This is a genomic window from Pseudomonas sp. p106 (assembly GCF_003936645.1).
In the GTDB taxonomy this organism is placed as follows: domain Bacteria; phylum Pseudomonadota; class Gammaproteobacteria; order Pseudomonadales; family Pseudomonadaceae; genus Aquipseudomonas; species Aquipseudomonas putida_E.
In genome coordinates, this window is sequence record NZ_RHQR01000007.1 from 222,827 (window position 1) to 278,398 (window position 55,572).

Annotated in this window: 52 protein-coding genes (2 of these 52 only partly in view); 31 read left to right on the forward strand and 21 right to left on the reverse strand. The window is 62.4% G+C overall.

From position 1 onward, the window contains the following. Together ftsZ and lpxC are read left to right on the forward strand one after the other, a co-directional pair. Positions 1 to 705, forward strand: the 3' portion of a protein-coding gene (gene ftsZ / locus EGJ09_RS11745; protein WP_003251871.1) for a cell division protein FtsZ. Its footprint begins 492 nt before the window's first position; the window shows 705 of its 1,197 coding nt (coding positions 493-1,197); its start codon lies off the left edge, out of view; the stop codon is at positions 703 to 705. A 112-nt stretch (positions 706 to 817) separates the two neighbouring features. After that, positions 818 to 1,729 carry a UDP-3-O-acyl-N-acetylglucosamine deacetylase gene (lpxC, locus tag EGJ09_RS11750; protein ID WP_039603495.1) on the forward strand — a complete coding sequence of 304 codons (912 nt, stop codon included), beginning with the start codon at positions 818 to 820 and terminating at the stop codon, positions 1,727 to 1,729. A gap of 75 nt (positions 1,730 to 1,804) precedes the next feature. Here lpxC and EGJ09_RS11755 read toward each other — a convergent pair whose 3' ends face one another. Continuing rightward, positions 1,805 to 2,260: a DUF721 domain-containing protein gene (locus tag EGJ09_RS11755; RefSeq protein ID WP_115273642.1), complete on the reverse strand. Its 456-nt coding sequence runs from the start codon at positions 2,258 to 2,260 to the stop codon at positions 1,805 to 1,807. A gap of 311 nt (positions 2,261 to 2,571) precedes the next feature. Between EGJ09_RS11755 and secA the strand changes: the two genes are divergently transcribed. From secA to EGJ09_RS11775, 4 genes are all read left to right on the forward strand, one after another. Continuing rightward, complete coding sequence (secA, locus tag EGJ09_RS11760; RefSeq protein WP_046784858.1) at positions 2,572 to 5,307, forward strand: preprotein translocase subunit SecA; 2,736 nt, start codon at positions 2,572 to 2,574, stop codon at positions 5,305 to 5,307. Positions 5,308 to 5,494: 187 nt separating this feature from the next. Continuing rightward, positions 5,495 to 6,712 carry a bifunctional glutamate N-acetyltransferase/amino-acid acetyltransferase ArgJ gene (gene argJ, locus EGJ09_RS11765; protein WP_125923880.1) on the forward strand — a complete coding sequence of 406 codons (1,218 nt, stop codon included), beginning with the start codon at positions 5,495 to 5,497 and terminating at the stop codon, positions 6,710 to 6,712. Positions 6,713 to 6,831: 119 nt separating this feature from the next. Continuing rightward, complete coding sequence (locus tag EGJ09_RS11770) at positions 6,832 to 7,464, forward strand: glutathione S-transferase family protein (RefSeq protein ID WP_046784860.1); 633 nt, start codon at positions 6,832 to 6,834, stop codon at positions 7,462 to 7,464. Continuing rightward, positions 7,461 to 8,405 carry a Nudix family hydrolase gene (locus EGJ09_RS11775; RefSeq protein ID WP_125923881.1) on the forward strand — a complete coding sequence of 315 codons (945 nt, stop codon included), beginning with the start codon at positions 7,461 to 7,463 and terminating at the stop codon, positions 8,403 to 8,405. Before EGJ09_RS11770 ends, EGJ09_RS11775 begins: the two co-directional genes overlap by 4 nt. A 42-nt stretch (positions 8,406 to 8,447) precedes the next feature. Here the strand turns inward: EGJ09_RS11775 and EGJ09_RS11780 are convergent, their stop codons facing one another. The 3 genes from EGJ09_RS11780 to EGJ09_RS11790 are packed head-to-tail and all read right to left on the reverse strand — an operon-like array spanning position 8,448 to position 12,001. Further along, positions 8,448 to 9,014, reverse strand: a complete 567-nt coding sequence (locus tag EGJ09_RS11780) for a cob(I)yrinic acid a,c-diamide adenosyltransferase (protein ID WP_115273646.1) — start codon at positions 9,012 to 9,014, stop codon at positions 8,448 to 8,450. A 1-nt stretch (position 9,015) separates the two neighbouring features. Then, positions 9,016 to 11,046, reverse strand: a complete 2,031-nt coding sequence (locus EGJ09_RS11785; protein ID WP_115273647.1) for an ATP-binding protein — start codon at positions 11,044 to 11,046, stop codon at positions 9,016 to 9,018. A 37-nt stretch (positions 11,047 to 11,083) separates the two neighbouring features. Then, positions 11,084 to 12,001, reverse strand: coding sequence for a putative 2-dehydropantoate 2-reductase (locus EGJ09_RS11790; RefSeq protein ID WP_125923882.1), 918 nt, complete (start codon positions 11,999 to 12,001; stop codon positions 11,084 to 11,086). A gap of 102 nt (positions 12,002 to 12,103) precedes the next feature. On the opposite strand from EGJ09_RS11790, the gene EGJ09_RS11795 reads away from it, so the two are divergent. The 3 genes from EGJ09_RS11795 (at position 12,104) to EGJ09_RS11805 (ending at position 15,010) form a co-directional block, all read left to right on the forward strand. Further along, entirely contained in the window at positions 12,104 to 12,589 is a 486-nt protein-coding gene (locus EGJ09_RS11795) for a YajQ family cyclic di-GMP-binding protein (RefSeq protein WP_046784865.1), read from the forward strand. 112 nt (positions 12,590 to 12,701) lie between these two features. Next, positions 12,702 to 13,544 (forward strand): mechanosensitive ion channel family protein, encoded by an 843-nt coding sequence (locus tag EGJ09_RS11800; protein ID WP_125923883.1) that lies wholly within the window; start codon positions 12,702 to 12,704, stop codon positions 13,542 to 13,544. Between the two features lie 221 nt (positions 13,545 to 13,765). Then, a complete protein-coding gene (locus EGJ09_RS11805; protein WP_125923884.1) occupies positions 13,766 to 15,010 on the forward strand; it encodes an MFS transporter in 1,245 nt (414 codons plus the stop codon). 62 nt (positions 15,011 to 15,072) lie between these two features. Here the strand turns inward: EGJ09_RS11805 and EGJ09_RS11810 are convergent, their stop codons facing one another. Further along, positions 15,073 to 16,620 carry an AmpG family muropeptide MFS transporter gene (locus tag EGJ09_RS11810; protein WP_039603670.1) on the reverse strand — a complete coding sequence of 516 codons (1,548 nt, stop codon included), beginning with the start codon at positions 16,618 to 16,620 and terminating at the stop codon, positions 15,073 to 15,075. 43 nt (positions 16,621 to 16,663) lie between these two features. Beyond that, on the reverse strand, positions 16,664 to 17,017 hold the full coding sequence (locus EGJ09_RS11815) for an MGMT family protein (protein ID WP_125923885.1): 354 nt from the start codon (positions 17,015 to 17,017) through the stop codon (positions 16,664 to 16,666). 152 nt (positions 17,018 to 17,169) lie between these two features. On the opposite strand from EGJ09_RS11815, the gene EGJ09_RS11820 reads away from it, so the two are divergent. The 10 genes from EGJ09_RS11820 to EGJ09_RS11865 all read left to right on the forward strand — a co-directional run bounded on the left by EGJ09_RS11820 (position 17,170) and on the right by EGJ09_RS11865 (position 25,667). After that, a complete protein-coding gene (locus EGJ09_RS11820; protein ID WP_046784869.1) occupies positions 17,170 to 18,180 on the forward strand; it encodes a DUF481 domain-containing protein in 1,011 nt (336 codons plus the stop codon). Positions 18,181 to 18,314: 134 nt separating this feature from the next. Further along, positions 18,315 to 19,046, forward strand: coding sequence for a HugZ family protein (locus tag EGJ09_RS11825; protein WP_125923886.1), 732 nt, complete (start codon positions 18,315 to 18,317; stop codon positions 19,044 to 19,046). A 66-nt stretch (positions 19,047 to 19,112) separates the two neighbouring features. Continuing rightward, entirely contained in the window at positions 19,113 to 19,574 is a 462-nt protein-coding gene (locus EGJ09_RS11830) for an FxsA family protein (RefSeq protein WP_115273651.1), read from the forward strand. Positions 19,575 to 19,815: 241 nt separating this feature from the next. Further along, on the forward strand, positions 19,816 to 20,109 hold the full coding sequence (locus tag EGJ09_RS11835; protein WP_009395550.1) for a co-chaperone GroES: 294 nt from the start codon (positions 19,816 to 19,818) through the stop codon (positions 20,107 to 20,109). A gap of 48 nt (positions 20,110 to 20,157) precedes the next feature. Then, positions 20,158 to 21,798: a chaperonin GroEL gene (gene groL / locus EGJ09_RS11840; protein ID WP_046784872.1), complete on the forward strand. Its 1,641-nt coding sequence runs from the start codon at positions 20,158 to 20,160 to the stop codon at positions 21,796 to 21,798. Positions 21,799 to 21,963: 165 nt separating this feature from the next. Next, the gene (colR, locus tag EGJ09_RS11845) at positions 21,964 to 22,647 is read left to right on the forward strand and encodes a two-component system response regulator ColR (protein WP_003255215.1); all 684 of its coding nucleotides are present in this window, start codon (positions 21,964 to 21,966) and stop codon (positions 22,645 to 22,647) included. Continuing rightward, entirely contained in the window at positions 22,637 to 23,947 is a 1,311-nt protein-coding gene (locus tag EGJ09_RS11850) for a HAMP domain-containing sensor histidine kinase (RefSeq protein WP_115273652.1), read from the forward strand. The genes colR and EGJ09_RS11850 overlap by 11 nt, the downstream gene beginning before the upstream one ends. Before the next feature lie 107 nt (positions 23,948 to 24,054). Then, on the forward strand, positions 24,055 to 24,735 hold the full coding sequence (locus tag EGJ09_RS11855; RefSeq protein WP_115273653.1) for a class I SAM-dependent methyltransferase: 681 nt from the start codon (positions 24,055 to 24,057) through the stop codon (positions 24,733 to 24,735). Between the two features lie 6 nt (positions 24,736 to 24,741). Continuing rightward, a complete protein-coding gene (locus EGJ09_RS11860) occupies positions 24,742 to 25,443 on the forward strand; it encodes a lipopolysaccharide kinase InaA family protein (protein WP_046784875.1) in 702 nt (233 codons plus the stop codon). Next, on the forward strand, positions 25,440 to 25,667 hold the full coding sequence (locus EGJ09_RS11865; protein WP_046784876.1) for a hypothetical protein: 228 nt from the start codon (positions 25,440 to 25,442) through the stop codon (positions 25,665 to 25,667). The genes EGJ09_RS11860 and EGJ09_RS11865 overlap by 4 nt, the downstream gene beginning before the upstream one ends. Before the next feature lie 61 nt (positions 25,668 to 25,728). On the opposite strand, the gene EGJ09_RS11870 is transcribed toward EGJ09_RS11865, so the two are convergent. The 9 genes from EGJ09_RS11870 to EGJ09_RS11910 form a co-directional block, all read right to left on the reverse strand. After that, entirely contained in the window at positions 25,729 to 28,773 is a 3,045-nt protein-coding gene (locus EGJ09_RS11870) for a multidrug efflux RND transporter permease subunit (protein ID WP_125923887.1), read from the reverse strand. A 13-nt stretch (positions 28,774 to 28,786) separates the two neighbouring features. After that, positions 28,787 to 29,935: an efflux RND transporter periplasmic adaptor subunit gene (locus EGJ09_RS11875; RefSeq protein ID WP_125923888.1), complete on the reverse strand. Its 1,149-nt coding sequence runs from the start codon at positions 29,933 to 29,935 to the stop codon at positions 28,787 to 28,789. Between the two features lie 143 nt (positions 29,936 to 30,078). Further along, complete coding sequence (locus EGJ09_RS11880) at positions 30,079 to 31,176, reverse strand: DUF1513 domain-containing protein (protein ID WP_046784879.1); 1,098 nt, start codon at positions 31,174 to 31,176, stop codon at positions 30,079 to 30,081. 2 nt (positions 31,177 to 31,178) lie between these two features. Then, positions 31,179 to 32,243: an imelysin family protein gene (locus EGJ09_RS11885; RefSeq protein WP_125923889.1), complete on the reverse strand. Its 1,065-nt coding sequence runs from the start codon at positions 32,241 to 32,243 to the stop codon at positions 31,179 to 31,181. An 18-nt stretch (positions 32,244 to 32,261) separates the two neighbouring features. Then, positions 32,262 to 33,689: a di-heme oxidoredictase family protein gene (locus EGJ09_RS11890; RefSeq protein ID WP_125923890.1), complete on the reverse strand. Its 1,428-nt coding sequence runs from the start codon at positions 33,687 to 33,689 to the stop codon at positions 32,262 to 32,264. Positions 33,690 to 33,949: 260 nt separating this feature from the next. Next, the gene (locus EGJ09_RS11895) at positions 33,950 to 35,287 is read right to left on the reverse strand and encodes an imelysin family protein (protein ID WP_125923891.1); all 1,338 of its coding nucleotides are present in this window, start codon (positions 35,285 to 35,287) and stop codon (positions 33,950 to 33,952) included. Positions 35,288 to 35,433: 146 nt separating this feature from the next. Next, positions 35,434 to 37,485, reverse strand: a complete 2,052-nt coding sequence (locus tag EGJ09_RS11900) for a bifunctional diguanylate cyclase/phosphodiesterase (protein WP_125923892.1) — start codon at positions 37,483 to 37,485, stop codon at positions 35,434 to 35,436. A 270-nt stretch (positions 37,486 to 37,755) separates the two neighbouring features. Next, positions 37,756 to 38,352 (reverse strand): superoxide dismutase, encoded by a 597-nt coding sequence (locus tag EGJ09_RS11905; protein ID WP_012312902.1) that lies wholly within the window; start codon positions 38,350 to 38,352, stop codon positions 37,756 to 37,758. A gap of 218 nt (positions 38,353 to 38,570) precedes the next feature. Then, a complete protein-coding gene (locus EGJ09_RS11910) occupies positions 38,571 to 39,170 on the reverse strand; it encodes a LysE/ArgO family amino acid transporter (RefSeq protein WP_115273658.1) in 600 nt (199 codons plus the stop codon). A 90-nt stretch (positions 39,171 to 39,260) separates the two neighbouring features. Between EGJ09_RS11910 and EGJ09_RS11915 the strand changes: the two genes are divergently transcribed. The 3 genes from EGJ09_RS11915 (at position 39,261) to EGJ09_RS11925 (ending at position 42,108) form a co-directional block, all read left to right on the forward strand. Beyond that, positions 39,261 to 40,151, forward strand: coding sequence for a LysR family transcriptional regulator ArgP (locus EGJ09_RS11915; protein WP_125923893.1), 891 nt, complete (start codon positions 39,261 to 39,263; stop codon positions 40,149 to 40,151). A gap of 46 nt (positions 40,152 to 40,197) precedes the next feature. Beyond that, positions 40,198 to 41,193 carry an NAD(P)-dependent oxidoreductase gene (locus EGJ09_RS11920; protein WP_125923894.1) on the forward strand — a complete coding sequence of 332 codons (996 nt, stop codon included), beginning with the start codon at positions 40,198 to 40,200 and terminating at the stop codon, positions 41,191 to 41,193. Positions 41,194 to 41,280: 87 nt separating this feature from the next. Further along, a complete protein-coding gene (locus tag EGJ09_RS11925; RefSeq protein ID WP_046784887.1) occupies positions 41,281 to 42,108 on the forward strand; it encodes an ATPase in 828 nt (275 codons plus the stop codon). Positions 42,109 to 42,256: 148 nt separating this feature from the next. Here the strand turns inward: EGJ09_RS11925 and EGJ09_RS11930 are convergent, their stop codons facing one another. Together EGJ09_RS11930 and EGJ09_RS11935 are read right to left on the reverse strand one after the other, a co-directional pair. Next, entirely contained in the window at positions 42,257 to 43,306 is a 1,050-nt protein-coding gene (locus EGJ09_RS11930) for an alkene reductase (RefSeq protein WP_125923895.1), read from the reverse strand. Positions 43,307 to 43,324: 18 nt separating this feature from the next. Then, the gene (locus EGJ09_RS11935; RefSeq protein WP_046784889.1) at positions 43,325 to 43,627 is read right to left on the reverse strand and encodes a helix-turn-helix transcriptional regulator; all 303 of its coding nucleotides are present in this window, start codon (positions 43,625 to 43,627) and stop codon (positions 43,325 to 43,327) included. A 152-nt stretch (positions 43,628 to 43,779) separates the two neighbouring features. Between EGJ09_RS11935 and EGJ09_RS11940 the strand changes: the two genes are divergently transcribed. Beyond that, entirely contained in the window at positions 43,780 to 44,361 is a 582-nt protein-coding gene (locus tag EGJ09_RS11940) for an ACP phosphodiesterase (RefSeq protein ID WP_115273660.1), read from the forward strand. Between the two features lie 21 nt (positions 44,362 to 44,382). Here EGJ09_RS11940 and EGJ09_RS11945 read toward each other — a convergent pair whose 3' ends face one another. Together EGJ09_RS11945 and olsB are read right to left on the reverse strand one after the other, a co-directional pair. After that, positions 44,383 to 45,171, reverse strand: a complete 789-nt coding sequence (locus EGJ09_RS11945) for a lysophospholipid acyltransferase family protein (RefSeq protein WP_046784891.1) — start codon at positions 45,169 to 45,171, stop codon at positions 44,383 to 44,385. After that, entirely contained in the window at positions 45,171 to 45,926 is a 756-nt protein-coding gene (olsB, locus tag EGJ09_RS11950; RefSeq protein ID WP_046784892.1) for an L-ornithine N(alpha)-acyltransferase, read from the reverse strand. Before olsB ends, EGJ09_RS11945 begins: the two co-directional genes overlap by 1 nt. Positions 45,927 to 46,067: 141 nt before the next feature. On the opposite strand from olsB, the gene EGJ09_RS11955 reads away from it, so the two are divergent. The 7 genes from EGJ09_RS11955 (at position 46,068) to EGJ09_RS11985 (ending at position 51,598) form a co-directional block, all read left to right on the forward strand. Further along, positions 46,068 to 46,955 (forward strand): acyl-CoA dehydrogenase, encoded by an 888-nt coding sequence (locus EGJ09_RS11955; RefSeq protein WP_119688330.1) that lies wholly within the window; start codon positions 46,068 to 46,070, stop codon positions 46,953 to 46,955. Between the two features lie 64 nt (positions 46,956 to 47,019). Next, positions 47,020 to 48,108, forward strand: a complete 1,089-nt coding sequence (locus EGJ09_RS11960) for a serine hydrolase (protein WP_125923896.1) — start codon at positions 47,020 to 47,022, stop codon at positions 48,106 to 48,108. Then, on the forward strand, positions 48,105 to 48,401 hold the full coding sequence (locus EGJ09_RS11965) for a hypothetical protein (RefSeq protein ID WP_046784895.1): 297 nt from the start codon (positions 48,105 to 48,107) through the stop codon (positions 48,399 to 48,401). Before EGJ09_RS11960 ends, EGJ09_RS11965 begins: the two co-directional genes overlap by 4 nt. Before the next feature lie 44 nt (positions 48,402 to 48,445). Beyond that, positions 48,446 to 49,027 carry a YceI family protein gene (locus EGJ09_RS11970; RefSeq protein WP_046784896.1) on the forward strand — a complete coding sequence of 194 codons (582 nt, stop codon included), beginning with the start codon at positions 48,446 to 48,448 and terminating at the stop codon, positions 49,025 to 49,027. Between the two features lies 1 nt (position 49,028). Beyond that, entirely contained in the window at positions 49,029 to 50,186 is a 1,158-nt protein-coding gene (locus EGJ09_RS11975) for a phosphatidylserine/phosphatidylglycerophosphate/cardiolipin synthase family protein (RefSeq protein WP_119688332.1), read from the forward strand. Between the two features lie 52 nt (positions 50,187 to 50,238). Continuing rightward, positions 50,239 to 50,817: a DJ-1/PfpI family protein gene (locus EGJ09_RS11980; RefSeq protein ID WP_012312917.1), complete on the forward strand. Its 579-nt coding sequence runs from the start codon at positions 50,239 to 50,241 to the stop codon at positions 50,815 to 50,817. A 190-nt stretch (positions 50,818 to 51,007) separates the two neighbouring features. Further along, positions 51,008 to 51,598, forward strand: coding sequence for a GNAT family N-acetyltransferase (locus tag EGJ09_RS11985; RefSeq protein ID WP_115273664.1), 591 nt, complete (start codon positions 51,008 to 51,010; stop codon positions 51,596 to 51,598). 73 nt (positions 51,599 to 51,671) lie between these two features. Here EGJ09_RS11985 and EGJ09_RS11990 read toward each other — a convergent pair whose 3' ends face one another. Then, entirely contained in the window at positions 51,672 to 53,195 is a 1,524-nt protein-coding gene (locus tag EGJ09_RS11990) for a fumarate hydratase (RefSeq protein ID WP_016488901.1), read from the reverse strand. A gap of 249 nt (positions 53,196 to 53,444) precedes the next feature. On the opposite strand from EGJ09_RS11990, the gene EGJ09_RS11995 reads away from it, so the two are divergent. Further along, a complete protein-coding gene (locus EGJ09_RS11995; protein ID WP_125923905.1) occupies positions 53,445 to 54,365 on the forward strand; it encodes an iron-sulfur-binding ferredoxin reductase in 921 nt (306 codons plus the stop codon). A 54-nt stretch (positions 54,366 to 54,419) separates the two neighbouring features. On the opposite strand, the gene pyk is transcribed toward EGJ09_RS11995, so the two are convergent. Continuing rightward, positions 54,420 to 55,572, reverse strand: the 3' portion of a protein-coding gene (gene pyk / locus EGJ09_RS12000) for a pyruvate kinase (protein ID WP_039604343.1). It continues 302 nt past the right edge of the window; 1,153 of the gene's 1,455 nt are visible here — the last part of the coding sequence; its start codon lies off the right edge, out of view; the stop codon is at positions 54,420 to 54,422.

Sequence of the window (55,572 nt, forward strand, 5' to 3'; positions counted from 1 at the left end):
CCCAACGAGAAGCTGCTGACCATCCTGGGCAAGGATGCCAGCCTGCTGTCCGCCTTTGCCAAGGCTGACGATGTACTGGCCGGTGCCGTTCGCGGTATTTCCGACATCATCAAGCGCCCCGGCATGATCAACGTCGACTTCGCCGACGTGCGCACCGTGATGGGTGAGATGGGCATGGCGATGATGGGTACTGGTTGCGCCAGCGGCCCGAACCGTGCTCGCGAAGCCACCGAGGCGGCAATCCGCAACCCGCTGCTCGAAGACGTCAACCTGCAGGGCGCCCGCGGCATCCTGGTGAACATCACCGCAGGCCCTGACCTGTCGCTGGGCGAGTACTCCGATGTGGGTAGCATCATCGAAGCCTTCGCCTCCGACCACGCGATGGTCAAGGTGGGCACCGTGATCGACCCTGACATGCGCGATGAGCTGCACGTGACCGTGGTGGCCACTGGCCTGGGCGCGCGTATCGAGAAGCCGGTCAAGGTGGTCGACAACACACTGCAGACTGCCCAGCAGGCGTACGAGGCCTCCAACCCGGCCCCTGTTCGTCAGGAGCAGCCAGCGGTCAACTACCGTGACCTGGAGCGTCCGACCGTGATGCGCAACCAGGCCCACGCAGGCGCTGCCGCAGCAGCTAAACTCAACCCTCAGGATGACTTGGACTACCTGGATATCCCGGCCTTCCTGCGTCGTCAGGCCGATTAATGGAATTTATCAGGGGTATAAGGGTGATTGGTGTTCAGCAAAGGCCGGGTCTGTTATCATCCTCAGCCTTTGTTGATACCTGTTCGCAATTTGCGCTGAAGCGGCCAATGCCATGATTAGACAACGCACCCTGAAGAATACCATCCGTGCCACAGGCGTCGGCCTGCACTCCGGGGAGAAGGTCTATCTGACCCTCAAGCCTGCGCCTGTCGATACCGGCATCGTCTTCCGTCGCGCCGACCTCGACCCTGTGGTCGAGATCCCGGCACGTGCGGCCAACGTCGGTGAGACCACCATGTCCACCACGCTGGTCAACGGTGACGTCAAGGTCGATACCGTCGAGCACCTGCTTTCCGCCATGGCGGGGTTGGGCATCGATAACGCCTACGTCGAGCTCTCCGCCTCGGAAGTTCCGATCATGGATGGCAGCGCCGGTCCCTTCGTATTCCTGATTCAGTCTGCCGGCCTGGAAGAGCAGGACGCAGCCAAGAAGTTCATCCGCATCCTGCGTGAAGTGACAGTGGAGGAGGGCGACAAGCGCGCTACCTTCCTGCCTTTCGAAGGCTTCAAGGTGAGCTTCGAGATCGACTTCGATCACCCGGTCCTCAAGGGCCAGACCCAGAGCGCCGTTGTCGACTTCTCCAGCACTTCGTTTGTCAAGGAAGTCAGTCGCGCCCGTACTTTCGGCTTCATGCGTGACATCGAGTACCTGCGCAAGCACAACCTTGCGCTGGGTGGCAGTGTCGAGAACGCCATCGTTGTCGATGAGACCGGTGTACTTAACGAAGACGGCCTTCGCTCCGAAGACGAGTTCGTCAAGCACAAGATCCTCGACGCCATCGGCGACCTTTACCTGCTGGGCAACAGCCTGATTGGCGAGTTCAAGGGCTACAAGTCCGGGCACGCGCTGAACAACCAGCTGCTGCGCAAGCTGATCAATGAAACCGATGCCTGGGAAGTGGTCACTTTCGAAGATGCCAGTACGGCACCGATCTCTTATATGCGCCCTGTTGCGGCCGTGTAAGTTCGAACACTCTCTCTAGTGATTAAGGCCACCTTCGGGTGGCCTTTTTTATGGGTTGTGCTCAGGCCTGCTGACTCAACCCTTGCCCTTGGCGTGACTGGCCAGGCGTTCCAGTGCTTCACGCAGTTTGGGGTCGGTGATGCCTTCGGCGGAACCCCGAATGCCTTCGGCGGCATTGGTCGACAGCTCGGTCATGTTACCGCCGCGCTTGGCCGGAACCAGCGGCGGCTGCACCTTGTAAAGGATGCGCTGAAGGTTGCCGAACGCTTCCAGCGCCTGCAGCTGACGCATCAGGCGCTTCTGCTGATAGCGCAGGCGGGTGGCCCAATGCCCGTCCGTGACCACCAGCAGCAGCGTGCCGTCGCGCCACGAAGCCACGTGGCAGTGCTCGCGGGCTGCCGGTTGCAACTGGCTTTCCAGCAGGCGCTGCAGGTGCGCCAGGCGTTCGGCCTGGTTCAGCAACAGGCGCAGCGGGCGCACCTGGCGCAGCAGTGCCGAAGGGGGCTGGGCGGGGGAGGGTTTGTAGGCCATGGGGGGTCGCATCAGGTTACAAGATTGGCAGTCTAACACCTCTATCGGCCCCACTGACGGCGCCAGCGCCATCGCACACAGACAGCATACGAGTCATTCTCGATACGTTTCATGATGCTCCGGGTTGAACTCAGCGAAAATGCCCTTATCTTAGAAACGCCCCCGCCAAAGCGCTGTGCCAGCATCGTGGAAATCCACCACTTTCCTCACCATCGTTTCCGGGTAGAATGCTCGTTCGCATGCGGCCCAAGGGCTGCACGGGCGACTCATGGGGCCGCCCTCCATCCCTACGTGTGGAAGATCCTGCCGATATGTTTGCGCCTTTGTTAAAGAAACTTTTTGGAAGCAAGAACGAGCGTGAAGTCAAACGCATGCTCAAGACGGTGAACATCGTCAATGCCTTCGAAGAGAAAATGGTCGCCCTCTCCGATGAGCAACTGCGCGCCAAAACCGCAGAGTTCAAGGAGCGTCTGGCCAAAGGCGAGACACTGGACCAACTGCTGCCTGAAGCCTTCGCCGTGGCCCGTGAAGCCGGCAAGCGGGTGATGGGCATGCGCCACTTCGATGTGCAGCTGATCGGCGGCATGACCCTGCACGAGGGCATGATCGCAGAAATGCGCACCGGTGAAGGCAAGACCTTGGTCGGTACCCTGGCCGTTTACCTCAACGCCCTTTCCGGCAAAGGGGTGCACGTGGTCACGGTCAACGACTACCTGGCCCGCCGCGACGCCAACTGGATGCGCCCTCTGTACGAATTCCTCGGTCTGTCCGTAGGCATCGTCTCGGCCTTCCAGCCACCAGAGGAAAAGCGCGCTGCGTATGCCTCCGATATCACCTACGGCACCAACAACGAGTTCGGTTTCGACTACCTGCGCGACAACATGGCTTTCAGCCTGGAAGAGAAATTCCAGCGTGAACTGAATTTCGCCGTGATCGACGAAGTCGACTCGATCCTCATCGACGAAGCCCGTACGCCGCTGATCATCTCCGGCCAGGCAGAAGACAGCTCCAAGCTGTACATCGAGATCAACCGCCTGATCCCGCGCCTGACCCAGCACATCGAAGAAGTCGAAGGCCAGGTCACCCAGGAAGGCCATTTCTCCATCGACGAGAAGAGCCGCCAGGTCGAGCTCAACGAAGCCGGTCACCAGTTCATCGAAGAGATGCTCACCCAGTCCGGCCTGCTGGCTGAGGGCGAGAGCCTCTACTCGTCGCACAACCTGGGCCTGCTGACCCATGTCTATGCCGGCCTGCGTGCGCACAAACTGTTCCACCGCAATGTCGAGTACATCGTTCAGGACGGTCAGGTCCTGCTGATCGACGAGCACACCGGCCGTACCATGCCTGGCCGTCGTCTGTCCGAAGGCCTGCACCAGGCCATCGAGGCGAAAGAGAACCTGAACATCCAGGCCGAGAGCCAGACCCTGGCTTCGACCACCTTCCAGAATTATTTCCGTCTGTACACCAAGCTGTCCGGCATGACCGGTACCGCCGACACCGAAGCGTTCGAGTTCCAGTCGATCTACGGCCTCAACGTGATGGTGATTCCGCCGAACAAGCCGCTGGCGCGTAAGGACTTCAACGACTTGGTGTACCTGACCGCGGACGAGAAGTACGCCGCGATCATTGCCGACATCAAGGAAAGCATGACCCAGGGCCGTCCGGTTCTGGTGGGTACTGCGACCATTGAAACCTCCGAGCACATGTCGAACCTGCTGAAGCAGGAAGGCATCGAGCACAAGGTCCTGAACGCCAAGTACCACGAAAAGGAAGCCGAGATCATCGCGCAAGCGGGGGCTCCGGGTGCACTGACCATCGCCACCAACATGGCCGGTCGTGGTACCGACATTCTTCTGGGCGGTAACTGGGAAGCCGAAGTGGCTGCCCTGGAGAACCCAAGCCCCGAGCAGATCGCCCAGATCAAGGCCGACTGGCAGAAGCGTCACCAGCAGGTGATCGAGTCCGGTGGCCTGCACGTGATCGCCTCCGAGCGCCACGAATCGCGCCGTATCGACAACCAGCTGCGTGGCCGTTCCGGCCGTCAGGGCGACCCGGGTTCAAGCCGTTTCTACCTGTCGCTGGAAGACAGCCTGATGCGTATCTTCGCCTCCGATCGGGTGAAGAACTTCATGAAAGCACTGGGCATGCAGTCCGGTGAGGCCATCGAACACCGCATGGTCACCAACGCCATCGAAAAGGCGCAGCGCAAGGTCGAAGGGCGCAACTTCGATATTCGTAAGCAACTGCTCGAATACGATGACGTGGCCAACGAACAGCGCAAGGTGATCTACCACATGCGCAACAGCCTGCTGGCTGCCGAAAACATCGGTGACACCATCGCCGAGTTCCGTCAGGAAGTGCTCGATGCCACCATCAGCCAGCACATCCCGCCGCAGTCGCTGCCCGAACAGTGGGACGTTGCCGGCCTGGAGGCTTCGCTGGCCAGCGACTTCGCCATCAAGCTGCCTATCCAGCAGTGGCTCGACGAGGACGATCACCTCTACGAGGAGACCCTGCGCGAGAAGCTGCTGAAGGAAATCACCGACGCCTACAACGAGAAGGAAGACCAGGCCGGCATCGACGCCCTGCGCACCTTCGAGAAGCAGATCCTGCTGCGCGTGCTGGACGACCTGTGGAAAGACCACCTGTCGACCATGGACCACCTGCGCCACGGCATTCACCTGCGTGGTTATGCGCAGAAGAACCCGAAGCAGGAGTACAAGCGCGAATCCTTCACCCTGTTCCAGGAATTGCTCGAGTCGATCAAGCGCGACACCATCCGCGTGCTGTCGCACGTTCAGGTACGCCGCGAAGACCCGGTCGAAGAAGAGGCCCGCCTGCGCCGCGAAGCCGAAGAACTGGCCAGCCGTATGCAGTTCCAGCACGCCCCTGCGCCAGGCCTTGAGAGCGAGCAACTGAGCGAAGAAGGTGCCGAAGTGGCAGTCGCCGTTGCCCCGGTGCGCAACGATCAGAAGCTGGGCCGCAACGAGCCGTGCTGGTGTGGTTCGGGCAAGAAGTTCAAGCATTGCCATGGTCAGATCGAGTGATCTGAACAGACGTTTGTAAAAGCCTGGGGCCGCATTGCGGCCCTTTCGCGACACAAGGCCGCTCTCACATATCGCGCTCGCCCACCGGTTGGCGCGGTCCCTGTAGGAGCGGCCTTGTGCCGCGAATGGGGCGCGAAGCGGCCCCGCTCTTTCCTCATCACTTCACCGTTTTTCTAGGAGCGCTCTAATGGCTGTTGGTCTTGGTCCTTTGCCCACCCTGCACCCGGTTCCGGGTTTTGAACTCGGCATCGCTTCTGCCGGCATCAAGCGCCCAGGGCGCAAGGATGTGGTGGTCATGCGCTGCGCCGAGGGCTCCAGCGTGGCAGGCGTGTTCACCCTCAACGCCTTTTGCGCAGCACCGGTGATCCTTGCCAAGCAACGCGTTCAGGGCACTGTGCGTTACTTGCTGACCAACACTGGCAACGCCAACGCGGGCACCGGCGCGCCGGGGCTGGCCGCCGCTGAGCGCACTTGCGCCAAGCTTGCGGAGCTGACCGGCGTGCCTGCCGAGTCGGTGTTGCCATTCTCCACCGGTGTGATCGGTGAGCCGCTGCCGGTCGAAAAGATCGAAGGTGCCCTGCAGGCCGCTTTGGACAACCTGTCGGAAAACAACTGGGCTGAAGCCGCCACCGGCATCATGACCACCGACACCCTGCCCAAGGGCGCCAGCCGCCAGTTCCAGCACGAAGGCGTGACCGTCACCGTTACCGGTATCAGCAAAGGCGCCGGCATGATCCGCCCGAACATGGCCACCATGCTCGGCTACATCGCTACCGACGCCAAAGTTGCCCCGGCCGTGCTCAAGGACCTGATGCTCGACGGCGCCAACAAGTCGTTCAACCGCATCACCATCGATGGCGACACCTCGACCAACGACTGCTGCATGCTGATCGCCACCGGCAAAGCGGGCCTGCCGGAAGTCACCGAGGCCAGCGGCGCGCTGTTCGAAGCGCTGAAGAAGGCGGTGTTCGAAGTGTGCATGGAAGTGGCCCAGGCCATCGTCCGTGACGGCGAAGGCGCTACCAAGTTCGTGACCGTGCAGGTCAATGGCGGTGGCAACCATCAGGAGTGCCTGGATGTCGGTTACGCTGTCGCTCACTCGCCGCTGATCAAGACCGCGCTGTTCGCCTCCGACCCGAACTGGGGCCGTATCCTTGCTGCCGTAGGGCGCGCTGGGGTGCCTGCGCTGGATGTAAGCCTGATCGACGTGTACCTCGACAATGTGTGTATCGCCAGCAAAGGCGGCCGCAGCCCGAGTTATACCGAAGAGCAGGGCTCGGCAGTGATGGCTCAGGAAGAGATCACCATCCGTATCGAGCTGGGCCGTGGCCAGTGCAGCGAAACCATCTGGACCACCGACCTGTCCCACGAATACGTGAAGATCAACGCCGAATACCGTACCTGATCCAATGGCCTGATCGCCGAAAAGCCTGCTCGCAGCCACCTGTGGAAGCCGGCTTGCCGGCGATGGGCTGCACAGCAGCCCCAAGGCCACCGACATTGCCACATCATCGGAGCCGACCCATGAGCTATCACCTGATCATCGGCGACAAGCTGTATTCTTCCTGGTCGCTACGCGGCGCCCTGGCCCTTGAGCTGGCCGGCGTTCCCTACGAAGAAACCCTGATCAAACTCAACCAGCCCGACACCCGTCAGCGCATTCTCGCGTTCTCCTCCACCGGCAAGGTGCCGCTGCTCAAGACCGAGCACGGGGTGATCGCCGACTCCCTGGCCATCGCTGAATACCTTAACGAGCGCCACCCCGAGGCCCACTTGTGGCCTGTCGATGTGGCAGCCCGTGCCCAGGCCCGTTCGGCCTGTGCGCAGATGCACAGCGGTTTCTTCGCCCTGCGTGGCGCCATGCCCTTCGATCTGTCCCGGGACGAAGCGCTGGAAAACATCCCGCTGGATGTGCAAGTGGATATCGACCGTATCGTCGCGCTGTGGTCCGAATGCCGCCTGGTGGCCAAGGACAGCGGCCCGTTCCTGTTCGGCAAGCCGACCCTGGCCGATGCCTTCTTCGCCCCGGTTGCCGTGCGCCTGCGTACTTACCGTGTAGAGGTGCCAGCGCAGGCTGCGAGCTATATCGAAACCATTTACCAATGGCCGGCCTTCAAGGCCTGGCAGCAAGCAGGCCTGGCGGAGCGTGAAGGGTGAAACGGATTCATGTAGCAGCAGCGGTGATTCGCGGTACAGACGGCCGCATCCTCATTGCCCGACGGGCCGACAGCCAGCATCAGGGTGGCCTGTGGGAATTCCCTGGCGGCAAGGTGGAGGAGGGCGAAAGCGTCGAAGCGGCGCTGGCTCGCGAGCTTCGCGAAGAGCTGGGTATCGAAGTGACCCGTTCACGGGCGCTTATCAAAGTCAGCCACGACTACCCGGACAAACAGGTGTTGCTCGATGTCCGTGAGGTCGAAGCGTTCACCGGTGAACCCCACGGGGCTGAAGGGCAGCCGCTGGCCTGGGTGTCGCCGAGGGAATTGCCACAGTATGAGTTCCCCGAGGCCAACAAGCCGATCGTGGCCGCCGCGCGCCTGCCCGATCAGTACTTGATCACCCCGGACGGCCTGGACGTGCCCGAGATGCTCAAGGGTATACAGAAGGCTGTTGCCGCCGGCATCCGCCTGATCCAGTTGCGTGCGCCGGACATGTACGACCCCAAGTACCGCGATGTGGCGGTGGATGCGGTGGGGCTATGTGCGGGCAAGGCACAGTTGATGCTCAAGGGGCCGCTGGAGTGGTTGGGCGACTTCCCCGCGGCAGGCTGGCACCTGACGGCTGCGCAACTGCGCAAATACGCCGCCAAGGGCCGACCTTTCCCTAAAGATCGTTGGCTGGCAGCGTCCTGTCACAGTGCTGAAGAGCTGGCACTGGCTGAGCAGATGGGTGTGGATTTCGTCACGCTCTCGCCAGTGCAGCTGACGCAGACGCATCCTGAGGCCTCGCCGCTGGGTTGGGATGAGGCTCAGCGCTTGATTGCCGGGTTCGGCAAGCCGGTGTTCCTGCTCGGTGGTGTTGGGCCAGGCGAGCGTGAGCGGGCCTGGCAAACCGGGGCGCAAGGTGTTGCCGGGATTCGGGCCTTTTGGCCTGAGGCCTGAGGCGGCCGTCGCAGGGGGCTGCCAGGCAGCCCCTTTGCGGTGTCAGCCTGCAGGCTTGTCCGCAGCCTGCCACAACACCTCGGCAACCCCCTGCCGCCGCCCGATGATCCGCGCCGCCACAAACAGCAGATCGGAAAGGCGATTGATATACGCCAGCCCCACGCCTTCCAGCGGCTCAACCGCATTCAGTTGCTGGCAGCGTCGTTCCGCACTGCGTGCCAGGCTTCGGCAGACGTGCGCCTGGGCGATCAGCGCCGATCCACTGGGCAGAATAAAGTTCGTCAACGGCCCCAGTTCCTCGTTCCACCCATCGATGGCAGCCTCAAGCCGTTCCACCTCGGCCTCGTTCAGTGCCTTGTAACTGGGCATCGCCAGCTCGCCGCCCAGGTCGAACAGGCGGTGCTGGCATGGCGCCAGAACCTCGCTGACCTCATCCAGACCTTGCTCTGCAAGGCCGGCCAGCAGCAGCCCAAGCTGGCTGTTAAGGCTGTCCACCTCGCCAATTGCCTCGATCCGCGGGTGGTCCTTGGGCACTCTGCGCCCATCGCCCAGGCCGGTTTCACCTGTGTCACCGGTGCGGGTGTAAATCTTCGACAGGCGATAGCCCATGTCATGTCTCCGTCTGGTTCGGGGCCGCTGCCGACGGCTGGCCGAGGGGCAGGCGCAGGGTGAAGCAGGTGCCCTGGCCGGGCGTGGACTGCACTTCCATCTGCCCCTTGTGGTTATTGGTGATGATGAAGTAGGAAACCGACAAACCGAGCCCGGTGCCCTGGCCGATTTCCTTGGTGGTGAAGAAGGGCTCGAAGGTGCGCTTGCGGACCGCTTCGGGCATGCCGACGCCGTTGTCCTCGACCTGGATCTCGGCCCACGGCGGGCTGAGCCGGGTACGCAAGGTGATCCTTCCTGGCTCGCTGGGCTGAGGCCGTTGGTGAATGGCCTGGGCGGCATTCTTCAGCAGGTTCAGCAGCACTTGCTCCAGCTCGTTGGCGGTGCACGGCACCGGCCCCAGGTTGGGGTCGAACTGGCGGACAATGGCCTGGCCCTTGAAATCGAAACCGATGGTCAGGTCGAAGTCGTTACCGGCGATTTCCACGGCCTGGTCGATCAATGCCGGCAGGTCGCAGGGCGCCAGTTGGCGGTTGCTACGGCGGCTGAAACTGAGCATATGAGTGACGATCTTGGCCGCCCGGGCACCGGCCTGCTGAATGCCATCGAGCAGTTGCGGTACCTCGCGGCTTTCCAGGTAGCGATTGACGCTGGGCAGGTCGATGCCCAGCTCGCTGGCTTGCTCCTGGTTGCGCGGCAGCTCCGGCGACAGTCGCCTGCGGATGTTCTGCACGTTGTGCAGGATCGCGCCCAGCGGGTTGTTGATTTCGTGTGCCATGCCGGCCGCCAGGCCACCGACCGAGAGCATCTTTTCCGATTGCACCATCATTTCCTCCAGCGACAGGCGCTGGGTGATGTCGTCGATGCGGATGACCACGCCGCGGCCGCCGCCACCCATCAGTGGATAGAAGGTCAGGGCGTAATGGCGCAGGTCGTCGCCTTTGGCCCAGGTGACCCGCTCGATCTTGGCGACACGGTGTTTTTCCACGGTTTCCTTGAGCTGCGGCAGGAACGGCTTGAGCGGCTCGAAAGCGATGAAGATCGGCTGGTTCAGCGCTTCGTCCAGCGGCGTGCCGGAGAGCACCGTGGCCTCGTGATTCCACTGGGTGACATAAAGCTGCTCGTCGAGGGCGATCAGCGCCGAGGGCATGGAGTCAATGATGCTGTTGAGATAGTTCTGAAAGCCCGTGAGCTTTTTCTCGATCTTGCTGCGCACCTGGACTTCCAGTTCCAGCTTGCGGTTGGTGTGGCGGGTTTCCTCGGCCAGGCCCTGGGCCTGATCGTAAGCGTCCTGGAATTCGTCGCGGGTGCGCTTGAGTTGCTGCTCGCGCGCCTCGATGCGCGAGAGCATGGTGTTGAAAGCGTCGGCGAGGCTGCCGATCTCATCGTCGTTGCCCCTTTTGGCACGCAGCGCGTAGCTTTCTTCACGGGTGACCTGGCGGCTGAGTTCTTCGAGCTGATTGATCGGCTGGGTGATCAGGCGTTTGATCTGCCGGGCGATGACCAGCCATAGCAGGATGCTGAACACCAGGATCGCCAGGCTGGCGCTCAGGGTGCCGGTGTAGAACGCGGTTGGCAGTTCGCTGCTGGCCACCAGCAGCAGGTGCGCGGGCGGGCTGGCATCACGGGGGATACGGATCAGTTGGGTGCTGCGAAATTCCATCAGGCGCCAGCCGTCGATGTTTCGATAGCGCTTGGGCAGGGCCAGCGGGTCGCCATGTTGCAATTGGGCCAGCATGCGACCATCGCCACCATAGACCGCCGCAGCGCGCAGCGGCGTATAGCTGTCCAGCTCTTTGAGCAGCGCCGTGGCAGTGTCCTGGGATTCGCCGGCGCGTGCTGCCAGCTGAGGGTTGGCGACCAGGCGGCCGATGGTCTGCAACGCTTGCGGCGCCATGCTTTCCTGGGTGATCCAGTAGGCGGCGCTGATGAACGTCAGGTTGGCCACCAGCAGGATGGTCACCAGCAGTACCAGCAGGGCGGCCAGCAGCTTCTGCCCGACCGGGAGGTTTTCCAGGCGTTGGCGCAAGGTCATGGGCTAGGCAATGTCCGTATCCGGTTGAAAGGGCGCGTCAGGCGCTTGGCAAGCCACGTGCACGCAGGTTATCGACCAGCCGCTGGTGCAGGCGTTCCAGCCCAGGCAGCACCATGCCATGGCGCGCGGCTGAGCGGCAGGCATGGCCAAGCAGGTAATGCACCTCGGTACGCCGGCCTGCGCGCACATCCTGATACATCGAAGAGTAGTTGGCTGACGTGGCGAGAATCACCCGTTGTACTTCTTCGCCCAGATTATCGGCAGCTTCGGGTTGACCGCAGCGGCCCAGCAGTTCGCCGAGTTCGGCGATCAACCCATCGACTTCGCTCAGGTGCCCCAGCAGCCCGCCGTTCTGGCAGTCATGCAGCACGGTCAGCGGATTGATCGCGCAATTGAGCGCGAGCTTGCGCCACAGGCGGGTAAGTATGTCGACGGTCCATTCAGCCGGGATACCGGCGTCATGGAGCTCGTCGAACCACTCTGGCGCCGCGGGGTTGGCCGGGTCGCCCAGCCAGTTGAAGCCGTGGCCGGCAAAGCGTACCCGCCAGTCGTCCTCGCGGAATGCGCCCTCGGTGCTGGAGGCGAAGATGCAGCGGGCCAGCGGTACCTGATCGGCGACTTCGTCCTGGCTGCCCAGCCCGTTCTGCAGCAGCACGATTTCCGCGCCAGCGGCCAGGCGCGGGGCCAGCCGTGCGATCGCAGGTGCTGCGTCGTAGGCCTTGCAAGCCACCAGCAGGCGGTGCACCGGCCCGTTGGTATCGGCTGTTTCGGCAGGGATCGCGTAATGATTGGCGTGGTCCTGTTCGACCAGCGTCAGGCCGCCAGCCTGTTCATAGGCCAGCAACCGCTGCCGATCGCGCAGAATCAGGCGCACCGCCTTGCCGGCACGTGCCAGCCGGCAAGCCCAGAGGGTGCCGAGGCTACCGGCGCCGAGAATATGCCAGGTGCTGCTCATCTGCGTTTCGCAACCCGTTATAATAAGCCCGCATTTTAACCTTCAAACCTCGACGCGCTCCATCTTCAGACCGAGCGCGCTTTTATTTTATGGAGAACAACCATGCCTTCGTTCGACGTGGTATCGGAACTGGACAAGCACGAAGTGCAGAACGCCGTCGAAAACGCCATCAAGGAGCTCGACCGTCGTTACGACCTCAAGGGCAAGGGCAGCTTCGAGTTCAAGGAAAAGGAACAGACCGTGCTGCTGACTGCCGAGGCTGAGTTCCAGCTCGAAGCGATGATCGAGATCCTGCGCCTGGCGCTGGTCAAGCGCAAGATCGACGTGAAATGCCTGGAAACCCAAGACGCCTACGCCTCGGGCAAGGAAATGAAGCAGGAGGCCAAGTTCCGCGAAGGCATCGACAAAGAGCTGGCCAAGAAGATCGTCGCCCACATCAAGGATGCCAAGCTCAAGGTCCAGGCTGCCATTCAGGGTGAGCAGGTGCGCGTGACCGGCAAGAAGCGTGATGACCTGCAAGAGGCCATTGCTGCCTTGCGTGCCAAAGAGTTCGACATGCCGCTGCAGTTCAACAACTTCCGCGACTGATCCTTGTTGCCAGGAACCCCGATGGCGCAATGATGTCCATGGGGGCCATGGCCGCTGAATTTTTCGCGGCCGGTTTTACCGTGTACTTGCCGTTCGGCATCAGGAGATGAACATGGATTTGAACGCTGAAGTCGATCAGCTGGTCCGCCAATCGCAGACCTGGATCCCTTTGATCATGGAGTACGGCAGCCGTGTGCTGCTGGCACTGCTGACCCTGGCGGTCGGCTGGTGGATCATCAACAAGGTCAGCGCCCGCCTGGGCAAACTGGTGGGTCTGCGTAACGCCGACCTGGCGCTGCAGGGCTTCATCAGCACCTTGGCCAACATCGTGCTGAAGGTGCTGCTGCTGGTCAGTGTGGCCTCGATGATCGGCATCGAAACCACCTCCTTCGTCGCTGCCATCGGTGCCGCCGGCCTGGCCATCGGCCTGGCCCTGCAGGGTAGCCTGGCGAACTTCGCCGGTGGCGTACTGATCCTGATGTTCCGCCCGTTCCGCATCGGCGACTGGATCGAGGCGCAGGGTGTGGCGGGAACAGTAGACAGCATTCAGATCTTCCACACTGTGCTGCGCACCGGTGACAACAAGACAGTGATCATGCCTAACGGCAGCCTGTCCAACGGCATCATCACCAATACCAACCGCCAGCCGACGCGCAAGGTGGTGTTCGACGTAGGTGTGGATTACGAGGCCGACCTACAGAAGGCCCGCAACGTACTGCTGGAGCTTGCGCAGGACCCTCGCGTGTTGCCCGACCCGGCGCCGCAGGCCGTGGTGGCGACCCTGGGTGACAGCTCTATCACCGTATCCTTGCGCCTGTGGACCAAGACCAGCGATTACTGGGATGTGATGTTCATGCTCAATGAACAGGCGCGTGATCGCTTGAAGGCCGAAGGAATCGATATCCCGTTCCCGCAGCGGGTGATTCGTGTGGTTCAGGAGCCTGCCGCGCAGTAACGCTGGGGTTGCAACATAGGGGCCGCTGTGCGGCCCAATCGCCGGCAAGCCGGCTCTAACAGGTATGCACTGCGCCTGATGCTTGCAGTGAGCCTGGAGGAGCCGGCTTGCCGGCGATTGGGGCGCGCAGCGGCCCCTTGTATTTACACTTGTTCACAGCCAAGCCGCGTCATTTCTGGCATATAGCCTGACCCCACCTGCCTCTGCACCGATACCCCACCATGAAACCATTGCTGTACATCACCCCTCTCAGAGCCCTGTTGTTCGGCCTGACCCTGGCCTTGTTCGAACTGCTGACCTACCTGGCCAGCGACGCCGTCATGCCAGCCATGCCGGTGGTGGTCGACCATCTGAACGCCAGCCCCGAATACATCCCTCACGCGTTGAACCTGTACCTGCTCGGTGGTGTGCTGCTGCAGTGGCTGATCGGCCCGCTGGCCGACCGTTATGGTCGTCGTCCACTGCTGCTGGCCGGTTGCGCGCTCTTTGGTGCGGCTTGCCTGGCCACCTTTTGGGTGCAGGACATTGGCCTTTTCAACCTGCTGCGGCTAGTGCAAGGCATCGGCCTGGGCTTTGTGGTGACGGTAAGCTACCCGGCCCTGAACGAAGCGTTCAGCGAGGCCGATGCGGTGCGGATGATGGCGTTGCTGGCCAATATTGCCTTGCTGTCGCCACTGCTCGGCCCGCTGGTGGGTACCCTGATGTTGCAATGGCTGGACTGGCGCTGGCTGTTCGTGGCGTTCGCCGTTGGCGCTGTGTTGGTGTGGGGGCTGCTGTACCGCTTGATGCCCGAGACCTTGGGCGTGGAGCGGCGCGACGGCTCACGCCTGGCGTTCACGCCGATCCACCTGCTGCCGCTACTGGCGGGCTATGGCCAGCTGCTGGCCAACCGGCGTTTCGTCGCCGGCAGCGCGGCGTTGGGCCTGGTGGGCCTGCCGCTGATCGGCTGGATCGGCCTGTCACCGGTATTGCTGATCCACGACGAGGGGCTCAGCACGATGGAATACGCCCTGTGGCAGTTGCCGGTATTCGGTGGGCTGATCCTGGGCAACCTGATCATCAACCGGATCGCTGACCGCTATCCGCTGCCGGCGCTGGTGCGCGGTGCGCTGTGGCCATACCTGGCAGGTTTGTGCCTGATGGTGCTTGCCACCTGGTACTGGCCCACCGTGACCAGCGTGGTGGCGGGCATGTCGCTGTATGCGCTGGGCCTGGGCGTGGCGAATGCGGTGCTGTACCGCATGACACTGTTCTCCAGCGATCAGAGCAAAGGCTTGGTGTCTGCGATGCTGGGGATGATCACCATCGCCTTGCTGGGCTTGGGCGGGGCGCTGATGGCGATGATCGGGGCGGGGGCGAGCTTGATGCACTTTGCCTTGGCGGCAGGTGTAGCGGGGGCGCTGGCGCTCTGGCCGTTGTGGTTTGTGGTCGGTGGCCGGCCTGATGAGGGTGCTGTCGCTCAGTAGCGATTGCCTGGCCCCATCGCCGGCATGCCTGCGATGGGGCGGGTACAGGCCGCGAGTCTCCCTCAGGGCTGCTCGGTTGCCGAGTTCTCCACCGGTGCCTGTTTCCCGCGGCCCGCTTCCTGTCGCCATTGCAAGGCGATCAGGATCAAGGTCGGTACACCCAGCAGGGCGGTGATCAGGAAGAAGTCGTGATAACCGAACTTCTCGACAATCACCCCCGAATAGCCGCCGATCAGGCGTGGCAACAGCAGCATGATCGAGCTGAGCAGGGCATATTGCGTGGCCGAGAACTTCAGGTTGGTCAGGCTCGACAGGTAGGCGACGAATGCCGATGTCGCCAGGCCCGAGCTGAAGTTGTCCAGCGAAATGGTGACCACCAGCATCTGAAGATTTGGCCCCATGTCGGCCAGCATCAGGAACAGGATGTTGGTACCCGCCGAGGCTGCACCGCCAATGAACAGGATCGGCAGTATGCCGAAGCGCACGATCAGCAGCCCACCTGCACCTGCGCCCACCAAGGTCATGATCAGGCCGAAGATCTTGCTGACGCTGGCAATCTGGTCCTTGGTGAAGCCCATGTCGATGTAGAACACGTTCGCCATGACGCCCATCACCGTGTCCGACATCCGATAGGTGGCGATCAGGCCCAGCAGCAGCAGGGCCTGCCAGCGATAGCGGGTGATGAAGTCGTTGACTGGCGTCAGCACTGGCGCCAGGCCGCGACGGCCCATGCTCGACAGGCACGCCCAACTCAGCAGCACATAAAGGATAAGACGCAAGAAGGCGCGGTCTTCGAGCAGCAGGTCCAGTGGTGTGGCATCGCCGAAGATGACGCTGGCCCAGTCGGTGTTAAACAGCTGGGTGAAGCTAGCCGGTACCGACACCAGCAGGATGATCAGCACAAACACCGAGGCCAACTGGTGAATAAGCCCATAGCGCGCTGCCGACAACTGGGTGCGCAATGGTACGGGAGGTTCGCGCATCACCAGCGTGGTGAACAGCGCAGGCAGCATCATCACGCCGAACAGTACGTAAGTGCCGGCCCAGGCCTTGTGCAGGTAGCTGAAACCGGTGGAGCCGAACCATTCGGCAAAGAACAGGGCGCCAGCAGTGGCGAGCAGCGCAGCGATCCGGTAACCGGCCATGTAGCTTGCGGCCAGGGCGGCCTGGCGTTGATCGTCGGCAATCTCCAGGCGATAGGCATCGACAGCGATGTCCTGGGTGGCAGACGCGAACGCGACCAGCACGGCCAAAGCGATGAGCCACGACAGATGTTGCTGAGGGTCACACAGGCTCATGCCCACCAGGCCGATCACCACCAGTGCCTGTGACAGCAACAGCCACGAGCGCCGGCGACCCAGCCCACCCAGCAGCGGCAACCGCCATTGATCGAGCAGCGGCGACCATACCCATTTGAAGGCATAGGCCAGGCCGATCAGGCTGGCATAGCCAATGGTTTCGCGCGCCACGCCAGCTTCGCGCAGCCACACCGACAGGGTCGAAAACACCAGCATGTAGGGCAGACCGGCAGCAAAGCCGAGCAGCAGAAGCACCAGGGTTGACGGGCTGGCATAGGCAGCGAGCGCAGCGCGCCAGGTTTTACGGGGCATGGGCCAACATCTGCCTCAAGTTTGCGAAAACAAAACGCGCACTCTAACCGCTGTGCTCCATTGGGCGCCAGCCATGGCGCATCATATCCACACGATTATTGGCTACATTCACGCCCTCCGCACGCAGCCGCGCCCTTTGTTCATCTCCCGAGGGAGTCCCCAGCGCCAGGCTCAGACGACCGCCGGCACCCAGTACACGGTGCCACGGCAGACGGGTGTCCGCAGGAAGCTGGCCGAGGGCCTTTCCAACCCAACGCGCCGCTCGGCCAAGGCCCGCCAATTCGGCGAGCTGGCCGTAGCTGACCACCTTGCCTGCTGGCACCTGGCCCAACACTGAATAAAGCGCCGTTCGTCGGGCCTCGGGCGTCTGCAGCGCGTACTCATGTGCCTCAGACATCCCGGCAGCCCTGGCCTGAAGTGAAACCGGACCAGTGGTCACGGCAAATGCGTATTGAACTCAACGCCATAGTGGTGGGTCTTTCCTTGCTCTGGTCGTCCGCATCCGGATAATGCCCGGCTCATTCGTCTAATCGAACCTGTATTTCGCTTATGCATTCTAGATCCTTGCTGTGCCTGTTGACCGCTTCCCTGTGCGCTGCTCCTGCGTTCGCCGACACCGTGTGGATGAAGAACGGTGACCGCTTGAGCGGCAAGATTCGGGTCTTCGATGGTGGCAAGCTGCTGCTGGAAACCCCATACGGTGGTTCTATTTCGCTGGACTGGAAGCAGGTCCAGACCCTGGAGAGCGACCAGGAGCTGCTGGTCAAGCAGGACGCCTACAACGGCGAGCGGGCCAAGTCGTTGAAGGCCGCCGAGCCTGGCAAGGTGACCCTGGCCAACGGTGAGACGCCCAAGACTGTAGAGCTTGCCAGCATCGAGCAGATCATGAAGCCCAAGCCTGTGGTCGAGGACCTGGTCTGGAAAGGCAATATCGATGCCGCGCTGGACTACCAGCGTGCCGAGAACGATACCGACGACTATGACATCGGTTTCAAGACCACGGCCCGTCATGGCCGTTGGCGGCACAACGCCGAAGGCGAGTACAACCGCGAGACCAAGGACGACGTCACCACGACCAACAACTGGAGCGCAGAGTATGCGCTCGATCGCTTCATCACCGAGAAATGGTTCTGGCAGGGGCGTCTTGAGTACAAGCGGGATCACATCGAGGATCTGGCGCGTCAGCGCACCGTGGGTACCGGCCCCGGTTACCAGTTCTGGGATGACGAACTGGGTGCGTTCTCGCTCGGTTCACTGATCAACCGCACCGACTTCGAGTATCAGAATGGCGGCAAGGACAACTTCTATTCGGCGGCGGTGAAGTGGGACTACACCCGTTACCTGATCGGCAAGAATGTCCAGCTGTTCACCAACGGTGAGTTCGCCAAGCCGCTGGGGGGCGTTGCCGACTATTCGCTGGATGCCGAGGTGGGGCTGCGCTACAAAGTGACCGAATGGGCCTCGCTCAATCTCAAGGCAGAAAAAGACATCATCACCGGCACGCGTGAGAGTGACCTGGACAAGACGCGCTATACCGCAGGCTTTGGCGTGACCTGGTAGGGGTCAGCTTCAAGCTGCAAGCTAAAAGCGAGTGGCATGGCGCCTCGCTCCTGCTTTTTCTTGCAGCTTGCAGCTTGAAGCTTGAAGCTTACAGGTAGCTTGCAACCCAATAGCCACCTGTCGAGGAGTCAGACGTGAGTCAGAAGGCCATCCGCCCCGCCCGGGAACTGCTGCTCAAGGAGTACCGCGGTGTACTCTCGACCCATTCCAAGTCCATGCCTGGCTTCCCTTTCGGTTCTGTGGTGCCTTACTGCCTGGATGCCGAGGGCAACCCGCTGATCCTCATCAGCCGCATCGCCCAGCACACCCACAACCTGCAGAAAGACCCCAAGTGCTCCTTGCTGGTGGGGGAGCGGGAAGCCGAGGACGTGCAGGCCGTTGGCCGCCTGACGATCATGGCCGAGGCGCACAAGCTGGTCAATGAGGCTGCCGTCGACGCCGCTGCCGAGCGCTATTACCGTTACTTTCCCGATGCCGCCAACTATCACAAGGCGCACGATTTCGACTTCTGGGTGCTGCAGCCGGTGCGCCATCGTTACATAGGTGGCTTCGGGGCGATCCACTGGCTCGATCAGGTGACGTTGGCCAACCCCTTCGCCGGCAAGGCGGAGGCCAGCATGATCGAGCACATGAACAGCGATCATGCCAACGCCATCGCCCACTACGTCGAATTGAGCGACCTGCCGCGTAGCGCGCCAGCGCAGATGGTCGGCATCGACAGCGAAGGCATGCACCTGCGCATAGGCCAAGGTATCCATTGGCTGGCTTTCCCAAGCAATTGCAATACGCCGACACAAGTTCGCGAGGCCTTGGTTTTACTGGCGCGCGCCGACCAATGGCCGGCCGCGACAGAAGTCGAAGCTTGAAAAACCGAGCGCACGCATCCATCTGATGGTCTTAAAGGAAGATAGTCTTCCGTCGAGGAATCCTTGATGCGTGTTTTTCTACTGCTGTTTCTGCTTTTCCCTGTGCTGGAGTTGTTCGTCTTCGTCAAGGTCAGCTCAGCCATCGGTTTCTTCCCGGCGCTGCTGTTGATCATCGCAGGTTCCGCCTTGGGTGTGCTGGTGATGCGTGTGGCCGGCCTGGCCACCGCCTTGCGTGCCCGTGAAAGCCTGCAGCGTGGCGAACTGCCCGCCGAGGACATGTTCCAGGGCATGATGCTGGCGGTGGGCGGTGGCCTCCTGCTGCTTCCGGGCTTCATCAGTGACGTGCTGGGCCTGCTCTGCCTGTTGCCCTTCACCCGCCATCTGGCCGCACGCAAGATGCGTCAGCGTGCCGAGGCCCAGGCCATGCGCCAGCGCGCGTTCCAGGACGACCCCTCTCAGGCACAGCCGCGCGACAGCGGCCATCGGCCCAATGTGATCGAAGGCGAATACGAACGTCGCGACAAGTAGACATCCCCGGGGCCGCTTTGCGGCCCCAAGCTTTTCTGCTCGTTGAAAAATTTTCTGCAGCAAGCCTTGTAATTGATCATGCCGGCCTCATGTATGTGGTCACCGCAAGGTTTCTGGTGGCAACGCCAGACAATACACAGGTGGTTCGCCCGTCGCGGGCCACCCCCGGCAACGCCGGACCGCATCAACCCGCCGGTGTCGACACCGGCCGATGAAAACCACAAATTGGGAGAGATCGACAATGAAGCTTCGTCCTCTGCATGACCGCGTAGTCATCCGTCGCAGCGAAGAAGAATCGAAAACCGCTGGCGGTATCGTCCTGCCGGGTTCGGCCGCTGAAAAACCAAACCGTGGCGAAGTTGTCGCCGTCGGCACCGGTCGCATCCTGGACAACGGCGAAGTACGTGCGCTGGCCGTCAAAGTGGGTGACAAAGTGGTTTTCGGCCCTTACTCGGGCAGCAACACCGTGAAAGTCGATGGCGAAGACCTGCTGGTAATGAGCGAGAACGAAATCCTCGCCGTTGTCGAAGGCTGATTTCCCCGACTTCCCGTTACTCCAAAGAATTTCAAGGATTAAACGATCATGGCTGCTAAAGACGTAAAATTCGGCGATTCCGCCCGTAAAAAAATGCTGGTTGGCGTCAACGTTCTGGCTGACGCGGTAAAAGCGACCCTGGGCCCGAAAGGCCGCAACGTGGTCCTGGCCAAGAGCTTCGGCGCGCCGACCATCACCAAGGACGGCGTTTCCGTCGCCAAAGAAATCGAACTCAAAGACGCCTTCGAAAACATGGGCGCCCAACTGGTCAAGGAAGTCGCTTCCAAGGCCAACGATGCTGCCGGTGACGGCACCACCACCGCGACCGTTCTGGCTCAGGCCATCGTCAACGAAGGCCTGAAGGCCGTCGCTGCCGGCATGAACCCGATGGACCTCAAGCGCGGCATCGACAAGGCCACCGCTGCTGTCGTCGCCGAGCTGAAAAACCTGTCCAAGCCATGCGCCGACTCCAAGGCCATCGCTCAGGTTGGCACCATCTCCGCCAACTCCGACAACTCCATCGGCGAAATCATCGCTGAAGCCATGGAAAAAGTCGGCAAAGAAGGCGTGATCACCGTTGAAGAAGGTTCGGGCCTGGAAAACGAACTGTCCGTCGTAGAAGGCATGCAGTTCGACCGCGGCTACCTGTCGCCGTACTTCGTCAACAAGCCGGACACCATGGTTGCCGAGCTGGAAGGCCCGCTGCTGCTGCTGGTCGACAAGAAAATCTCCAACATCCGTGAGCTGCTGCCAGTTCTGGAAGCTGTTGCCAAGGCCGGCCGCCCACTGCTGATCGTTGCTGAAGACGTCGAAGGCGAAGCCCTGGCTACCCTGGTCGTCAACAACATGCGCGGCATCGTCAAGGTTGCTGCAGTCAAGGCACCAGGTTTTGGCGACCGTCGCAAGGCCATGCTGCAGGACATCGCCGTCCTGACCGGCGGCCAGGTCATCTCCGAAGAAATCGGCCTGACCCTGGAAACCACCACCCTGGAGCACCTGGGTAACGCCAAGCGCGTCATCCTGTCCAAGGAAAACACCACCATCATCGACGGTGCTGGCGTGGACGCCGACATCGAAGCACGCGTCAAGCAGATCCGTGCCCAGATCGAAGAGACCTCTTCGGACTACGACCGTGAGAAGCTGCAAGAGCGCCTGGCCAAGCTGGCTGGCGGTGTTGCCGTGATCAAGGTCGGTGCTGGCACCGAAGTTGAAATGAAAGAGAAGAAAGCCCGCGTTGAAGACGCCCTGCACGCTACCCGTGCAGCCGTCGAAGAAGGCGTGGTGCCTGGCGGTGGTGTTGCTCTGGTTCGCGCCCTGGGCGCCATTGTCGACCTCAAAGGTGACAACGAAGACCAGAACGTCGGTATCGCCCTGCTGCGTCGCGCTGTTGAAGCGCCGCTGCGCCAGATCACTGCCAACGCCGGCGACGAGCCAAGCGTTGTGGCCGACAAGGTCAAGCAAGGTTCGGGCAACTACGGCTACAACGCCGCTACCGGCGAATACGGCGACATGATCGAGATGGGTATCCTTGACCCAGCCAAGGTCACCCGTTCGGCCCTGCAAGCAGCTGCTTCGATCGGCGGTCTGATGATCACCACCGAAGCCATGGTTGCCGACCTGCCGGAAGACAAGCCAGCTGGCGGCATGCCAGACATGGGCGGCATGGGCGGTATGGGCGGCATGATGTAAGCCAGCCTCACCCCCTGTAACAGGAAAAGCCCCGGTTCGTGAGAACCGGGGCTTTTTCGTTTGCGTCAACTTCGCTGAATTTCCACCAGCACTGGCACTGTCCGTGCGATGGCCTTAAGCTGCGCCTGCCGCGCACCATAGCGAAGCGCCGCACAGGAGAACCCGATGCGCATTCTTTTGGTTGAAGACAACCGCGATATCCTTGCCAACCTGGCTGATTATCTGGGCATGAAGGGCTATACCGTCGACTGCGCCCAGGACGGCCTGTCAGGTCTGCACCTGGCTGCCACCGAGCACTACGACCTGATCGTGCTCGATATCATGCTGCCTGGAATCGACGGTTACACCCTGTGCAAGCGCCTGCGCGAGGATGCCCGTCGCGATACGCCAGTGATCATGCTGACCGCCCGCGACCAACTCGACGACCGCCTGCAGGGCTTCCGCTCCGGCGCCGACGATTACCTGCTCAAACCGTTCGCCCTGTCCGAACTCGCTGCGCGCATCGAAGCCGTGCTGCGCCGCGCCCAGGGCGGCGGGCGACGTACCCTGCAGGTTGCCGACCTGAGTTACGACCTGGACACCCTCGAAGTCACTCGCCAGGGGCGCTTGCTCAAGCTCAACCCTGTCGGCCTCAAGCTGCTCGCGGTGCTGATGCAGAAAAGCCCCCACGTGTTGCGCCGCGAGGTACTGGAAGAGGCGCTGTGGGGTGATGATTGCCCCGACAGCGACAGCTTGCGCAGCCATGTACACCAGCTGCGCCAAGTAATCGACAAACCGTTCGAAAAGCCGTTGCTGCATACCGTCCATGGCGTCGGCTATCGCCTCGCCGAGGGTCGCGATGGAGTTTAAGCAAAGCCTGGCGCAGCGCATCATCATCGCGTTTGCGCTGATGAGCGCGCTGGTGGCTGGGGCGTTCGCCTTCGGTATCGTCGCCACTGTCCACCTGGTTGAAGAGCGCTTGATCTCCTCGGTGCTGGGCGGCGACCTGCAGCGCCTGTTGCGCATGGACAGCATCAGTGACTGGAGCCATCGGCCGCGCCCTGACCAGCTGTTCTACTTCAGCGGTGGGCGCGATGACTTCGAGCTGCCAAAAGATTTGCGCCACCTCGATGCAGGCTTTCATGAGGTATTTCGCGACCAGCTTTCCTACCACGCAATGGTGGAAATCGTAGACGGCCGACGTTATGTATTGCTGCAGGACCAAAGCGATTTCGAAGAGCGCGAGCGGGTACTGTTCGCCGTCGTCATGGTGGGCTTCGTGCTCAGCCTGGTACTGGCGGTGTTCCTCGGCTGGCTGCTGGCACGGCGAGTGATGGCACCGGTGATCCGCCTGGCGCGGCAAGTACGCCATCGTGATCAGCTTCTTGGCCTGGCACCGCCCTTGGCACCCGATTACGCAGCCGATGAAGTCGGCCAGCTAGCGGTGGCCTTCGACGATACCCTTGGCCGTTTGCGCGATGCACTGACCCGCGAGCGTCTGTTCACCAGTGATGTCAGTCACGAATTGCGCACGCCGCTGATGGTGCTGGCCACCTCCTGCGAGCTGTTGATCGAAAACCCCAATCTGGATAGCCGCTCACGCGCCCAGGTGGAACGCATCGCCCGGGCCACCGAAGAAATGCGCGAGTTGGTCAAAACCTTCCTGATGCTCGCCCGTGCCCAGCGCGACCAAGGTGCCGTGGCCTCCCAGGCGACGCTGCGCGAGGTGGCCGACGATCTGATAGGCGTATGGCGCGACACCATCGAGCAGAAAGGGCTGACGCTGTACTTCGATGGCCGCGTCAGTGCAGGCCCGCTGCTGTACAACGCGACGTTCCTGCAATCGGTGATGGGCAACCTGTTGCGCAACGCTGCGCACTACACCGACAGTGGTTACATCCGCCTGAGTCTTGAAGCCAATGGGTTCAGCGTCGAGGACAGCGGGGTCGGCATTCCGGAGGAGCAGCGCGAGGCGATGTTCAAACCGTTCGTGCGTGGTGATGAGCGACGCGGCGAAGGTCTGGGGCTTGGCTTATCGCTGGTACAACGGATCTGTGACGACCAGGGTTGGCGCGTTACGCTGACTTCTACCGCCCCCCATGGTTGCCGCTTTCAGGTGGACTTGAGCCAAGGCGCTGAAAAGTCCGATCCGTTAAAGCTTTGCGAGTAAATTACTGGGCTATATTCCTTTAGGGATAACACTTTTTTCACATTGGCATGACCTGTTTCCTACGCAGTGTTACTTAAGGTACATGCAATGGAGCCAGGAGATGCCCAATGCGTAGCCCTATCAAACTCGAATTTTCCAAGAAGTACGACCAGCAACATGCTCGGGAGTATTTCCTCAAGCACCAAGATGGTCTGGCACGTCGCCTTTCCCACAAGCGCGATGAGCAATTGGCCCGTCGAGCCTTGGCGCTGGCCGGAGAACCGGGGTTGGTGCTGGATCTGCCTTGCGGCGCGGGCCGTTTCTGGCCACTGCTGGCAGAAAAACCCAACAGGGTAATCATTGGTGCCGACAATTCCGAGGCGATGATCGAGACTGCCTGTGCCGCACAACCGCCAGAGGTGGTAGCGCGGGTACGCCCTTTGCAAACGTCAGCGTTCGCCATCGACTTGCCGGACAACTCGGTCGACAGCATTTTTTGCATGCGCTTGTTTCACCACATCGGTGAGGCAGCCCACAGAAAAACGATTCTTTCGGAGTTTCAAAGGGTTAGCCGTGACAGCGTAATCCTGTCATTGTGGGTGGACGGAAACTTCAAGGCCTGGCGGCGTCAAAAGCTCGAGCAACGGCGCAGTGCCAAAGCCGAGCCGGGCAGTTACCAGAATCGTTTCGTGTTACCGGCAGAGACAGTCGAAGAAGAATTCAAGGCCGCCGGCTTCAGGATCCAGGAACGCCTCGATTTCCTGCCGTTCTATGCCATGTGGCGGGTCTATGTATTACGTAAGGGGTAGTGTTTGATGGCTGTAGCCCAGAGCGGGGAGTCACGCTTCGATTATTACTGGCGTCAGCAGGGCGAATGGGTCGAGGAACCCAACCAGCGCCGCGGTGGTGAAAGTGGCGTGCAACGCCTCAACGATGCCGATGGCAAGTTGCTGTATGCCAAGCGCCAGGTCGGGCACATCTACCGCAGCCTGTTGCACCCCTTCGGCAGGCCGACGGTGCTGCGTGAGCTCGACGCGCTGAACAGCTTCGAGCAACTGGGCGTGCGTGTCCCGCGCATCGTATTTTGTGGGGCCGAGCGCGATGCCGACCACCAATGGCGTGCGCTGCTGGTCAGCGAAGCGCTCGATGGTTTCATCGAACTCGATGCCTGGCATGCCCAAGGTGCGCGCGAGCACTACCCGCAAGTGGTACATGAACGCATGCTCAAGGAGTTGGCTGACAACCTGGCCCGCATGCACCTGGGCCACTGGCAGCATGGCTGCCTGTATGGCAAGCACGTATTCGTCAAAGTGATCGGCGAGGGCGAACAGGCCCGTGTTGAAGTGGCATTGCTCGATCTGGAGAAGTGCCGCCGCCGTATCAGCTGCCAGCGCGCTGCGGGCAATGACCTGCGTCAGTTGCGCCGCCATTCGTCGCTCAATGACGCGGAATGGCAATCGTTGCTCTACTTTTACCAGATGGCGTTTGGCAGCGCTGTCAAAGGGTTAGGGCAATGAAACTAGAAATCGCTCGAGCATTGTTTCTGATAGCGGGTCTGGCTGTGACCACCGTGGCGGTAGCGGCGTGGGAAGAGCCACGGCCCAGAGTGTTCAGCAAGGCTGAACAGGCAGAACAATGCGCGTTGCCCAGGGACGTGAAGCAGCAGGTCCAGGCCCAGCCGGACCAGGATTTGCTGTTGCTTCTGTTCGGGCTGCGGCAGGGCTTGCGGCCTGCAGGCTGACCTGGTTTGAGCACAAGAGGCCCCGCTATTGCGGGGCCTTTGCTTTCTGGAGTTGGCCCGCTCAGGCAACGACAGGTCCCGTCGCCACTGTCTTGTGCGCCAACAGGGTGTAAATGCACGGCAGCACAAACAAGGTAAACAACGTCCCGATCGACATCCCCGTCGCAATCACCGTACCGATGTCAAAGCGGCTCACTGCCCCGGCCCCGGTCGCCAGAATCAGCGGCACCATGCCAAATACCATTGCGGCGGTGGTCATCAGCACCGGGCGTAGACGAATGGCCGCAGCTTCCTCGATCGCCTCCCTTGCGCTCAGCCCTTTTTCCTCACGCAACTGGTTGGCGAACTCGACGATCAGGATACCGTGCTTGCTGATCAGCCCGATCAGCGTCACCAACCCGACCTGGGTATAGATGTTCATGCTGGAAACACCCAGGAATAGCGGCAACAGCGCCCCGCAGATCGACAGCGGTACCGTCACCAGAATCACCAGCGGGTCGCGGAAGCTTTCAAACTGTGCCGCCAGTACCAGGAAGATGATCGCCAACGCCAGGCCGAAGGTCACCCACAGCGCGCTGCCTTCCTGTATGTACTGCCGTGCCGCGCCGGCATAGTCAAAAGAGAACCCTTCCGGCGCTTGCTCGGCAGCGATATCCCGTACCGTCTGCAAGGCTTCGCCGATGCTGACCAAAGGCACGCCCTGGATGATTGCCGAGTTCAGTTGCTGGAACTGGTTGAGCTGGCGTGGACGCGCTCGGTCGCTAAGGGTGATCAGTGTGGACAGTGGCAGCAGTTGGCCCTGGTCGTTCTTGACGTAATAGCTGTTGAGCCAGCCGGCGTTGTCGCGGTAGGGCCGTTCGACCTGGGCGATGACTTTGTAGCTGCGGCCTTCGAGGGTGAAACGGTTGATTTCCCCCTCGCCCAGCAAGGTCGCCAAGGTGCCGCCAAGGACGTCCATGGATACACCCATCTGTGCAGCCTTGGCGCGGTCGATGTCGACTACCATCTCGGGCTTGTCGAACGCCAGGTCGATGTCGAGGAAGGCAAATTTGCCTGATGCCTGGGCGCGTTCCTTGACCCGTTGGGCAACCTCCAGCAGCGCCGGGTAATCACCTGCGGTATTGATGACGAACTGAAACGGCAAGCCTTCGCCGGTCCCCGGCAGTGACGGCAGGTTGAAGCCGAAGATCTGCAGGCCGCTGATGTTATCGAGTTTGGCCTGTACCAGGGGCAGCAACTCCATTTGCGTGCGGTCGCGCTCGTTCCAGGGCTTGAGCAGGAAACCGCCGATGCCGCTCTGCACGCCGTTGAATCCGTTGATCTGGAACGACGAGTAGTATTCGGGGAAGGCCTTGAACAGTGGGGTGAACTGGTCGGTGTAGGCATTGAGGTAGTCGAGGTTGGCTGGTTGTGGCGAGCTGCTGATCATGAAAATGACCCCCTGATCCTCGTTCGGTGCCAGCTCGTTCTGGGTGAACTTGAGCAGCACCGGGATCAGGCACAGGATGATCACGGCGAACACCAGCACCACCGGGCGGCTGTCCAGGGTGGTGTGCAGCAGGCGCTGGTAGCGGCCCTTGATCCGCTCGAACAGCACGTCAAGGCGATGGGCCAGGCCGCTGGCATTCTGCTCACGACGCAATAGCAGGGCACACATCATCGGCGACAGGGTCAGGGCGACGACGCCCGAGATGATCACCGCCCCTGCCAGGGTCAGGGCAAACTCCTTGAACAAGGCGCCGGTGAGCCCGGTCAGGAAGCCGATCGGTGCGTATACCGCGGCCAGGGTGATGGTCATCGACACCACTGGCATGGCGATTTCCCGCGCACCTTCCAGCGCCGCGTCCACCGGTGACTTGCCTTCCTCCATGTGCCGGTGGATGTTTTCCACCACGACGATGGCATCGTCCACCACCAGGCCGATGGCCAGCACCATTGCCAGCAGGGTCAGCAGGTTGAGCGAATAGCCCATCATCTGCATGAAGAACAGCACCCCGATCATCGACAGTGGGATGGTCACCACCGGGATCAGTACCGAGCGCAGCGCGCCGAGGAATAAAAACACCACCACGATGACGATCAGCACCGCTTCGCCAAGGGTCTTGACCACTTCGTCGATCGAGGCCTGGATGAACAGCGTGGCGTCATAGGCAATCGACCCCTTGAGCGCGGACGGCAACTGGCTTTGCAGCTCCGGCATGATGCGGCGTACTTCCTTGATCACCTCCAGCGGGTTGGCGGCCGGGGTGGCCTTGATGCCGATGTAGACCGAAGGCGTGCCATCGAACGAGCTGACCGTGTCGTAATTTTCCGCGCCCATCTCGACCCGTGCCACATCACCGAGCAATACACGGCTGTCGCCGGAGGTCTTGAGCGGCAATGCGGCAAAAGCCTCGGCCGACTTCAGTTCGGTGTTGGCATTGATGCTGGTGACCACGTATTCGCCCTTCACCTCACCAGCGGCGGCGAGAAAGTTGTAACGGCGTACGGCGCTGGTCACGTCAGTGGCGGCAAGGCCGAACGCTGCCAGTTTGACCGGGTCGATCCAGATGCGCATGGCGAACACCTGGTTGCCGAGGATCTCGGCCTCGGCCATGCCCGGCAAGGTTGCAAGTTTCGGCTGGATGACCCGTGACAGGTAGTCGGTGATCTGCGGGTTGCTCATATCCTTGCTGTAAAAGCTGATGTACATCAGCGCCGAGGCATCTGCGGCTTCTTTGCTCAGTACCGGGTCTTCTGCGTCTTGCGGCAACTGGTTGCGCACTTCGTTGGCCTTGGCCAGCAACTCCGTGAACAGGCGGTCGCTGTCGGCACCGATGCGCGCATAGATGGAGATGATCGAGAAGTTCTGCCGGCTCACCGAGGTCATGTAGTCGATGCCTTCGGCGCTGGCCAGGCTCTGCTGCAGCGGTTGGGTGATGTAGCCCTGAATGGTTTCGGCATTGGCGCCGGGGTAGGCCGTGGTCACCGTGATCAGGGCGTTTTCCATCTGCGGGTACTGGCGGATCTGCAGCTTGTTCCAGGCCTGAAAACCCAGCAGCAGGATCAGCAGGCTGACCACGCTGGCCAGCACCGGGCGGCGGATGAACGGGTCGGTGAACGCCATGCCTGCCTCCTGGTCAGTCCGCGCGCGGGGCGCCTTGTTCGGGTTCGAGCGCTGCGTCCTGGCCGATGCGGATCGCCGCGCCAGGGCTCAGCTTGAGCTGGCCGGCGGTGACCACCTGTTCGCCCGCTGCGAGCCCTTTGCTGACCACCACCACGCCGTCGCGCCGCTCGCCGGTCTGCACGCTGCGCTGTTCGGCGCTGAGCTGCGGCTGGCCACTGTCGTCCCGCTCGGGATTACCGTCCTTGTCTTTCTTCGGCGTGGCGACATACACGGAATTGCCATACAGCGTGTAGGTGATGGCGCTTTCGGGCACCACCACCTGTGGGCGCGGGTCAGGCAACAGGACCAGCAGGTTGGCGAACATGCCAGGCAGCAGCTTGCCATCCGGGTTGGCCATTGTCGCGCGCACCAGCAGGTTGCGCGTGCTCTCTTCAACCTTGGGGTTGATGGCGCTGAGGCTGGCAGGGAAGGTCTGGCCAGGGTAGGCCGCCACCTGCACCTGTACCTGCTGGCCGAGGCTCAGCTGTGGCAGTGCCTGCTCCGGTACATTGAAATCGACGTAAAGGCTGGAGAGGTCCTGCAGGGTAGCGATCACAGAGCCGGCCGCCAGGTAGTCACCCACATCCACCTGGCGGATGCCGATCGTGCCGCTGAACGGGGCACTGATGCTCTTCTTGGTTTTTGCGGCCTTGAGCTGGTCGACCACCGCCTGGTTGCGCCGGTATTGGGCAGTGAGGCGATCATATTCGCCGCGGGAGATGGCCGAATCACCCACCAGCTGGCTGCCGCGGCCGAAGTCCACTTTGGCCAACCCCAGGTCGGCCTGGGCAGTCCCCAGCAGGGCGGTTTCCTGATCGTCATTGAGCTTGAGCAACAGTTGCCCGGCCTTGACCTTCTGACCGGAGTCGAAGTGCAGGGATTGAACGATGCCTTCCACCTCCAGGCTCAGCTCGACACCCTGCAGGGCCTTGAGGCTGCCGACGGCGGGCAGGCGCTGCTGCCACTCGCGCTGCTCGGCCATGGCCACCGCCACGGTGATGGGAGGCTTGGGGGCAGTGAACACCTGGATCTGCCGGTAGATCGAGAAGGCCTTGTAGCCCCCCAGGGCCAGCACGATCAGCAGAACGACGGCCAACATGATGAGCATGCGGCGGCGCAGCATAAGTCCGGTTCCTTGGATGCGAGGTTGTTATTGGTTTTGACACGACAACGGGCGGTCCTGCCCACGTGCGGATGGGGGAAGTATTGACTGTTTTTCGATTGAGGGGAAATGGATTGCGCCCCCGTAGGGGCGCGCAGGCCTGATCAGGCCAGGTGCAGGTGGTTGTCCCAGAAACCGGAAGGCAAATCCATCGGCTGGCCGATCAATTCCTGCTTGCGGCAATCATAGAACCGGCAACGCCCCTGCCCGGACGTCACGACAAAACCATCCTTCACCGCGCCAACCCCGGCACAGTCCGGCATCGGCGCATCCAGCCTGACTGCGCCACTATCCAGGTCCCAGACGAACAGGCGGTTGGCCCGCGGCGCCGTCAGTGCCACCAGGCGCAGGTCGCTGTGGATGGCGACGCTGGCAGTGTACTGGGCCATGGCTTGCAGCTGGCGCTCTGGCACCGGGAAGGCCTTGAACGGCTCGCCTGGGCGCTTGATTGCCAGCAGCTCGGCGGTTTCATCGGCATCGCCCATGAACTGCTGGCAGGCGGCGATGGTGCCATCGCTGCCCACTGCCAGGTGGCGCACGCTGTTCATTTGCTGGGCCAGGGTTTCCTTGCTCAGCAACGTGCCGTCGCGCTGCATCAGTACCAGGCTCGGCTCCATGGCATTGAGGTTCATCTCGACCCGGCTTTCGGCCTCGGTGCGGATGCCGCCATTGGCCACGACCAGAGTCTCGCCATCGGGCAGCCATGCCACTTCATGCGGGCCGATGCCGTGGGTGGGGATCTCGCCGGTGTGAACCAGGCGTTCACCCTCGAAGCGGTACACGCCCAGTACGCCACGCCCTGGATCGGTGGTGTCGTTCTCGGTGGCATACAGCCATTCGCCGCCTTTATGAATCACGGCGTGGCCGTAAAAGTGCCTGTCAGGCTGCGACGAGACGGTCTGCAACAAGCGCCCGTCGCGCAGGTCGATCAGGTAGCTTTCGGTACCGGGACGGCGTGCGACGAACAGGGCGATCGGCAGCTCTGGATGGTTGATGATGGCATGGCAACGCTGGGCCACCTGGGTGCTGAACACCCGGGTGCCGTCCAGGCGGAACCCGACGGCATAGTGCTTGCCGTCGCCATCGTCACGCGCTGACAGCAGCAAAGGATCGCTGCCTTTGTTGCGCATCAGGCTCCAGCCCCCCAAGGTCAGGGCGCTGAGCAGAACGCTACCGATTTTGAGTGCCTGGCGTCGCAGCATGATCAGTCACCGTCGTTGGCATTGAAGCCCAGCTGGATGTTCAACGCCTTGGCCAGTTCGCCTTCGTGCAGGCGGTGAACGACGTTGAGGCTGTCGTAGATCTGGTTGAGGCGCTGCATGCCATCTTCGTCAGCCAGCAACTCGCCCAGGGTCTTCTGGTTATCGGTCAGCAGTTTGACCGAGTTGGCGTAGGCGTCGTCGATCTTTTGCGCCAGGGCTTTCTGGTCGCTGCCCAGCAAGCCGCGCAGGCCTTGGTTGTCGACCCCGACCCAGACCGCCTGGGCGGCCTTGAGGCTGGCTTCCAGGCTTTTCAGCGAGGCGTGGCTGCGCCAGGCTTCGGCCTGCAGTGGCTGCGCAATGCCTTTGCTCTGGCGGCCCATCGGTGCGCCGAGCTTCTTTTTCAGGGTGTCCAGCGCAGTCACCTGCGCACGCAGCAGGTCGGCGATCGCCTCGTGCGAGTCGGCATAGCGCTGGTTGGGGAACTTGGTCATCTGCGAGAGCATGCCGTCGGTGCTGTTCCAGCCTTTGAGGATCTCTTCAGCCAAGGCCTTCTGGTGCTCACCGATGGCGACCAGCAGCGGGCAGTAGCGGGCTTTCTGTTCGGCGGTGGCGACATCCGGCTTGCTGTCGAACAGGATGTATTCGTAGGCCGACAGGCCGCGCACCACGACGCTGGACTTGCCCAGGGTCTGGGCGTCGATCGGCTTGTCGCCATTGACCAGTTGTTCGACCTGGCGACCGACCAGGTTCTTCTTGTCGGGCCAGAACTGCACCTGCCAGGCGCGGTTGCCCTCGGCCAGCGGGCCGACCAGCAGTGGCTGCAGCTCGGCCCAGGCTTTTTGCGCGTTGAGGAAATCGGCACGAGCGCTGTCCAGGCTCTCTTTGCCTTCGCAGTAGGCCAAGGCACTGGCGGCCAGCTGGCGGTCGGCTTCGACCCAGCGGCTGTAGGTGGGCAGGATCACCTGCTTGGCGATGGCGGCGGAGGTCACGGCCTGCGGGTCTTGCGGTGAACAGGCACCGAGGGCGAGTGCGGCGAGGCTGGTGAACAACAGTTTGGGTCGGAACATGCCCGGCTCCTTGCGCTTTTAAAGTGAGTTCAGGAAAGCCAGCAGCGCAGCGCGCTGCTCGGCATTGAAAGTCAGAACATGGTCGCGCGCTGCCTGCGCTTCGCCGCCGTGCCAGAGCACGGCCTCGAGCAGGTTGCGGGCGCGGCCGTCATGCAGGTACTGGGTGTGGCCACTGACCGCTGGACTCAGGCCGATGCCCCACAGCGGCGGGGTTCGCCAGTCTTGGCCGTTGGCGGCAAATTCGGTGCGATCGTCGGCAAGGCCCGGGCCCATGTCGTGCAGCAGCAGGTCGCTGTAGGGGCGGATCACTTGCCCGGCCAGCTCTGGCTCGGTGGCGTCGGCGGCAGTGGTGAACTGCGGGGTGTGGCAACCCTGGCAGCCGGCCTGATAGAACAGGTTCTTGCCGGCCAGCACTTGCGGGGCGCCGACATCGCGCCGGGCTGGCACGCCCAGGTTGCGGGTGTAAAAGGTGACCAGGCGCAGGATGTTGTCGCTGACTTCCTTTTCGCCGTCGGTGCCGTCGCCATTGGGGGCTGCAAGGCAATCGCGCTGTGCCGGGGTGCAGTCGTCCCGGGGCTGCAGGCTGCTGGTCAAACCCATGTCACCGGCAAAGGCGTGCACGTTCTGCTGGTTGACGTTCGGTTGCCCGGCCTTCCAGCCAAAGCGACCGACCACGGTCTTGCTCTGGGCGTCGTCCCAAACCCGGTTGGCCCGGCCGCGAATACCGTCGCGGTTGCGATCGTCGGGGTCTTCGTTGGCCAGAATCTGAGCTTCGGGGATGGCTTCGAGCAGACCCAGGCCGATCATGGGCGGTGCCACGCGTGCAGAGAAGCGGGTGTCAGGGTGCATCGGCCCATAGCCGAGCTGGGTGATTTGCAGGGTAGGGCGACGCAGTTCGACCTGATGGCCGTCGTTGAAGCTGACGGTCTGGTTGTCGTAAGTCACGCGCACCTTGCCTTCCGGGGCCACACCAGGGTTGGCCATGTCCTGCAACTGGGTGCCATAGACAGGCTCCGGGACCACGCCCAGGCGCTCGATTTCTTTTGCCAGGTAAGGCTGGTCGGGGATCGACAGGCGCACCAGCATCGACACCGCGTTGCTGTCGCCAGGCTCTGGCGGATGGCCACGGCCGTCGCGTACGTGGCAGTTCTGGCAGGCGTTGGTGTTGAACAGTGGGCCCAGGCCATCGCGTGCAGTGGTGGTGGACGGGGCGATCACCCAGGGGTTGCGGAAGAAACTGTTGCCTACGGCAAAGTCCAGGCGGCGCTCGGGCGACAGGTTGGCCGAGGGCAGGGAAAAGGCATTGCGGTCGTTGCGCTGGACAGTCGCCTGGCCACCGGACAGCGCTTCGCCAGGCTCTGCCTGAGTGAAACGCGGGGCGTCGTCACAGGCGGCAAGGGCGAGGGCCAGCAGCGGAGGGGAGAGTCGGGACAGCGACAAGGACATGCAAAATCCTGGGCGTAGGCGAAAAACCGGCGTGCAAGCTTAGCAGGCTGAGAATGTTTGAATAAGAGGAATTTGCAATTGCTGGATGAAACTGCTGTCAGTTTTGGCCCTGTAGCAGGCAAGCCAGCCCTCACAGATACCGCGCAGAACTCAAGAACTGCGCGGCCCCGCTGGGAGCTGGCTTGCCGGCGACGGGCTGCGTAGCAGCCCTACTAACGCTAACTGACTGGCGTTAGCCTTTTTTGCCTGCCAATGCCGAATCAGAACTCGTGATCGGCAGTGTCCGGGTTCAGGTTGGCAATGCCCAGCTTGCCCGCAGCCTGCTCGATCGCACCGGTCTGCTTGACCAGGGAGGCAATGGCATCGCGTACGACCTGGTTGCCGGCAGCGTTGTCGGCTGCGATCAGTTGGTCGTAATGCTCGCCTTTGAGCGCGTGGTCGACAATGACCTGAAGCTTCGCCTCGGTCGCTTCCAGGTCGGCCTTGAGGGTAGCGTCGGCAGCCGGGTCGGCCTTGGCCACCAGCGACGACAGGCTCGGGCCGGTCAGCTTGGTACCGTCGGCGCGGGTGTACTCACCCAGGTAGACGTTGCGGATGCCCTTGGCGTCGTAGAAGTGCGAGTAGTGGGTGTTGTCGCTGAAACAGTCCTGTTCGTCTTCCGGCGAATTGGCTTCCAGCGAGACCTTCATGCGCTCGCCAGCCAGTTCGCCCAGCGACAGGCTGCCCATGCCGAACAGCATCTTGCGCAGGCCGTCGGTGGCAGGCTCGGCTTCCAGCGTGGCGCGGTAGTTGTCGGCGACGTTCGGGGCCCAGTTGCCGACCATTTCTTCGAGGTCCTTGACCAGCAGCTCGGTGACCGACTTCAGGTAGGCGCGGCGACGCTCGTTGTGGCCGCCGGTGGCGCCTTTACCTTCGAGGTAGTCCGAAGCAGGGCGGTTGCCTGCGCCCGGGCCGGTACCGTTGAGGTCCTGGCCCCAGAGCAGGAATTCGATGGCGTGGTAGCCAGTGGCGACGTTGGCTTCGGAGCCGCCCAGTTCGTTCAGGCTGGCCAGTTTCTCAGGGGTGATGTCCTTGACATCGACCTTCTCCTCACCAACCTGGATTTCGGTGTTGGCAATGATGTTCGAGCTGGCAGCCGGGTTGCCCAGCGCATGTTCGTAGCTCTTGTCGACGTAGTCGATCAGGCCTTCGTCAAGCGGCCAGGCGTTCACCTGGCCTTCCCAGTCGTCGATGATCGTGTTGCCGAAGCGGAAGGCTTCGCTCTGCAGGTACGGTACGCGCGCTGCAGCCCAGGCTTCTTTGGCAGCGTTGAGGGTGTCGTCGTTGGGGTTGGCGAGGAATGCATCGATGGCTGTTTGCAGGGACTTGGCCGTGCTCAGCGAGTCGCTGTAAACGGCGTAGACCATCTCGGTGTAATGCTTGACCACGGCCTTGCCGGCCGCTTCGTCGACAGCAGCCGGTGCTGCGGCGGCGGTGCTCGCGGCGGCAGGTGCCGCAGCTTGCGGGGCGGCGGCCTTCTCGTCCTTGCTTTCACCGCAACCGGCGAGAGCGATGGCGATGGCCAGCAGACTGGCGGAGGCCAGAGGCATACGAATCATTGTTGGTTTCCCTGCGTCGTGTGGTTGGACAGTGCGCCGTGGCACGTAAAACTACAACATCATGCGAAAGATTTGCATTTGCTGTAAAGGGGTGGGGCGCAATTATGTAAATGCCGGTTAAGGCCTGGAACCAACAGGGGCAGGGGTTATAACGCAGAAACCTGATTGCGCTGGGCCTGGCGCAGGAAACTGGTCAGCTCGCGCGCTGACAGTGGCTTGCTGTAGTGATAGCCCTGACCTTCGTGGCAGCCTTGGGCGATGATGTAGGCTTCCTGCTCGGACGTCTCCACGCCCTCGGCGATCACCTGCATGCCCAGGCTTTTGCCCAACTGGATGATTGCCCGAACGATGGTTGCATCGTCATCGTCGTCCAGCAGGTCCTGGACAAAGCTCTTGTCGATCTTGATCTTGTCCAGTGGCAGCGACTTGAGGTAGCTGAGCGACGAGTAACCGGTGCCGAAGTCGTCGATGGCGATCATCGCACCGGAGCGGCGCAGGCTGAGCAGGTGCTGGGCGGCGGTGCTGATGTCTTCCATCAGGCCGGTCTCGGTCACTTCCAGTTCCAGGCTGCGCGGTGGCAGACGGTAAGCCTGCAGCAGATTGTTGACCACGCGCGGAAGTTCGTTGTGATGCAGTTGCACGGTGGACAGGTTGACTGCCATGCGCAGTTCGCTGAAGCCCAGATCATGCCATTCGCGCAGTTGCCTGCAGGCCTGGTCGAGTACCCACTCGCCGATGGTGATGATGTTGCCGTTCTGTTCGGCCAGCGGGATGAACTGGTCCGGCGGGACCATGCCAAGTTCAGGATGCTGCCAGCGCAGCAAGGCTTCGACGCCGACCACGCGGTGATCGCGGTAGCTGATCTGCGGCTGGTAGACAAGGAACAACTGGTTGCGCGACAGCGCCTCGCGCAGGTCCTTTTCCAATTCACGGCGTCGACGCATCTCGCTGTCGACGCTGGCGATGTAGAACTGGTAGCGGTTGCGCGAGCGGGCCTTGGCCAAGGTCATGGTCTGCTCGGCCTTTTGCAGCAGCTTCTCGGTGCTGTCGCCGTCTTCGGGGAACAGGGTGATGCCGATGGTGGCGCGCAGGCGAATCTGCTGGTGATCCAGGTCGAACGGCGCTTCCAGGTCATCGAGGATGCTTTGCGCCAGTTCTGCGGCCTCGTAGGGCTGTTCGATAGTGGCCTGCACCAGGGCGAACTGGTCGCCACCCAGGCGTGCCAGCGCCCCCAGGCGGCCACTGTGGGCGCGCAGGCGGTCCGCCAGGGCGAGCAGCAACTGGTCGCCGACCTGATAGCTGAACTGCTCGTTAATGCCTTTGAAGTCGTCCAGGCCCACGCACAGTACGGCGACGCGATGCTGCAGGCGGGCGCCGTCTATAAGGATCTTGTCGAGCTGTGCCTGTAGCTGCTGGCGGTTCGGCAGGCCGGTCAGGAAGTCGTATTGGGCCATGCGTTGCAGGCTGTTTTCGGCTTCGTGGCGCAGATGGGTATTGCGCTCGATCGAGGCCAGCAGCTGGTTGGCGGTGTTGACCCAGATGCCCAGTTCGTTTTTTTCATGGCCTTTGAGCAGCGGAATCTGGTGCTGGCTGGGGCGGTCAGGGTTGATCTGGGTGAGGTGCTCGATGATTTTCGACAGCGGTTTGGTCAGCAGCCAGTGGTAGACCAGGTACAGCACCAGGCCCATGGCCAGGGCGCGCAGCACGCCGGAAATGAAGATGATGATGGCGTTGAGCAGGAAGCCTTCACCGTAGGCGGCAGTGTCCAGGGTGATACTCAGGTCACCGTAGTACTCGCTGTAGGGGCCGCGGCCGACCAACTGAGTGGTGTAGGTGCGTTCCTGGCCAAGGAGCAGGTCGGTCAACCAGCGTACGGGAGAGTCCTGCAGCGGGCGGGACTTTTCGGCGAGCATGGTTTCATTGGGGTGGCCGATGGAAGCCTGGCGTACAGACTCGTCCTGGAACAGGCCTTCCATGACCTGCATGCCCATTTCCCGGTCAAGGCTGTAGACCGCCTGGGTCGAGGGATCGCGAAACATGTCGAGGATGCGCTGGGCGTCGCTGTCGACGGTATGGCGGGTCTTGTAGGTGTCATAGACGATCTGCGCGCAGCTAAGAACGACACCGACCGCCAGCGCCGAAAGGAGCACGACCCTGAGCAACTTGACCGATAAGCTGTTCCGCAATTCCAGCTTCAATGGGGGTTTCCTTAATCCATGCGCATGACATCATTTTGCCATTAACCTTGGCGATACACTATCGGCCGGTGGAGCTGCCCTGAGCAGTGTATCGGTTGCCTGACCCTGCAACTTGAGTGCGCTGTAGCGAACTTTCAGACGTTTGATGTTAGCGCGCTCTGCGGGGGGAGCAAGAGCCGCCGGGAAAACTGTTCGTTGGGAGCCTGTGATGCCGGCGCCGGCCATAAAAAAACCCGGCGCATGGCCGGGTTTTCAGTTCAAGGCGCAAGATCAGGCCTTGAAGGTCTTGCCTTCGAACTGCTCGGCAACGAAGGCCCAGTTGACCAGGTTCCAGAATGCTTCTACGTACTTCGGACGCAGGTTGCGGTAGTCGATGTAGTAGGCGTGTTCCCAGACGTCGCAGGTCAGCAGCGGGGTGTCGCCGCTGGTCAGCGGGCAGCCGGCACCGATGGTGCTGGCCAGGGCCAGGGAGCCGTCGGCCTTCTTGACCAGCCAGCCCCAGCCGGAACCGAAGGTGCCAACCGAAGTCTTGGTGAACTCTTCCTTGAACTTGTCGAAGGAACCGAATGCGGCGTTGATGGCTTCAGCCAGCGCACCGGTAGGCTGGCCACCACCGTTTGGCGACAGGCAGTTCCAGTAGAAGGTGTGGTTCCAGACTTGAGCGGCGTTGTTGAAGATGCCCCCCGAAGAGCTCTTGACGATCTCTTCCAGGGTCTTGCCTTCGAATTCGGTGCCTGGGACCAGGTTGTTCAGGTTCACGACGTAGGTGTTGTGGTGCTTGTCGTGGTGATACTCCAGGGTTTCCTTGGAGATGTGCGGCTGCAGGGCATCGTGGGCGTACGGCAGCGGCGGCAATTCAAAAGCCATGGTGGATCTCCTGATTCAGGTCTAGTTCGCGGTTTGCGCAAGGCCGATCACGGGCGGCCCTATGTGCGTCGGCGAGTTTGTACTCTTTGCGACGCAAGGGCTGGATCATAGCACCAGCCCCGCCGCATAACCACGCAACAAAGATAGGGAATAGAGGTTCCAGAGCGGTTGCCTGCCGCCGACGGGTGGCGCTCCGTTGCAAGCTTGCAGCTTGCAGCTCAAGCAAAGATCAGCTGCGCCGCCACGGCGAACATCATCACGGCCACCATCAGGTCGAGCATCCGCCAGGTGGCCGGGCGGGCCAGCCAGGGCGCCAGCCATGCAGCACCGATCGCCAAAGTCGAGAACCATAGCAGCGAAGCGCTGGCGGCCCCTGCCACATAGGCGCCCGGCACGGTCTGCTGTGCGCCCAGCGAGCCGATCAGCAACACGGTGTCCAGGTACACATGCGGGTTCAGGAGGGTAACGGCCAGTGCACTGAGCAGCACCGCCTTGCGCGAGCGCATGCCTTGGCCTTGCTGATGCTGCAGGCTCTGTTTGGAGCATGCACTGCGCAGCGCCTTGGCGCCGTACCAGAGCAGAAACACCGCACCACCCCAGCGCGCGATCGCCAGCAGCGTCGGATTATGCGCGAGCACCGTGGCCAGGCCGAATACACCGGCGGCTACCAGCAGGGCGTCGCAGACGATGCACAGTGCTGCCACCGGCAGGTGATGTTCACGGCGCAGGCTCTGCGCCAGGACGAAGGCGTTCTGTGCGCCAATGGCCATGATCAGGCCGAAGGCCACCAGCATGCCGTTCAGATAGCTTTGCCACATGGCAGATACTCCAGAGAAGATGCTGGCTATTGTGCGGATCCCCCCTGTATAAGAAAAACAAATAGTGCTGATCCGTCATTAGGAAAATCGATGTTCGACTACAAGCTGCTTGCCGCGCTCGCGGCGGTGATCGAGCAAGGTGGTTTCGAACGTGCAGCGCAGGTGCTGGGGCTGTCGCAATCGGCTATTTCACAGCGCATCAAGCTGCTCGAGGCGCGGGTTGGTCAGCCGGTGCTGGTGCGCGCCGCGCCACCGAGCCCGACCGAGGTCGGGCGACAGTTGCTCAACCATGTGCAGCAGGTGCGGCTGCTCGAACGTGACCTGCAGCGCCAGGTACCGGCACTCGATGAAGAGGGCATGCCAGAGCGTCTGCGCATTGCGCTCAACGCTGATAGCCTGGCGACCTGGTGGGCAGGCGCGGTGGGTTCGTTTTGCGCCGAGCAGCAGGTACTCACCGACCTTGTGGTGGAAGACCAGGAGGTCGGCCTGAAGCGCATGCGTGCCGGGGAGGTGGCGGCCTGCCTGTGCGGCAGTGAGCGGCCGGTGGCCGGCGCCCGCAGCATGCCGCTGGGTGCCATGCGCTACCGGGCGCTGGCCAGCCCGGCATTCATGGCGCGCTATTTCCCAATGGGTTTCGAGGCCCGGCGCCTGGCCCGCACGCCGGCGATCGTGTACGGCCCGGACGATTTTTTGCAGCACCGATACCTCGCTTCTCTCGGTATCGAAGATGGCTTCCTGCACCACCTTTGCCCGTCATCCGAAGGCTTCCTGCGCATGACCGAAGCTGGCCTGGGCTGGGGCCTGGTGCCTGAGTTGCAGGCCCGTGAGCAGTTGAGTAGTGGGCGACTGGTGGAAATTTGTGCCGATACCCCCATCGATGTGCCGCTGTACTGGCATCATTGGCGCAACGGCGGGCAACTGCTCGCGCAACTGACCGAACACCTGCGGCACACGGCACAGCATTGGCTGGTGCCCTTGTAGTGGCGGCTGGCGTCTGTTGCATCTGAAATCTGAGGCGGAGTGTTACATGCGAATTCTGGTCACTGGCGCGAGCGGCTTCATCGGCGGGCGCTTTGCGCGCTTCGCCCTGGAGCAAGGCCTGGATGTGCGGGTCAGCGGCCGGCGCGCCGAGGGCGTCGAGCACCTGGTCAAGCGCGGTGCGCAGTTCATCCCCGGCGACCTCGGTGACGCCGAACTGGCCCGGCGTCTGTGCCAGGGCGTCGAGGCGGTGGTGCATTGCGCGGGGGCGGTGGGCACCTGGGGGCGCTATCAGGATTTTTACCAGGGCAATGTGGTGGTCACCGAGAACGTGGTCGAGGGCTGCTTGAAGGAGCATGTCCGTCGCCTGGTACACCTGTCGTCGCCGTCGATCTACTTCAATGGCCGTTCGCGCCTGGATATCCGCGAAGACCAGGTGCCGCGCCGCTTTCACCATCATTACGCGCAGACCAAATACCTTGCTGAACAAAAGGTCTTCGGCGCCCAGGAGTTCGGGCTCGAAGTTCTGGCCCTGCGCCCGCGCTTTGTAACAGGAGCCGGTGATGCCAGTATTTTCCCGCGGCTGATGCAGATGCAGCGCAAGGGCCGTGTGGCGATCATCGGCAACGGCCTGAACAAAGTCGATTTCACCAGCGTGCACAATCTCAACGAGGCACTGCTTGGCGCGCTGTTCGCCGATGATCGCGCGTTAGGGCAGGCCTACAACATCAGTAATGGTCAATCGTTGCCATTGTGGGATGTGGTCAATTACGTGATGCGCCAGATGCAGTTGCCCCAGGTGACCCGTTATCGCGCCTACGGCATGGCCTACAGCATGGCGGCGCTGAACGAGGCCGCTTGCATGCTCTGGCCCGGGCGACCCCAGCCCACCCTCACGCGCCTGGGGATGCAAGTGATGAGCCGCGATTTCACCCTGGATATCAGCCGCGCCCGGCAGTACCTGGACTATCAGCCCAAGGTCAGCCTGTGGACGGCGCTGGATGAATTTTGCGCGTGGTGGAAGCACCAGCCCCTTGGCCACTGAACCAGGCGCCAGGATGATGGTCATCAGTGCGCCGCGTGAGCGGTTTATACTCATGTCTCTTTGCTACTACCGCGGTTGAAACTATCCATGCGTAACGATGCCCACGACGATTTTGATGATGTGCCAACCCTGCGTGCCGGCACCCCGGATGACGACGAACTGTTGCCGGCGCGTGTGTCGCGCAACCGCCAGAAGGCCACCAGGCCCGCCAGTACCGGCCCACTGTGGGCGTTGCTGGGGGCTTCGTTCATCGCGCTGGCCGGGCTCGGCTGGTGGAGCTTTCAGCAGATCTCGCTGATGGAGCAGCAACTGGTGGCCACTCAGGAAAGCTTTGCGCGCATCAGCGAGGAAGCAGCAGGGCGCTTGCAGGCGATCAGTGGCAAGGTCGCTGCCACCGAGAGCTCTACCAGCACCGGCAGTGAGGCGCTCAAGCTGCAGATCCGCCAACTGCAGGCCAGCCTGGCCGAGCAGGGCAAGCAACAGCAGGGGGTGGCCGGGCAGACGGGTGACCTGGGCAAGCGTCTGGAGCAGGTGTTGGCCGATACCCGCGAGCAGCAAAAGGCGGTAACTGAGCTGCAAACCCAGTTACAGGCGCAGTTGAAGGCGGTGAATGCCGAGCTGGCGGCGTTGAAGTCAGGCCAGGTGGATGGCGGCAAGCTCGATGGGCAGCTCAAGAGCCTTAGCGAGGAGGTGGCCGCATTGAAGAAGCAGGGCAACCCGAAAGCGGCGATCGAGAGCCTGGAGCAGGACGTGCTGGTATTGAAGAGCCAGGTGGACAATCGCCCGGCTGCGGCGCCAGCAAGTGGCGCATCGGTGCAGGAGTTCGATGCGTTTCGTGGGCAGACCACGCGTAACTTCAACACCTTGCAGAGCCAGATTCAGAACCTGCAGCAGCAGATCAATGCTCGGCCTTAGGGCCTTAGGGCCTTAGGGCCTTAGGGCCTTAGGGGAGGGCTTCGCCCTCCTTTCGCGACACAAGGCCGCTCCTACACGAAATTGAGCGGTCGACTGTCGGGGCGGCCTTGTGTCGCGAAGGGCCGCAAAGCGGCCCCGGCGATCTGACTTACAGCCGCGGGTAATCGATGTACCCCACCGGCCCTTTTGCATAGAAGGTTTCCGGGTGCGCCTGGTTAAGCGGCGCATCGGCCGCCAGCCGTGCCGGCAGGTCCGGGTTGGCAATGAACGGCACACCGAACGCCACCGCATCCGCCTTGCCACTGGCCAACGCGGCATTGGCACTGGCCTTGTCGAACCGCTCGTTGACGATGTAAGGGCCATCGAACGCTGCTTTGATCAGCGGGCCGATACTGTCATCGGCTTCTTTCTCCCGAGAGCAGATGAAGGCGATACCCCGCTTGCCCAGTTCCCGCGCTACATAGGTGAAGGTCTCGGCGCGGTCGGCATCACCCATGTCATGGGAGTCTGCGCGCGGCGCAAGGTGCACGCCGACACGGCCTGCGCCCCACACGCCGATGGCGGCGTCTGTCACCTCCAGCAGCAGGCGGGCACGGTTTTCCAGTGAACCACCGTAGCGGTCGGTGCGCTGGTTGGTGCTGCTCTGCAGGAACTGGTCGAGCAGATAGCCGTTGGCACCGTGGATTTCCACGCCATCGAAACCGGCAGCCTTGGCGTTCTCTGCGCCACTGCGGTAAGCCTCGACGATGTCGGCGATTTCTTCGCTTTCCAAGGCCCGTGGGGTCGGGTATTCGGTGATCGGGCGCACCAGGCTGACATGGCCCTTGGGCTGGATGGCGCTGGGAGCCACCGGCAGTTCACCGTTCAAATAGCTGGGGTGGGAAATGCGGCCAACATGCCACAACTGCAGGAATATACGACCGCCCGCGCCGTGCACGGCCTTGGTCACGTTGTTCCAGCCGCGTACCTGCTGGTCGTTCCAGATGCCTGGCGTATCAGGGTAGCCGACGCCCATGGCAGAGACCGAGGTCGCTTCACTGAGGATCAGCCCGGCGCTGGCGCGCTGCACGTAGTACTCGGCCATCAGCGCGTTGGGCACCCGGCCTTCGTCGGCGCGGCAGCGGGTCAGCGGCGCCATGATGATGCGGTTGGGCAGTTGCACATCGCCCAGTGTGATCGGATCGAAAAGCGTGGTCATAACGGGTTACCTACCTTGTCAAAGCGCTTGGCGCAGTTGTTCGAGGAACGCCTGGATGGTGGCTTCGTCGCGTTTGAAAAAATGCCACTGGCCGATCTTCTGGCTGCTGATCAGGCCTGCGCGCTGCAACGTTGCCAGGTGGGCAGAAACGGTCGACTGCGACAGGCCGCAGCGTTGATCGATCTGGCCGGCACAGACACCGTGCTCGGTGCTGTGGTGCTGGGCGGGAAAGTGCGCTGCCGGGTCTTTCAGCCAGTTGAGGATTTCTCGCCGGACCGGGTGGGCCAGGGCTTTTATTATGTCGTCGAGATCGAGAGGCATGGTGTGGGGCTCGTGGTGTAGCGGTATATCGCGATATGACGAAATATAAATCGGTATTTCGCGATATAGAAATATGAAGTGGTTCTGAGCTGAGCGCGAATCGTTATATCGTGTTATAACGATATACGGATGCGCAGTGCTAAACTGCGCCCATGAATTACCTCGCACACCTGCACCTGGGCGGCCCGGCGCCGCAACAACTGCTTGGCAGCCTGTACGGCGATTTCGTCAAAGGCTCGCTGGAGGGGCGCTTTGCGCCGACGCTGGAGGCTGCCATTCGGCTGCATCGGCACATCGACAGCTACACCGATCAGCACCCGTTGGTATTGGCGGCGCTGGCGCGGTTCCCCCGGGAGCGGCGCCGCTATGCCGGGATCATTGTGGATGTGTTCTTCGACCATTGCCTGGCGCAACACTGGGGCGACTATGCCGAACAGCCGCTGGAGCAGTTCACCGGTGCGTTCTATCGCGTGTTGCTGGCCGAGCCCGAGTTGCCAGGGCGGCTGGCGCGCATTGCGCCCTTGATGGCCGCAGATGACTGGCTGGGGGCGTATGGCGATTTTTCCACCCTGGAGCAGGTCTTCAACGGCATTGGGCGACGCTTGTCCCGGCCTGAGGGCATGATGGGCGTGATGGCGGAGCTTGAGCGGTTGTACGAGCCGTTGCTGGCTGATTTCCGTGAGTTCTATCCGCAGTTGCAGACGTTTGCCGCCGCACAGAGGTCTGGCCGATAGCGGTGTACTGCCAATCAGGCATCAAGCAGCACGGGCCTGCCGGCGCGCTGCCACCTCGACTTCGCCAACCCCGAACAACGCCATCTGGATAGCCTGTTGCGCCTGAAATGCCAACGCTGCGCGTTCTTTGTCCACGCTGCTGATCGGCTGCAACAGGTGGATGCACACCTCACCCCGCGGCTCGGCGAACAGCCGCATCAGGTGTGACACGAGGTCATCATCACCGATGAACGGCGCAACCAGGTCAGCCTCGCCGTTGCGCAGGTACTCAATGGCAACAGGCTGCACTGCCACACCCTGATCGATGGCGCCTGCCAGCAAACGCCCATGGAAGGTGCGCAACTGGCGCCCGTCGGTGGTGGTGCCTTCGGGGAAGATCAACAGCGGCCTGGCGTCGCCCAGTTGTGCGCTGATCTGTTCACGCAAGCGCTGGCTATCGCCGCCGCCGCGGCGGATGAACAATGTGCCGGCTTTCTCCGCCAGCCAGCCAGCCACGGGCCAGTGGCGGACTTCGGCCTTGGACAGAAACGACAGCGGCAGCAGCATGCCGAGCAGCGGGATATCGGTCCAGGACACGTGGTTGCTGACCCACAACATCGGCCGTTTGGGCAGTTCACCGATTACCCGCACGTCGAAGGGCAGGGCAGCGACCAGGCGTTTCATGAACAGGCAGGTCCAGCGCTGGCGGCGCTCGATGGAGGCCTTCATGCCCATGCGTTCACCGATGGCGATCACGCTGGCCATGAGCATGCCGAAAAGCAGTACCAGCACCAGCCTTGCGAGGCGGGCGAACACCCGCAGTTTGGGCATCAGACCGCTGCCTTGAAGTGGCGGGCGTAACGTGGGCAGAGGTCATCACGCTTGAGCAGGATGAACACGTCGGCCACCTGGAAGTCCTCATCCCAACAGGGTTCACCGCAGATCTTCGCACCCAGGCGCATGTAGGCCTTCAGCAGCGGCGGCATTTCGGCGATGACGTTGTTCGGCAGGGCCAGGGTGGGCAGCGGGTTCTTTGGCTCCGCACGCAGGTGTTCGTTGCACAGGTAACGCTCACGCAGGCGTTGCATGATGGCATGGGCCTGAACCCCGCCATCCTGCATGGGGATGCTCGCGCAGCCCATCAGGTAGCTGTAGCGGCCTTCATTGAGCACTTCGGCCAGCTCACCCCAGAGCACAGCGATGGTGCCGCCGTTGCGGTAGCCGGGGTCGACGCAGGTGCGGCCCAGTTCGAGGATTGGCCCTTGCAGTTGCAGCAGGCCATGCAGGCTGAATTCTTCTTCGCTGTAGAAGCGCCCCAGGCTGCTGGCGGCCTGATGGTCGAGCAGACGGGTGGTGGCGACCAGTTCGCCGGTGCTCAGGTCGCGTACACCGATGTGCCGGCAATGTACGTCGTAGTCATCCATGTCCAGGCCCAGTTCAGCGCCCTTGAGCCTGGCCTTGAATTCTGCGCTGAACACTTTGTAGCGCAGGGCCTGTGCTTCCTGCAGGGCCGCGGCGCCGACCAGGCGTTCGGCTTGCAGACGGCGTTCAGTGCTGTTGTCGCCAGAGCGAGCTGTCCGAGTCATTGCGAGTCTCCCTAAGCCAGCCATGAAGGGTTGCGGCCGGTCGGCTTTGTTGTGCAAAGTCAGCCTAGGTAGGCGCGGTGTCACCCCTGTGAACCTTTGGTGATGCTTGCGTGACACCCCCTGACAAGCGAGGAGCGTCCGATGGCCTGGTTGCAACGACTCAACGATCCCTTTCGCCAGCCTCTGGCCGGTACTTTGGGTGAGGCATATGCCGCGCAGCTCGAGCGCCTCGGTGGGTGCGCGCCGTTCGAGCTGGCGGTGCTGGGTGGGCGCGCCATGGCCACACCCGGCCTGGCGTTTCTCATTGGCTACCAGGCCGCCTTGCGCATGCTGTGGCCTAGCGCCCCGGCCAGTCTCGGCGCGTTATGCGCCACCGAACGGCGTAGCGTGCGCCCTGCGGACATGCAGACGCGCCTGGAGGGTTTACGCCTGACCGGCCGCAAGGACTTCGTGACCGCCGGGCTTGACGCCGAATGGCTGCTGGTGGCGGCGCGCAGCGAAGGGCAGGGTGAAGCACCGCGCCTGAGCCTGGGAGTGGTTTATCCGGGTGAGCCAGGAGTGACCCTGGAGGCGTTGCCGACCCTGCCTTTGATGCCTGAGGTCGGCCACGGGCGCCTGCAACTGCACCAGGCTGCCTGCGAGTTGTTGGCAGGTGATGGTTGGGATGCGTACGTCAAACCGTTTCGCTCGCTGGAAGATTTGTACGTACTGGCGGCGATGGTTGCCTGGTTGTATGGCGTAGCGCAGGAATGCGGCTGGCAACAGGAGCTGCGGTTGCGCCTGATTGCCTTGTTGGCCGGCTGTGCCGAGGCCAGCCGCCAGTGCGCCGACAGTGTTGGCTGCCATTTGTTGTTGGCGGGCTTGTTTGCGCAGTTTCAGGCACTGAAAGGGGCCATCGACAAAGCGCTGTCGGCCGGGCCGGCGCAATGGGCGCAGCTGTGGCAGCGTGATCAGGGGGTGATGGCGCTGGCGACGGCTGCTCGGGAAAAGCGCCTGGCCAAGGCTTGGGAGGCTGCCGGATTGTCATGAACGCCTGCCAGGATCGCCTGATCCGTTGAAAACCCGGGTCGCCTTGCGGCCCCAAGAGGCGTTTATGTTGAGGGCAGGGTTGTTGATCCTGGCGGTGGCGGTGGCGGTCGGTTCGGCCAGGGCAGAGGACTGGCCCCTGCCGGATTGGCAGGCCGACATCACGGCCATCGACTGGCAGGCTGTCGACAGCTATGCCTTCCCTGAACGCGACGCCACCAAGCGCAGCGGCATTCGCAGCGACGCCCTGCTGATCATCCGTGACGGCCGTATCCTGCACGAACGGTACGCCGCACCTACTACCGCGAAAACCGCCCACCTGACCTGGTCGGTGAGCAAAAGCGTGCTGGCGACAGTGCTGGGCGTGGCCCAAGGTGAGGGGCGTTTTCAACTGCAGGACCCTGCGGCCCGCTTTTACCCGCCCATGCAGGCACACCCCGACGTGCGTCTGGCCGATCTGTTGCATTGGGCCAGTGGCCTGGCCTGGCAGGAAGACTACGAATACGCACCGCTGAAATCCTCGGTAGTGGCCATGCTCTACACGCGCGGGCGCCATGACATGGCGGCTTATACCGCTTCAAGACCCGTCGCCGAAAAGCCCGGGCAGCGATTCATTTATTCGAGTGGCGACAGCAATGTCCTGGCCGCCGCATTGCGCGGCATGCTCAAGGGCAGTGCTTACCCTGACTACCCCTGGCAGGCGCTGTTCACCCCGCTGGGCATTCACAGCGCCGTTTGGGAACGCGATGGCAGTGGCACCTTCGTTGGCTCTTCCTACCTCTACCTCAGTGCCCGCGACCTGGCGCGCATCGGCCTGTTGATGCAGCGTGAAGGACGCTGGGGTGGCCGCCAGTTGCTGCCGGCAAGCTGGGTTGCTTTCAATCGAACCCTGTTCAGCCAGGCTACACCGCTGCCCGGCGAAGCCAACCCGGGTGGCCACTGGTGGCTCAACCAGCCACTGCCGGGCAGTGCTTCACCTTGGCCTGACGCGCCGGCAGACACCTATGCCGCCCTCGGCCACTGGGGCCAGGCCCTTTACATACTGCCGACCCACAAGCTGGTCATCGTCCGCTACGCCGACGACCGTGATGGTAGTTACCACCATAACGAACTGCTCAAGCGTGTGCTGGCAGCGCTGGCCAAGGAGGGTGCATGAAGCGCCTGCTGGGGCTGGTGATGGTTGCCTTGTTGGGCTGGGCCTGGCTGGAACGCCAGGCATTGGCGGATTTCCCCGGTATTCTTTCGGCTTATTCGGCCAAGGAATATTGCTCCTGCCGTTTTGTCATGGGCTTGGACCCCGCCTATTGCCGGGGTTATGTCGCGCAGTGGTTGCCGTTGAGCATGCTGGAGGAGGACAGCCAGCAGCGTCTGGTTGTCGCAGCGGGCCTGGGCCAGCGCAATCAGGCGGCATGGCAGGGGGCGCAGGCTGGCTGCCGCTTGCTGCCATGAAGACGGCCGGGTAAGGTTGGCGGTCTGGTTTCACGAGATCTGTCATGTTCAAGCTGCCCCGTCTTCTACCCGCACTGTTGCTGGCTCTGTGCCTGCCCGCCCACGCCAATTGGCACCTCGATGGTGAATCCTCACGCCTTTCATTCGTCACCGGCAAGGACGGCGATACGGCCGAGGTCCATCGTTTTCTGGTACTGCATGGCACCGTCGACCGCAAGGGCGCAGCCGGGCTGCGTATCGAGATGGACTCGGTGAGCAGTGGTATCCCGCTACGGGACGAGCGCATGCGTGACGACCTGTTCGAGGTCGGCCGCTTTGCCGAAGCGACGGTCAAGGCCCAACTCGACCTGCGGCCGATAAACGACCTGGCCGACGGCGCGCAGGTCGAATTGCGCCTGCCACTGACCGTTACGCTGCATGGCCAGTCGCACAGCTACAACGCCTTGTTGCTGGCAACCCGCCTCGATGCGCGGCGCTTCCAGGTGGTGACCCTCGAACCGTTGATACTGCACGCCCACGATTTCGGCCTGCTGCCCGGCCTGGAAACCTTGCGCAAGTTCGCCAAGCTCAAATCCATCAACCCGACGGTACCGGTCAATGCGGTGCTGATTTTCAACGCCCGCTGACATGCCGGGGCCGGTCTTTCCCTGGCGCGATGGCAACCAGTTCGAACTGCTGATCGACGGCCCCGAATTCTTTCCACGCATGCTCCAGGCGATCGAGGGTGCCCAAGCCCAGGTCGATCTTGAGCTGTACCTGGTCGAGGCTGGTGCCTGCGCCGAGGCGGTGGTCCAGGCACTGGAGCAGGCGGCCCGGCGCGGTGTACGCGTGCGTTGCCTGTTCGACGACTACGGCTCGCTGGCTTTCAATGCTGCTTTGCGCCAACGCCTGCTGGATGCCGGTGTGTACCTGCGCTGGTACAACCGCCTGCGCTGGCGCCGCGGCCTGCGCAACCTGTATCGCGACCATCGTAAGTTGCTGCTGGTTGACGAGCGCTTGGCGGTGGTCGGTGGTACCGGTGTCACCGATGAGTTCTGGACGCCGGGTGAAGCGACCAGCGAGTGGCATGAGGTGATGGTGCAGATGCGCGGCCCGGTGGTCAGTGATTGGCAGCTACTGTTCAACCGCCAGTGGCAGGCCAACAACCGCCGTACGGCCTGGCGCCCCGCTGAAGGCTTCGGCCTGCCGCGCCTGCCCAAGGTGCCGGTGCAGGGCCAGGGCATGGGCCGGGTGGCCTATGCCGACGCCCGCCAGCACCGTGACATCCTGCATTCGCTGGTGCGTGCGCTCAACAGCGGTAAACAGCGGGTCTGGCTGGCCACACCTTACTTTTTGCCTACCTGGAGCGTGCGCCGCTCGCTGCGCCGGGCGGCAGGCAAGGGTGTCGATGTGCGCCTGCTGCTCACCGGCCCGCGGACCGATCACCCCTCGGTACGCTACGCCGGTCATCGTTACTACCCTCGTTTATTACGCGCGGGGGTACGTATCTACGAATACCAGCCGTGCTTCCTGCACCTGAAGATGGCGCTGGTGGATGATTGGGTCAGCGTCGGCTCGTGCAACTTCGATCACTGGAACCTGCGCTTCAACCTGGAGGCCAACGTCGAGGCATTGGACCCGCCGCTGACGGCCGCCGTGGTCGCCAGCTTCGAGCGCGACTTCAGCCTGAGTGACGAGGTCGATCTTGACCACTGGCACGCCCGGCCGTTGTGGCGCCGCGTGAAGCAGCGGGTGTGGGGCTGGCTCGACCGCCTTGTGGTCAACCTGCTCGACCGTCGCGACTGAAGCAGACTATCGTGCAGTGGTTGTTCCCCAAACTACCGAAGGAGTGGATGCGATGACTGCGAAGAAGATTCTCATGCTGGTGGGCGACTACGTCGAGGACTACGAGGCGATGGTGCCTTTCCAGGCCTTGAGCATGGTGGGCCACACGGTGCATGCGGTGTGCCCGGAAAAAATCGCGGGCCAGACGGTGCGCACGGCGATCCACGATTTTGAAGGCGAGCAGACCTACAGCGAGAAGCCAGGCCACAACTTTGCCCTGAACCATGATTTCGTCCAGGTCCGTGCCGAAAGCTACGATGCCTTGCTGATCCCCGGTGGGCGAGCCCCGGAGTATCTACGCCTGGATGAGCGCGTGTTGGCGTTGGTCAAAGCTTTCGACCAAGCCGGCAAGCCGATTGCGGCGGTTTGCCATGGTGCGCAGTTGCTGGCGGCGGCTGGCGTGCTGGAAGGGCGTGAGTGCAGTGCGTATCCGGCGTGTGCGCCGGAGGTACGTCTGGCAGGGGGGAAGTTCATCGACATCGCCGTGGACCAGGCTCACGTAGATGGCAACCTGGTGACGGCTCCTGCGTGGCCGGCGCACCCGGCATGGCTTGCGGCCTTCCTCAAGGTGCTGGGGACGCGTATCAGCTGAGCGAGTCAAGGAAAGCTGGGATGCACCGGCATTGAAAGCTGCGTAGTGGGCATTTACCCGTTCGGTAGCGGTCCTGGAACAGTTCCTGTCGTGTGGGGAAAAGGTGGGGTATTGGTACGGATGTTAGGGTTTCCCCTCAAGCCCGGCTTAGCCGAGCGCGTCACCCACCTCGACAGAACGACCGCCAAGCATGGAAATACGCCTGTTGCACGGTGCCGCTATCGCGCCTTACATCGATGACCTCGCTCGCCTGCGCCTGACTGTGTTGCGCGAGTTCCCCTATCTGTATGACGGCACAGTAGAGTTTGAGGCCGAGCACATGGCAGCCTATGCCCGCTCCGGCCGCAGCCTGGTAGTGCTGGCCCTGGACGATGGGCGTGTGGTTGGCGCCTCGACCGGCCTGCCACTGGTGGACGTTGCGCCCAAGTTTCAGCAGCCGTTCCTGGCGCAGGGGCGCGACCCTGCCAGCGTGTACTATTTCGGCGAATCGCTGGTGCTGCCCGAATACCGTGGCCAAGGCCTGGGTGTGCGCTTCTTCATCGAGCGTGAGTCCTACGCGCACAAGCTGGCCGAATTCGACTACTGCGCATTCTGCACCGTCGAGCGCCCTGGCATGCACCCCAGACGGCCTGCCAACTACAAGCCATTGCACGGTTTCTGGCGAAACCGGGGCTTCCTGCATGACCCATCCCTGCGCACTCATTACGCTTGGCGCGATTTGGGCGAACAGGAAAGCAGCAACAAGATCATGTCATTCTGGCTCAAGGAACTACCCATATGATCCGCGTGGCGGGCTGCCAGTGAACCATAGGGGTGCATGAACGATTGGGGCTGCAAAGCAGCCCCGATACCGTTTACTTGACTTCTACCGCCAGGCTTTCGGCGATCTTGCTCTGCCACAGCGCAGGGCCGGTGATGTGCACCGACTCACCGTTGCTGTCCACCGCGACGGTGACTGGCATGTCTTTGACTTCGAACTCGTAGATCGCTTCCATGCCCAGTTCGGCGAAGGCCAGAACCTTGGACTTGCGAATCGCCTGGGCCACAAGGTAGGCAGCGCCGCCGACGGCCATCAGGTAAACGGCCTTGTTGTCCTTGATCGCTTCGATGGCGGTCGGGCCACGCTCGGACTTGCCGATCATGCCCAGCAGGCCGGTCTGTTCAAGGATCTGGCGGGTGAACTTGTCCATCCGGGTGGCGGTGGTCGGGCCAGCCGGGCCTACCACTTCGTCACCGACCGGGTCGACCGGGCCGACGTAGTAGATGAAGCGGCCTTTGAGGTCAACCGGCAGCGCTTCGCCACGGTTGAGCATCTCGACCATGCGCTTGTGCGCGGCATCGCGGCCGGTGAGCATCTTGCCGTTGAGCAGGATGGTCTCGCCCGGCTTCCAGCTGGCCACTTCTTCCGGGGTGATGTCGTCGAGGTTGACGCGGCGGGCGCTCGGGCCGGCTTCCCAGACGATTTCCGGGTAGGCGTCCAGCGACGGGGCTTCCAGCTCGGCCGGGCCGGAGCCGTCGAGCACGAAGTGCGCGTGACGGGTGGCGGCGCAGTTGGGGATCATGCACACCGGCAGGGATGCGGCGTGGGTCGGGTAGTCCATGATCTTGACATCGAGCACGGTGGTCAGGCCACCCAGACCCTGGGCGCCGATGCCCAGCTGGTTGACCTTCTCGAACAGCTCCAGGCGGATCTCTTCGAGGCGGTTCTGCGGGCCACGGGCTTTGAGTTCATGGATGTCGATGGACTCCATCAACACTTCCTTGGCCATGACTGCGGCTTTTTCGGCGGTACCGCCGATGCCGATACCGAGCATGCCAGGCGGGCACCAGCCGGCACCCATGGTCGGGACGGTCTTCAGGACCCAGTCGACGATCGAGTCGGACGGGTTGAGCATGGCCATCTTCGACTTGTTTTCCGAGCCGCCGCCTTTGGCTGCCACATCGACTTCGACCTTGTCGCCTGGGACGATCGAGTAGTGGATGACGGCTGGAGTGTTGTCCTTGGTGTTCTTGCGGGCACCGGCCGGGTCGGCCAGGATCGAAGCGCGCAGAACGTTTTCAGGCAGGTTGTAGGCGCGACGCACACCTTCGTTGATCATGTCGTCGACGCTCAGGGTGGCGCCGTCCCAGCGCACGTCCATGCCGACGCGCACGAATACGGTGACGATACCGGTATCCTGGCAGATCGGCCGGTGGCCGGTGGCGCACATGCGCGAGTTGATCAGGATCTGGGCGATGGAGTCGCGCGCGGCAGGCGACTCTTCACGCAGGTAGGCCTCGTGCATCGCCTGGATGAAATCGACGGGGTGGTAGTACGAAATGAATTGCAGGGCGTCGGCGACGCTCTGAATCAGGTCGTCTTGCTTGATCACGGTCATGCAGCGCGCTCCTCTTAAAGACGGGAACATTCGTAAAGGCCTTCCGACACTGCACACCTGCGTGTCGAAACGCCTGGCAAGGCGTCGACAGGTCAGGCCGACGCAAAAAGGCGCGGCAGTATAGCGCGCCTGTGCCTGCGAAACACCTGCGTGTGGTCTGGACCATGGTCTGCAGGCGACGGGCATCCTTTTTGCTGCCGATGCCGGCTTGCCTTAGAGTGGCGATGTATAGCCGGAGAAGTGATGACCATGCCTGAACTCTGTGTGGACGAGCGCCGCTGGACGGTGCCCACCGGCAGCAATCTGCTCGATGCCCTGAACGACGCGGGGCTGAATGTGCCCTACAGCTGCCGTGCAGGTAGCTGTCACGCCTGCCTGGTGCATTGCCTGGACGGGCAACCCGCCGATGCACGGCCCGAGGCCCTGGCGCTGGAAAAACACACACAGGGCTGGCGGCTGGCATGCCAGTGCCGGGTGATTGACGACCTGCGCGTAGCGGTGTTCGACCCCCTGCAGGACGGCATCCCTGCACAGGTCTGTGCGCTGGACTGGTTCGGTGATGTGCTGCGCTTGCGCCTGCGGCCGGAGCGGGCATTGCGTTATCAGGCCGGTCAGCATGTGGTGCTGTGGAACGGTGCGGTGGCCCGGCCCTATTCATTGGCAAGCCTGCCGGGCGAAGACGACTTCCTTGAGTTCCATATCGACTGCCAGCGCCCGGGCGCCTTTTGCGACAAGGCCCGTGGTTTGCAAGTTGGCGATACGCTGCGCCTGGGGGAACTGCGCGGTGGGGCGCTGCATTACGACCTGGACTGGCAGGGGCGGGCGCTATGGTTGCTGGCAGCAGGTACCGGGCTTGCGCCATTGTGGGGCATCTTGCGCGAGGCGGTGCGGCAGGGGCATCGGGGGGAGATCAGGGTGATGCATGTGGCGCATGATGCCGCCGGGCATTACCTGGCTGAGCCGTTGATGCAGATCGAAGGCGTGAGTGTCGAGCGGGTGCTGGCGGATCAGCTGGATGCAGCGCTGGCGACATTGCGGCCATCATCGCGGCAGACCATTGCGCTGGTGTGTGGCTCGCCGGGAAGTGTGGAGCGGTTCGCGCGGCGGCTGTTCATTGCGGGGGTACCGAGGAATCAGGTATTTGCCGATGTGTTCGTCGAGCATGCCTGAAGACGGTGTGCAGTGATTGAACCGGCGCCGCAGAGCGGCGCCGGTTGAGGCAGATCAGCCGACCAGCGGATCACCGACATGCAGGATCTTCATGCCGTTGGTACCACCGATGGTGTGGTAGCTGTCGCCCTTGGTCAGGATCACCCAGTCACCTTGCGCCACCAGGCCACGCTTGAGCAGTTCGTCGACCGCCGCCTGGCTGACCTTGTCGGCCGGCAGCGAAGCCGGGTCGAACGCGATCGGGTAGACGCCGCGGAACATCGACGCGCGCGCCTGGGTAGCGCGGTGCGGCGACAGTGCGTAGATCGGCACGTGCGAGCGCAGGCGCGACATGATCAGCGGGGTGTAGCCACTCTCGGTGAGGGCGATGATCGCCTTGACGCCGGGGAAGTGGTTGGCGGTGTACATGGCCGCCAGGGCGATGCTTTCGTCGCAGCGCTCGAAGGTGGTGTGCAGGCGGTGGCTGGACTTCTGGCTGGTCGGGTGCTTTTCAGCGCCCAGGCAGATGCGCGCCATGGCCTGTACCGCTTCGATCGGGTAGGAACCGGCGGCGCTTTCGGCCGACAGCATCACCGCATCGGTGTTGTCCAGCACGGCGTTGGCCACGTCGGACACTTCGGCGCGGGTCGGCATCGGGTTCTGGATCATCGACTCCATCATCTGGGTCGCCACGATCACCGCCTTGTTGTTGCGGCGTGCGTGCTGGATGATCTTCTTCTGGATGGCGATCAGCTCGGCGTCGCCGATTTCCACGCCCAGGTCGCCACGGGCAACCATCACGGCATCGGAGGCGGCGATCAGCTTGTCGAGGGTTTCGTCGTCGGCAACGGCTTCGGCACGCTCGATCTTGGCCACCAGCCAGGCGCTGCCGCCGGACTCGTCGCGCAGCTTGCGGGCATATTCCATGTCGCTGGCGTCACGCGGGAAGGACACGGCCAGGTAGTCCAGGTCCATTTCCGCGGCCAGCTTGATGTCGGCCTTGTCTTTTTCGGTCAGGGCCGGCGCGGTCAGGCCGCCACCTTTGCGGTTGATGCCTTTGTGGTCCGACAGCGGGCCACCGATGATCACCACGCAGTGCAGTGCATCTGCGGTAGCGGTCTCGACGCGCATGACCACACGGCCGTCGTCGAGCAGCAGTTCGTCACCAACGCCGCAGTCCTTGACCAGGTCGGGATAGTCGATACCGACGATGTCCTGGTTGCCTTCG

Coding starts and splice junctions, on each gene's coding strand:
- EGJ09_RS11755 (WP_115273642.1), bottom strand. CDS start 2,260: ATGGCCTACAAACCCTCCCCCGCCCAGCCCCCTTCGGCACTGCTGCGC.
- EGJ09_RS11815 (WP_125923885.1), bottom strand. CDS start 17,017: ATGTCTGAGGCACATGAGTACGCGCTGCAGACGCCCGAGGCCCGACGA.
- EGJ09_RS11975 (WP_119688332.1), top strand. CDS start 49,029: ATGCCGGGGCCGGTCTTTCCCTGGCGCGATGGCAACCAGTTCGAACTG.
- EGJ09_RS11915 (WP_125923893.1), top strand. CDS start 39,261: ATGTTCGACTACAAGCTGCTTGCCGCGCTCGCGGCGGTGATCGAGCAA.
- EGJ09_RS11930 (WP_125923895.1), bottom strand. CDS start 43,306: ATGACCACGCTTTTCGATCCGATCACACTGGGCGATGTGCAACTGCCC.
- EGJ09_RS11890 (WP_125923890.1), bottom strand. CDS start 33,689: ATGTCCTTGTCGCTGTCCCGACTCTCCCCTCCGCTGCTGGCCCTCGCC.
- lpxC (WP_039603495.1), top strand. CDS start 818: ATGATTAGACAACGCACCCTGAAGAATACCATCCGTGCCACAGGCGTC.
- groL (WP_046784872.1), top strand. CDS start 20,158: ATGGCTGCTAAAGACGTAAAATTCGGCGATTCCGCCCGTAAAAAAATG.
- EGJ09_RS11805 (WP_125923884.1), top strand. CDS start 13,766: ATGAAACCATTGCTGTACATCACCCCTCTCAGAGCCCTGTTGTTCGGC.
- EGJ09_RS11935 (WP_046784889.1), bottom strand. CDS start 43,627: ATGCCTCTCGATCTCGACGACATAATAAAAGCCCTGGCCCACCCGGTC.
- EGJ09_RS11820 (WP_046784869.1), top strand. CDS start 17,170: ATGCATTCTAGATCCTTGCTGTGCCTGTTGACCGCTTCCCTGTGCGCT.
- EGJ09_RS11810 (WP_039603670.1), bottom strand. CDS start 16,620: ATGCCCCGTAAAACCTGGCGCGCTGCGCTCGCTGCCTATGCCAGCCCG.
- EGJ09_RS11855 (WP_115273653.1), top strand. CDS start 24,055: ATGCGTAGCCCTATCAAACTCGAATTTTCCAAGAAGTACGACCAGCAA.
- colR (WP_003255215.1), top strand. CDS start 21,964: ATGCGCATTCTTTTGGTTGAAGACAACCGCGATATCCTTGCCAACCTG.
- EGJ09_RS11790 (WP_125923882.1), bottom strand. CDS start 12,001: ATGAGCAGCACCTGGCATATTCTCGGCGCCGGTAGCCTCGGCACCCTC.
- EGJ09_RS11870 (WP_125923887.1), bottom strand. CDS start 28,773: ATGGCGTTCACCGACCCGTTCATCCGCCGCCCGGTGCTGGCCAGCGTG.
- EGJ09_RS11860 (WP_046784875.1), top strand. CDS start 24,742: ATGGCTGTAGCCCAGAGCGGGGAGTCACGCTTCGATTATTACTGGCGT.
- EGJ09_RS11990 (WP_016488901.1), bottom strand. CDS start 53,195: ATGACCGTGATCAAGCAAGACGACCTGATTCAGAGCGTCGCCGACGCC.
- EGJ09_RS11785 (WP_115273647.1), bottom strand. CDS start 11,046: ATGACCTTGCGCCAACGCCTGGAAAACCTCCCGGTCGGGCAGAAGCTG.
- EGJ09_RS11830 (WP_115273651.1), top strand. CDS start 19,113: ATGCGTGTTTTTCTACTGCTGTTTCTGCTTTTCCCTGTGCTGGAGTTG.
- EGJ09_RS11865 (WP_046784876.1), top strand. CDS start 25,440: ATGAAACTAGAAATCGCTCGAGCATTGTTTCTGATAGCGGGTCTGGCT.
- EGJ09_RS11800 (WP_125923883.1), top strand. CDS start 12,702: ATGGATTTGAACGCTGAAGTCGATCAGCTGGTCCGCCAATCGCAGACC.
- EGJ09_RS11880 (WP_046784879.1), bottom strand. CDS start 31,176: ATGCTGCGACGCCAGGCACTCAAAATCGGTAGCGTTCTGCTCAGCGCC.
- EGJ09_RS11925 (WP_046784887.1), top strand. CDS start 41,281: ATGCGTAACGATGCCCACGACGATTTTGATGATGTGCCAACCCTGCGT.
- EGJ09_RS11980 (WP_012312917.1), top strand. CDS start 50,239: ATGACTGCGAAGAAGATTCTCATGCTGGTGGGCGACTACGTCGAGGAC.
- EGJ09_RS11895 (WP_125923891.1), bottom strand. CDS start 35,287: ATGATTCGTATGCCTCTGGCCTCCGCCAGTCTGCTGGCCATCGCCATC.
- EGJ09_RS11885 (WP_125923889.1), bottom strand. CDS start 32,243: ATGTTCCGACCCAAACTGTTGTTCACCAGCCTCGCCGCACTCGCCCTC.
- EGJ09_RS11965 (WP_046784895.1), top strand. CDS start 48,105: ATGAAGCGCCTGCTGGGGCTGGTGATGGTTGCCTTGTTGGGCTGGGCC.
- EGJ09_RS11875 (WP_125923888.1), bottom strand. CDS start 29,935: ATGCTGCGCCGCCGCATGCTCATCATGTTGGCCGTCGTTCTGCTGATC.
- EGJ09_RS11985 (WP_115273664.1), top strand. CDS start 51,008: ATGGAAATACGCCTGTTGCACGGTGCCGCTATCGCGCCTTACATCGAT.
- EGJ09_RS11905 (WP_012312902.1), bottom strand. CDS start 38,352: ATGGCTTTTGAATTGCCGCCGCTGCCGTACGCCCACGATGCCCTGCAG.
- EGJ09_RS11770 (WP_046784860.1), top strand. CDS start 6,832: ATGAGCTATCACCTGATCATCGGCGACAAGCTGTATTCTTCCTGGTCG.
- EGJ09_RS11920 (WP_125923894.1), top strand. CDS start 40,198: ATGCGAATTCTGGTCACTGGCGCGAGCGGCTTCATCGGCGGGCGCTTT.
- EGJ09_RS11960 (WP_125923896.1), top strand. CDS start 47,020: ATGTTGAGGGCAGGGTTGTTGATCCTGGCGGTGGCGGTGGCGGTCGGT.
- EGJ09_RS11780 (WP_115273646.1), bottom strand. CDS start 9,014: ATGGGCTATCGCCTGTCGAAGATTTACACCCGCACCGGTGACACAGGT.
- olsB (WP_046784892.1), bottom strand. CDS start 45,926: ATGACTCGGACAGCTCGCTCTGGCGACAACAGCACTGAACGCCGTCTG.
- EGJ09_RS11910 (WP_115273658.1), bottom strand. CDS start 39,170: ATGTGGCAAAGCTATCTGAACGGCATGCTGGTGGCCTTCGGCCTGATC.
- EGJ09_RS11945 (WP_046784891.1), bottom strand. CDS start 45,171: ATGCCCAAACTGCGGGTGTTCGCCCGCCTCGCAAGGCTGGTGCTGGTA.
- EGJ09_RS11940 (WP_115273660.1), top strand. CDS start 43,780: ATGAATTACCTCGCACACCTGCACCTGGGCGGCCCGGCGCCGCAACAA.
- EGJ09_RS11970 (WP_046784896.1), top strand. CDS start 48,446: ATGTTCAAGCTGCCCCGTCTTCTACCCGCACTGTTGCTGGCTCTGTGC.
- argJ (WP_125923880.1), top strand. CDS start 5,495: ATGGCTGTTGGTCTTGGTCCTTTGCCCACCCTGCACCCGGTTCCGGGT.
- EGJ09_RS11955 (WP_119688330.1), top strand. CDS start 46,068: ATGGCCTGGTTGCAACGACTCAACGATCCCTTTCGCCAGCCTCTGGCC.
- EGJ09_RS11995 (WP_125923905.1), top strand. CDS start 53,445: ATGCCTGAACTCTGTGTGGACGAGCGCCGCTGGACGGTGCCCACCGGC.
- secA (WP_046784858.1), top strand. CDS start 2,572: ATGTTTGCGCCTTTGTTAAAGAAACTTTTTGGAAGCAAGAACGAGCGT.
- EGJ09_RS11850 (WP_115273652.1), top strand. CDS start 22,637: ATGGAGTTTAAGCAAAGCCTGGCGCAGCGCATCATCATCGCGTTTGCG.
- EGJ09_RS11835 (WP_009395550.1), top strand. CDS start 19,816: ATGAAGCTTCGTCCTCTGCATGACCGCGTAGTCATCCGTCGCAGCGAA.
- EGJ09_RS11795 (WP_046784865.1), top strand. CDS start 12,104: ATGCCTTCGTTCGACGTGGTATCGGAACTGGACAAGCACGAAGTGCAG.